This is a genomic window from Shewanella colwelliana ATCC 39565, from assembly GCF_000518705.1.
GTDB lineage: Bacteria > Pseudomonadota > Gammaproteobacteria > Enterobacterales > Shewanellaceae > Shewanella > Shewanella colwelliana.
Genome location: NZ_JAEC01000005.1, coordinates 115343 through 173013, shown reverse-complemented (window position 1 = coordinate 173013; position 57671 = coordinate 115343). Strand labels below are relative to the sequence as shown.

Below are 57671 nucleotides of genomic sequence, written 5' to 3'. Positions count from 1 at the left end.
TGGCATCGGTAATGCACCACATACGGCTTTTTAAGGTCGCAGGTTTTTCACCGAGATTAACGATGGTGATGGTATAGCTAAAGAGATAACGCTCCTCTTCTGGAGAGGATTGCGCTTCAATATATTCGGTTTTTACCTCTATTCGGATTGAGGATTCAAGTTCAGTCATCGAGGGGTCCTAAAACGAAAGTTTGAGGGAGAGAGGCTCTCCCTTTTGATTAGCTGCTTTTCTTATCAAAAACTAAGTTAGCCATCGCGACGTACTGTTCAACACTTATCTGTTCGGGGCGTTTTGTCGAATCAATATTTAACAGCTTAAAGTCGTCATCGGTGAGCATCTGCTTTAAGTTATTGCGTAGCGTCTTACGGCGCATATTGAACGCAGTGGTACAAAGGTGTCTCAGTAGGTCAACGTCTTTACAAGGCCATGGCTTTTGCTTATAGGGCACCAGCCTGACGACGGCAGAGTCAACTTTTGGTGGCGGCGTAAAGCAGCCCGGTGGTACTTCGAGTACTGGCATCACTTGGCAAAAATATTGTGCCATTACTGTTAAACGGCCGTACGCTTTGGTTCCTGGCGACGCAGATAGACGTAATACCACCTCTTTTTGCAGCATAAAGTGCATATTCTCAATATGCTCTGCAAATTCGAAAAGATGAAACATCAGTGGTGTTGAGATGTTGTATGGCAGATTGCCAAATACTTTCATCTGCTTACCTTCTTCAACCAATTGGTTGAAGTCGAACTTCAATGCATCGCCTTGATGAATATCGAGTTTATCTTTTAGAAATGGGTGAGTTTTTAGCCTTTCAACCAGATCTTTATCGAGCTCAACAACGGTGAGTTTATCGATGCTCTCAGCGACAGGTTCTGTCAGTGCCGCTAGGCCAGGACCGATCTCAACCATTACGTGGTCATTATCGGGCGCAATCGCGCCTACGATACGGTTGATCACATTACTGTCGGTCAAAAAGTTTTGTCCGAAACGTTTTCTAGCGGTATGGCCTAAATGTACTTTATTACTCATTACTACTCTTCAAAGACTCGTTTTTAGTGGCTAGTTCAATAGCCTTGTTTAGTGCGCAGACGAAGCTGCCGATATCGGCTTCACCGGTTCCAGCAAGCGCAAGGGCTGTGCCATGATCGACTGATGTGCGAATGTAAGGTAAGCCCAATGTGATATTAACCGAACTGCCAAAGCCCTGCGACTTAAGTACCGGAAGGCCTTGATCGTGATACATGGCTAATACGACATCCGCATCTTCTAAATATTTTGGTTGGAATAAGGTGTCAGCAGGTAAGGGACCTATCAGACTTATTCCCTCAGCACGCAGTTCTTCAAGCGCGGGAGCAATAACATCTATCTCTTCTCTGCCAAGGTGGCCATCTTCACCTGCATGTGGGTTTAATCCACAGACATAAATTTTGGGCTGTTCAATGGCAAATTTTTCCACCAAATCATTGTGTAAAATTTTAATAATTTGATGTAAACGATCGCGGGTAATGGCTTTTGACACATAGGCGAGCGGAATATGTGTAGTCACCAGCGCAACCTGTAATCCTGGGGCTGCAAGCAGCATCACTACATCTTGGCAGTTAGCCTGGTGAGCGAAAAACTCCGTATGGCCACTAAATGGGATACCCGCTTGGTTAATAATCCCTTTGTGCACAGGCCCAGTCACGACGGCATCAAATTCGCCGCTCATATTCTTGTTGCCCGCATAGCTTAATGTGTCGATGACATAGGCACTATTTTGCTCATCCAGCGTGCCACAAATCGCTTCATTTGCTAGCTCAAAGGGAACAATGGTCAAGGTTCCGGCTTCTTGCGGTTTAGGCGGTTGACTCGGCTGATAGGGGCGCAGTTGAAGGGGCAAACCAATTTTTTTGGCTCGCGCTGTCAATAAAGCTGGATCAGCACAAACAACAAGCTCAGCGGGCCAAGCGCGCTGAGCAAGTTGAATGACTAAGTCTGGACCTACACCCGCCGGTTCGCCGGGTGTGATTGCGATTCGTTTAGTCGTCAATATAATTAACCTCGATTAAAATCGGCATCGAATACTTCAATGTAAGCTTCAGATCTCATTTCATCCAGCCAGTTTTGCGGTTCTTCGTTAAATTTACGGCGGAAGATAAGCTGGTGTGCACGATTAGTATTGAATTTATCGGTTGCATCGGTTTTGCGTTTTTCTTCTAGTTGGACAATGTGCCAGCCGTGACTAGAGCGGAATGGCTCACTGATTTCATCAAGTGATAGTGCATTTAATGTTTGCGCAAACGCTGGTACATAGACGGATGGGTCAGCCCAACCAAGCTCACCGCCTTTCGCCGCAGAGCCTGGGTCTTCGCTATACTGGCGCGCTAAGGCGGCAAAGTCTGCTTCGCCATTGCGAAGTTGTTGCACAAATTTATCTAGCATCGCTTTGGCGCGTTCTTCAGATAAGATAGGCGAAGGCTTAATAAGGATGTGGCGTGAGCGCACTTCATCGATCTCTTGGGTCTGTAGTCCGCGCGCATCCATCACTTTAATTATGTGGAAACCAGCACCACTTCTAACTGGGCCAATAATGTCATTGTTTTTAGCTCCGCCAAGAAGTTCGGCAAACAGCGTCGGCATCTCGTTGATGTTCATGTAGTCCCAAATACCACCTTCTAGTGCTTTAGGACCTGACGACGAGGCAATGGCTGTTTGTTTAAAGTCAGCACCATCTTCAAGACGCTTCAATACGGTATTGGCACGCTTACTTGCCGCTTCCAATTGTTCACTCGTTGGGCTGCTTGGCACTTCTATAAGAATATGGCCAATTTGATATTCAACCTGTTGCATACCTTGCTCTTCAATCAACTTAACTAGGTTGTTGATCTCTTGTGCAGAGACTTGAATGCGTCGTTGTACTTGAATACGTTGAATCTCGCCTAGGGTGATCTCTTCACGTAACTGCTCACGGTACTGACCCCAACTCATGCCCTCTGCTTCAATTTTCTCGCGCATTGCTGCGGGAGTTATTTTCTGCTCTTTAGCGATATTGTCGATGGTTTGGTCAAGTTGCAGATCACCAATATGTAAACCGATACGATCAGCCATTTGCAGCTGCAGACGAGTCATGATGAGACGCTCAATGACCTGAGTACGCAATGCGGTATCTGAAGGCAATGCTTGTCCGGCAGCCTTTGCGTTAGCTTTGACGGTTTTAAGCATGTTAGCAATTTCGCTTTCTAACACTATCCCTTCATTGATCTGTACTGTAACGCGATCTAATGGCTCATTTGCCGCCATAACGCTGTGGCTCATCGCCAATGTCAGAAAAGCAATAATCAGTTGTTTACAGGGTCTCATCCACAAAAATCCTTGGCATATTGGAGTCGGTCTTTACGATTAGTGGCCGACAACTTAATTCGATTATTCTGATTGGACTACAAGTCCGTATCTAGGTTCAGCAAAATATTAACTAAATATCAAAGCTAGTTTTTCAAATAGAGCGGCTTACGATAGTTGAATAGCCCATCATCAAGCATATCCGACACACCCAATGGGCCAGAGCCACCTAATCCTTTAATCACAAAATTAAGATAGAAGCCGTGTTCGAATAGCTCTCTATCCTCAAATGTTGGTGCTAAATCGTCATCATAATTGGTTTTGATGCGGTAATGATAACTTAAGCGTACCGCCCAACAACAGGATTCATATTGAAAGCCTGTATAGGTTTCAACACTTCTGCTTTCATTGAGGTCGTAATACCAGTTGCCTACGATATACCAGTTATCGTTGATTGGCCAAGCTGCTCGGACACCCGCTTGTGAAATATTGACCGACTCATTGGTGTTACTGTTAACTAGGTCTGGCACATAGCGATAGCTTACCTGCATTAGCTTATTGATACCTGGGCGGAAGTCGAGCGTGACTTCGCTCTTCTTATTCTCACTCTCTTTGGTATCGTATTGAATTGCACCGCTGACAAACCAGTCGTTGTATAGCTGGGTATTTAACTCTGCTGCTAATACTGAGTTCGAGGTGTTTTGTTCCTCCAGTACGGTATTAGGCTGACTTGGGTCAATGAGGCCTACTTTGCTGTCTTCAAAATAGTAGATTTGACCTAAGCTAAATTTGAAGGTTTCGCGGTTATGTTCATCAAATAAGCGCGTGGTTAAACCTAAGGTCATCTGGTTGGCATCGGCGATTCTATCTAAACCTGAAAAGCGGCGATCCCTAAATAGTCCATAGTAGTCATCTTGTAGCAAGGCGGTGTCGTAGAGACCTATGCCAGTTTGGTCTTCATAACCCACATAAAGGTACTGGAACTGCGGCTCTAAGGTCTGGCGATAGTTGCTATCAAAATAATCGGTATAGCGCTCAAAGTTGATCTGTCCATGTATTCGCACTTGTGGCAAGGTACGGCTGACTGAGCTGTCGAGATCTTGATTGATACTGTAGTCATTAGTATCTTGCCAATAATTGGTTTGTAGTAACTTTATTTCGCTGGTTAACGAACCCGCTGGGCCGTGGATAGGTAGCGATAATGTTGGCTCAATATGTACGCGATTTGCGGTGGCATACTGATCCTCTTTATGTCTAAAGTTGGTCGCTTCACCAAGGATACTGAAATCTAAGCCTTGCCATAACTCAGGCGCTCGGTAGTTAAAGGCGACTTGAGGCATGACTTGATAGGGCGACTCATCTTCACCTAATACTTTAATATCTTGCACCCGAGCTGTGACGTCCCAATTATTGGCAAAATAGGCAATTTCGCCTATTCGCGATAGTTGATTGTCGGTTGCTCGCAGCACATCTGAATTGAGATCGTTAAAATAGTTATTATCAGAGACATCTGTAAAGTTAGCGAGTACTCGCCAATTGTCATCTATCGCCCCTTGATGCTGCCAATGATAAAGATAGCGGTCGGGGCTGTTAGGGATTAAGTCATCATTGCCCAAGTATTCAACATTAAGCTGACCTTGTTGGGCTTCTCCTGCTAAATACCTAAATTCACTTTTTAAAAACAGACCGCGAGCTGACATATAATGCGGTGTAAATGTAAGGTCATATTCAGGCGAAATGTTCCAGTAATAGGGCGTCGCGACCTCAACACCATTGGTGGTACTGGTACTGAACAGCGGGAAAAGAAAGCCTGACTTACGCTTTTCGGATACCGGAATAGTCATATACGGCAGATAGAACACTGGCACATCACCAATTTTTAGCTTGGCATCCCAAAGCTCTCCCCACTCCTCAGTGCTGTCGATTTTGATGGTTTCAGCTTCGAGCAACCAAGAGGTATCGCCAGGGGGGCAAGTGGTAAAGTTGGTATTGGTTAGATGTAGGTTATTGTCTTGAGTAATTTCAAGCTTCTCAGCTTCGCCATGTATCTGTTGTCCATGTAGCCAATATTGTGCGCCGGATAGCTCGGCACTATTACTGCGCATCTCGGCACTGAGTGAGTCTGCGGTAACAGTAAACATGCTGTCTTGAAATACCAGATTGCCATTGGCATCTAAGCGTTCGTTTGCTTGGTCCAATACAGCGTTATCGGCGGCGATATGGCGTCCACCTTGGCTAAAGGTCACGTCACCGGCAAAAGTGGCTTTATCGCCCATCTTAGCTGTTGAACTGTCGGAAACAATTTTAATTTGCTGAAGGTCAAGCGGTAGATCTCTATCGTCGCTTGATGGAACGGGCACAGGCGGTTCCACAAGGCATTGAGTGCTGGTGTCGACGGTGCTATCTAATTCGTCTGCCAAGAGAAGGTGCGGAAGCAGCGCTAAAGCCAATAAGTAACGGTTATGCATCTTTAATCGTTTTGTGAATTCTTAGTCTTGACAAATTATCGGAGAGAATAGTTGCATTTAATTACACAAGCAACTTAGCAAAAGAGATAGAATCATCTTAATTGCTGTTTCCATTTTGCTTTATAATAAAGCAATTTTTGCCTAAGAGCCATGAGGTGCCCTTGTCAGATCCAAGATTTATTGCCCTTTGTGATTGGATAGCGCGAACTTTAGGCGATGATGCCAAGGTTATGTTGATATCAGGTGATGCCAGTTTTCGTCGCTATTTCCGCGTTTTTCATCGCCAAGCCTCCTTTATCGCAATGGACTCTCCACCTGAGATGGTTCCAGTGCAGCCTTTTATCGCGTTAGCGAACGAATATCAACGCCAAGGACTGAGTGCCCCTTTGGTGATTGCTGAAGATATTGAATCGGGTTTTTTACTGCTAAGTGACTTAGGGGATCTGCAGCTGCTTAGTGTGTTAGATGAGGCCAATGTCAGCGCTTATTATCAGCAAGCCCTCTACCTTCTCGACAAAGTGGTTGCCATCACCGCCGCAGGTGGCGAGTCATTGCCTATCTATGATGATGAGTTTGTGCTGCGAGAGTTGCGAATCTTTTGCGAGTGGTTGGTTGAACATCACCTTAAAATTGTTATCGATAGACCAACGAAAGCCCTGCTTGATGAGACATTTAGTCTACTGGTAGCCAACGTGGCCGAACAGCCTAAAGCGGGGATGCACCGAGATTATCACAGCCGCAATTTAATGCTAGTAGAGGAAAACCTTGCGGTGATCGATTTTCAAGATGCTGTGATAGGCCCAATTACCTACGATGCGGTGTCGCTGCTGCGTGATTGTTATGTGCGGTGGCCAGATGCCATTGTAGACCCACTTAGAATGCAGCATTATCAGCAACTGTTATCGCTTGGTCTCATCAGCAAAGAAGTCAGTTTTCAGCAATATTGTCGCTGGTTTGATTTGATGGGTATTCAGCGCCATTTAAAAGCGGCAGGTATCTTCTGCCGCCTTAATTACCGTGATGGCAAACTTGGGTATATGCAGGATATTCCATTGACCTTGGAATATGTGGTGGATATTGGTAAGCATTATCCCGAACTTGACAGCTTTACCCAGTGGATAACTGACACTATTTTACCTCGAATGAGTCTTCAGTCATGAAGGCGATGATATTAGCTGCAGGTCGTGGCGAGCGATTGCGTCCGTTAACCGACACTTTGCCCAAGCCGTTGGTTGAGGTGGCAGATAAGCCGCTTATCGTTTATCACATCGAACGCTTGGCTGAGGTTGGGGTTACTGACATTGTGATTAATCATGCATGGCTGGGTCACAAGCTTGAGCAAGCTCTGGGCGATGGCAGTCGTTGGCAGGTTAAATTACACTATAGCGCCGAAGTCGAGGCGTTGGAAACCGGTGGTGGTATTAAGCAAGCTTTGCCACTGCTTGGCGATAAGCCATTTTTAGTGATCAATGGTGATGTGTTTATCGAACAATTACCACGGATACAAGGTCGAACCTTGAGTGATGCAAGCGCCTTGGTCGCATTGCGACATCACCAGGCGTACTTATGGTTGGTTGACAACCCCACGCAACACCCTGAGGGAGACTTTGCGCTTGCCGATGGTCAATTGTCTATAGAAGGGGAGTCAAAGCTGACTTTTTCAGGCATAGGCCTATATCACCCAAGCCTTTTTGATGATACGCCACAGGGACGATTTGGCTTAGCGCCTTTATTGAAGCAAAAAATGGCTGTGCAAAGTGTTGCAGGAGAGTATTTTGGCCATCTTTGGTGTGATGTTGGCACTCCTGAGCGTCTATACGCATTAGATGCCCAGGTTAGGGCAAAACAACTACGTGATTAATGTAAAGGTTAATGAATGAAAATTTGGGGTAAGTTATTTGGTTTTGCTATCGGTTTTATGTTCGGTCGCATCGTCGGTGGCATTATTGGACTCTGGCTGGGTCATCTTTACGATAAGAAAAGAGCTCAGTTAAGTGCGGTGATTGGCAATGGAACCAATCGACAAGCGTTATTTTTCAATACCACGTTTGCGGTGATGGGTCATGTCGCTAAGGCCTCTGGGCATATTACCGAAAATGATATTCGTATGGCGACGGCGCTGATGGACCAGATGCAGTTAACGGGTGAGGCAAGGCGTGATGCTCAAGCTGCATTTAATGAAGGCAAGGCCAGTAATTTCGACCTCAACGCCTGTTTAAAAACGTTTCGCTTAATTTCGATGGGGCGCAAAGAGTTATTGCAGATGTTTTTGGAGATACAGATCCAAACGGCACTGTCTGATGCAACGCTCGATGACAAGGAGCACGAAATATTACTTACCGTAGCTAAGGAGCTAGGCTTTAGCCGCCTTCAGCTTGATGAGCTGCTTAAACGTTGGCAAGCAGAGTTTAATTTTCACCAAGGTGGTCGCAACCAACAGACATCAATTGAAGACGCCTATGACTTGCTAGGTTTAACCGAGGCTGATTCCGATCAACAGGTAAAACGTGCTTATCGTAAGTTGATGAATGAGCACCATCCTGACAAACTCGTGGCAAAGGGATTACCCTCTGAAATGATGGAGTTAGCCAAGAAAAAAGCACAGGATATCCAAGCGGCTTATGATAGAGTGAAACAAGATCGTGGCATGAGATAGCCGTTGCTTGTAGGCCATATTATAGGGAGATTCGTGATGAAAATGAGATTAGTGTTCACAACAGGTATCTTGTCATTGTTGTTATCTACACCGCTAATGGCTAACTCAGAGCTGTTTGTCGCGCCATTTACGGGCTACAGCTTTGCTGCCAGTGATCTGGATGCAACACAGAGCAACAGTGAACAGAATACGTCGGTTAAGATTGGTGAGTCGGGTCATTACGGGCTGATCATGGGGATGAAAACTAAAGACCCTGGCGATATTTACCTGCTTTATAGTCACCAAAGTACAGATATGCGAGCGGGAGGAAGCTTCACTCCCGACACCTTGGCAGATCTAAACGTCGATTATCTTCACGTGGGCGGGTCGCTCTATTTCCCTAATGGGTCGCTGCGGCCATATGTCACGGCAAGTGTTGGTTTAACCCAAATGCGTCCTTCTGGTGAGTACTCAAATGAGTCACGCTTTTCTATGGGCTTCGGTGCAGGTGTCGAATATCAACTCAACAAGCGTTTCTCTCTTTTTGCTGATGCCAGAGGCTATGCGACGTTTGTCAGCAGCGACAATGCGCTGTTTTGCGATGCAAGTCAGTGCATTTGGAATATTCGCGCCGATATTATGTGGCAAGGTCAGGTTAACGCCGGCATTAAGTTGAGCTTTTAAGGCTGAGATGTAACAGATGAAAATTGTGATTCTTGACGGCTATACCTTAAATCCAGGCGATCTAAGCTGGCGTGGTTTTGAGGATTTAGGCGAGGTAAGCAGTTATGACAGAACGTCTCCTCAGCAACTTATTGAGCGCGCTCAAGATGCAGACGTATTACTGACTAATAAGACAACGCTTAATGTCAAAGATATCGCCGCATTGCCAAAGCTGAAATATATCGGTGTATTGGCCACTGGAACAAATGTCGTCGATGTCGATGCTGCGGCTAAATACGGGGTTGCCGTCACCAATGTCCCAGGGTATGGCCCTGATGCGGTGGCTCAGATGGTCTTTGCCCATATTTTGCATCATACGCAGGCCGTGGCACCCCATCATCAGGCCGTGATGGACGGGCAGTGGAGTCGAGGCGAAGATTTTTGTTTTACCTTGTCGCCGTTGCAATCATTAAAGGGAAAGGTGATAGGTTTGGTCGGCTATGGGGATATTGGCCGTCAGGTGGCAGATATTGCGCGCGCTTTTCAAATGCAGGTGTTGGTTAACAGCCAAAAGCCAAAGCGTGATCTGCCTGAAGGCACCACGTGGTGTGAGCTTGATACCTTGTATCACCAAGCCGACATCATATCGTTGCACTGTCCACTTACACCAGCAACCGATAAGATGATTAACCACCAAAGCTTGGCATTAATGAAATCGAGTGCGCTATTGATTAATACGGCGCGCGGTGGGCTAATCGATGAACCGGCCTTAGCGCAAGCACTTGAGCGCGGGATCATTGCTGCTGCGGGGTTAGATGTCTTATCTACCGAGCCACCATCGGTCAATAACCCACTATTAACGGCGAGCAATGTGACCATCACACCACACAATGCTTGGGCGACGAGAGAGGCTCGACAAAACCTGATGGATATAGCTGTAGCAAATCTTCAGGGGTATCTGGTAGGTGAAAGCGTTAATCGGCTTTGTTAATGGGCTTGATGAACCAAAAAGGCGCATTTAGCGCCTTTCTTGTTCTTTCGGTTAGCAGATGTTAAAGAATAACCTCAACACTTGCTGCAACGTTAAGTGCTTTATTGACCGCTTCATCGGTTGAGTCTGCACGTGCTAAGCCTACGCCCAGACGGCGACGCCCATCGATTTCAGGTTTTGCAAACAGGCGTAATTGGGTATCACTTTCCTGTAATGCGGCCGCCATGCCCTGATAGCGAATATTACTAGACTGTCCTTCGGCCAAAATGACTGCTGATGCCGATGGGCCGTGCTGAGCAATATTAGCAATGGGCAGACCGAGAATTGCCCGCACATGCAGAGCAAATTCAGACAGATCTTGACTGATTAGAGTGACCAGACCTGTGTCGTGTGGGCGAGGAGAAACTTCTGAAAAGTACACATCATCCCCCTTAATAAACAGCTCGACGCCAAACAGACCATAGCCGCCAAGTGCCTGTACCACTTTTCGCCCGATCTCCTGAGATTTAGTCAATACGCTGTCAGACATTAACTGTGGTTGCCAAGACTCTCGATAATCCCCATCTTCTTGACGATGGCCTATCGGGGCACAGAAGTGGATGCCGTTAACGGCGCTAATGGTTAACAGAGTGATCTCATAATCAAAGGGGATAAAGCCTTCAACGATTACGCGACCACCGCCCGCACGGCCGCCTTCTTGGGCATATTGCCAAGCTGTGTCGATTTGGTTGGTGTCGCGAATAACGCTTTGCCCTTTACCCGATGAACTCATCACTGGCTTCACCACACAGGGTAACCCAATCTTTTCCACTGCAAGTGTAAATTCAGATTCGGTGTCACAGAAAAAGAAAGGCGAGGTTGGCAGGCCTAAGGTCTCTGCAGCAAGTCGGCGGATGCCTTCTCTATCCATGGTCAGTTGAGTGGCTTTGGCTGTCGGGACGACATGCAGACCTTCAGCTTCCATCTCTACCAGTGTTTGGGTCGCAATGGCTTCTATTTCAGGAATAACCAGATGAGGTTGCTCTTGCTCTATGATGCCACGAAGGGCTTGACCATCGAGCATGTTGATCACATGAAAACGGTGAGTGACTTGCATGGCGGGTGCATTGGGGTAGCGGTCAACACCAATTACTTCAACGCCTAAACGTTGTAGTTCAATGGCGACTTCTTTACCAAGTTCGCCGCAACCAAGCAGCATGGCGCGTAACGCACCTTTTGAGTGGGGAGTGCCTATCATTTTTGGGTACCTTTTTTTTATTGTTAACATTTGGTCAGCGAGGCTGCCAATAGTGCTTTTATTTGCAGTTATCTTACCTTTTTGCAGTTAAATGAGTGGGTTTTGAGATGACAACTGTGTGCTCGATCACTCTGGACAGGTGGAAATATCATGAAATAAGCGTAAATGATGACTAGTATTGATAACGTATTGTTGAGAGAATGTTTTGAATTTGGCTGTGTTCACTAATAAAAACAAAGCGATAATTGCACAGGCTTGAGTGTGTTTAGCTTTTAAGGAGTGAGTGGTGTTTCTAGACTATTTTGCGTTAGGCGTGATCGTTTTTGTCGCGGTGTTTTTGTTTTATGGAATCATTGTGATCCATGATATTCCCTACGAGATTGCCAAGAAGCGGAATCATCCGCAGCAGGATGCATTGCATGTGGCGGGCTGGGTCAGCTTATTCACTTTGCATGCGATTTGGCCGTTCTTATGGATTTGGGCAACGTTATACCGTGAAGATCGCGGTTGGGGATTTAATCAAGTTGTAAAAAGAGAACTAGAACTCGAAGATGAAGTGAAGCAGCTGACACAAACCGTGGTTCAATTGGAGCAGCGTCTGCAAGCCGTTGAAGGCAGCAGTGCTCAAACCATTGCTGCGAGTCAAGCGCAACCATCTGTGACTGATATTAACGAGAAGGAGTCATAAGATGGATCTATTACTGATTTTAACTTATACCGCAATCTGTATCGCAGTGTTTAAAGTGTTTAAGATACCATTGAATAAATGGACTGTGCCCACAGCTATTTTAGGTGGTGTATTTATTGTTGGCGCATTAGTCTTGCTGATGAACTACAACCATCCTTACACACCATTTGCTAAAGAGGCATTCGTCTCTGTTCCCATTAATCCAGCGGTTCGCGGCGTTGTAAAAGAAGTTAACGTTAAACCGAATGTGCCAGTGAAGAAAGGGGATGTGTTATTCAAAATTGACCCTATCCCGTTTGAAGCAATCGTTATGCAAAAGCGAGCAGCATTAGCGGCTGCAGAGCTTGAGGTACCACAACTCGAAGCTGCGTGGCAAACGGCACAAGCCAGTGTCGAGCGTGCGACTGCCGATAGAGATAGAACTAAATCAGCGTTTGACCGTTACGAAAAAGGCCGCAAACGTGGTGGGGCAAACTCGCCTTTTACTGAACTTGAATTAGACAATAAGCGTCAGCTCTACATGGCATCTGAAGCGCAGTTGATGGCGGCAAAGTCGGAAGAGTTGAGAGTGCGTTTGGCGTTTCAGTCTAATGTCGACGGCGTCAACACTAAAGTGGCTGGTATTCGTGCCGAGCTTGATAAAGCGCTTTACGATCTTGATCAAACGGTTGTATTGGCACCGACCGATGGGATGGTGACACAAATGGCTCTACGTCCAGGTCTTGTCGCTGTGCCTATGCCTCTGCGTTCAGTCATGAGCTTTATTCCTGATGAAGAACGTTATATGGCTGGTGCATTTTGGCAGAACTCCTTGATGCGTCTCAAAGAGGGAGACGAGGCAGAAGTGATTTTAGATGGTGCGCCAGGCGTAGTATTTAAAGGGAAAGTGGCTAAAGTCTTACCAGCTATGGCAGAGGGCGAAATCCAATCGACAGGTAGCTTGATTTCATCAAGAATGTTAATGCAGTCAGGTCGGGTTATCGTGTTGGTTAAAGTGGATGATGATGAGATTAAACAACATTTCCCCGCTGGTGCCGCAGGTCAAATAGCCATTTATACTGAGCATTTTTCACATGTATCAGTGATGCGTAAAGTGCTGTTAAGAATGCAAGGCTGGTTGAATTATCTGTTTCATTAACGGCCTGCTTTGTTAATATCGAAAGGCCCGCTTGGCGGGCCTTTTTTGTGGTGATGAGTATTAAGGATTAGACAATGCAAGACGTTAGGGATCTTACTGCAGTATTACGCTCAAATACGCCGATAGTGGTGATTGAAACCTATGAAGAGCATCGAGTCATTGAGCTGTTAAAGCGTGTATCCAGTGTTCTCTACCAACCGCTATTTACCTGGAGTATCACCCAGGGCCTGACCCGCGCCGATGTGAAGATGGGGACACAGAAGTTTAATAGTGATCCAACCGATATATTGGGTCAGATAAAATCGACGACTCAGCAGGGGATCTATGTTCTGTGCGACTTTCACCCTTTTGTCGATAATGCGCCTAAAAATGTTCGGTTGCTGAAAGAGATCGCTCTCGAATATGAAGCATTGAAACACACGCTGGTGTTGGTGAGCCATGCATTCGATATTCCGCCTGAAATACAGCGATATTGCGCCCATTTTCGTATCTCACTGCCCGATAGCGCGCAACTGCAAAACCTGATTTATGAGCAGATAGACAAAGCCCGCAGTGATGGGTTAGTCCAAAGTGTCGATGATGATGCCGTGGTGAAGTTGGCCGACAACCTCAGAGGATTAACCTTTGATGATGCGCGCCGACTCGCCCATAAAGCGATTGTCGACGATGGTGCCATTACTCACTCCGATGTCGATCGTATTAACCAGGGAAAATTTAAGCTGCTAGATATGGAAGGTGTGTTGCAGTTTGAGTATGACACGAGTGATTTTTCTCAAGTAGCGGGCTTACACAACTTAAAGGCATGGTTAAACCATCGTGCTCCTGTAGCATCAAGTGTTGCAGCTTGTGCAGAAGATCTCCCTAAAGGGATTTTATTGCTTGGGGTGCAAGGTAGCGGTAAAAGCCTTGCTGCTAAAGCCGTGGCGGGGATGTGGCAGCGCCCATTATTACGCTTGGATATGTCGGCTTTATACAATAAATATATCGGTGAAACAGAAAAGAATTTACGTAATGCGTTGGCTCTTGCCGATCTGATGTCGCCTTGCGTATTGTGGATTGATGAGATAGAAAAAGGCTTGAGCAGTGGTAGTAGTGATGATGGTACCTCAAAGCGAATTTTAGGTGCCTTATTGACCTGGATGGCTGAGCGTAAATCTGAGGTGTTTCTCGTGGCGACTGCCAATGATATCAGCGCGTTACCGCCTGAGTTGATGCGTAAGGGAAGGATGGATGAGATCTTCTTTGTCGACTTGCCTGATGACAGTGTGCGCCAAGCCATTTTCGCGATTCATGTCAAGCGTCGTGCTCTCGATCCTGTTGATTTCGATCTCGCGCAGCTTTCAATGGCCAGTCAGGGATTTTCAGGGGCTGAGATAGAACAAGCGATTATCTCTGCTATCTATACCGCACGCGCGTCTAATGTCGCGGTATCTCAACAGGTGTTACTCAACGAGTTGATGAAGACTCGCCCTTTGTCGGTAGTGATGCGTGAACAACTGCAAGGACTAAGAGATTGGGCTAAGGGCAGAACGGTTAACGCACACCTGTCCTAGATAGTTAGTATTCACGGCGCAGAGAGGAGAGTGGGCTTAGCGAGTACGATAAGCCCATTAGGGTTATTTTTGTGGTGGGAACAGGGCCAAAATCGTTGCGACTGTTTTTTGAGTCTCTTCGGCTTTCTCATCGCCACCATTGTCAAAGTTAAATTTGTCGCTGCCACGCCAGATAAGGCGGTTGTTGCTGGTGTCGATAATATTAATCTGAATGGTTTGTATCTTAGCTGTGTTGCTGCCAACGGGTACACTAACACTGGTACCAAGGCTTACGCCCCCTGAACTTCCCCAGCTGCCAGTGCCCAAGCCGATTGAAACTCCAGAGTTCTTCGGCTTATCTTCAACTTTAAATGCATAGGTGACTTTAAATTGTGGATTTTCCTGCGTTTCTGCAAAACCTTTGGTGACTAATACAGCAGTAATGGCCGTCTCTACCCGTTTAGCGGTCAGCGGATCTGTGGTGTTTTCTGGCGTAAAAGTAGAGAACTGCTTAAGCTGATTAAAGTCATAGTTTGTGTCGTAGTCATAATTCGGCTTGGTCGCACAAGCTGTCAGCAGCAAACTTATTGCGAGAAGCGAAAGTCGGTGGATAATCTTCATAGTGAGTGACCAAATAGTATATCAATATAAATAAGGTGCAGTTATCAGCTTATTTATGCAAGATATTTTATGAATGAACTCATGAATAAAGTTTAGCCAGTTCTAAATAAATCAGTTATGTTTAAATTTAGACAATAAAGGGCCTGTGATAGGGGGCTAAAGTGTTATTAAAGTGTATAAAAGCAACAGCAAGCAAAGTTAGTCTATGGAGCAGTTAGAGTTTTTTGACATTCCCAGTCCCTGTATTGGTGTCTGTCAAACAGATGCTAGGGGCTACTGCAAAGGGTGCTTACGTAATCGTGATGAACGTTTTAACTGGTTACACTTCTCCGATGCACAAAAGTACGATGTGATACGTCTGTGTAAGCAGCGTAAGCGCAGACGTCAGCTTGCCTTGTTGAGGGCACGTAAGATTCAAATCCTTGAGGAGCGCGCAGCGGCAACACCCCATTTAGATTTTGATGCCGACACCAGTTCAAATTAATGTTTCGAAATGGTCATCTTCTCTGATAGCCCTTTAACGACTCTGGGCCAACTTAGGGTAAATTTTGTCATGCTGGGTTCACTGTTCAGCTGCACTTTTCCGTTATGCCTTTCCATAATACGCTTGATAATCGCCAGCCCAAGTCCATGACCTTTATTTCCATTTTGCACCACTTTACTGCGGTAAAAGGGTTCAAAGATTTTAGCTTGATCTTCTGTCGCAATACCGGGACCATCATCAATGACCGAGAGGGTGACATTGCCACGTGATACAGACAGTTCGATGGTGATAGCCGTTGTAGCAAATCGTTGTGCATTAATGATCAGATTTTGCAGAGCCCGTTCAATGAGCGATGGGTCACCCATGACTTCAATCTTTTTAGGTTGCGGATTTAGTGTGATCGGCAGCCTATTTAATCCTTGTAATCGTGCTATGGTTTGCTGGGTTAGCTTAGACAAATCACAACGCTCAAATTGAATCGCTTTTCGCTGTGACTCTAAACTCGCGTAGGTGAGCAGTTCTTGAAGGAGGTTCTCCATCTCCTTAACATCTTGTTGCATCTCATCGAGAAACTCATTGCGGCGCTCAACATCCGAATCTGGGCGGCAGTATTGTGGCATGAGTGCTAAGGCAAATTTGAGTCGTGCCAAGGGGGTACGTATTTCGTGAGATACCGCATTGGATAAGTGTTTTTGATTTTCGATTAGCGCCCGAATATGTCTGGCCATTTCATTAAAGGTACTGGCCAACGGCTGCACTTGAGAGCGTGGCGATAGTTGTATCTGGGTGTCCCAGTTTGATTGTCCAAACTCTTTCGTCGCCAATCTCAAGGTCTTCAAATCCCGCGACAGCGGCCAAACCCAGATCAGGGCAACAAAGGCCAATGAAAGGTAGAAAAATAGCGTGAATAGGCCTCTAAGTTGCTCTCTTGGGTCGATCTCTATCGGCCCCGCCATTAAAAATTGTTTGTCATCGACTGAGATAAAATGCAATTCATGTTCTTTGTCATGGGCGGCAACGAGAATTTGGTTACGGCTGATCGCTTCCTTGTCACCAAAGGCCACTTGATCACGATTAAGAAGTTGCAGAGGGTATGCCGGGTTATCATCGAGTTTATCGATAAAGCCTTGTCGCTGTTCCTCGGGGAATTGTGCGAGTAGCTGTGCAAAAGCGACCAGTGGTGCATCGGGTGCACCACTGTCGTCGACATTATTTTGCCAAATGCTGTCTAAGGTCCAGCCTATACCTAAAAAGCTGAGGCTTAATAGTAGGTATAGACTGATAAAGAGTCGTTTCACTTAACGTTCCGTTTAATTGTTCCAAGCTTCTGGTGCAAACAGGTAACCTTGGCCCCAGACAGTTTTTATTCTAAACGGTGTTTCGATGTTGTCGCCCAGTTTTTTACGTAGTCTTGAAATTCGCACGTCAATTTTACGGTCTTTGCCATCGAAATCTATGTTAAGCAGATACTGGTAAATATACTGACGGCTCAATACTTGGCCAGCTTGCGAGGCCAGTAACCAGAGTAGTTCAAACTCGTGACTGGTCAGATCCACTTCGGTATCGCCTAAGCGGATGGCTTGGGTGTGTGGATCTATGCTTAGTTTGCCAAAGGTTAAGCAGTGAGACTCTGCTTGCGGGGGTTTAGCGTTGCGGCGCAGTAGGTTGTTGATGCGAGCGACCAATAGGGCTGGGTCGACAGGTTTAACAACGTAATCATCAGCGCCTAACTCTAACCCTTTTATCTGATCTTCGTTTGAGCCGAGGGCACTCATTAATAAGATAGGGCCCGCAAAGTAATCGGGTAACTTTTCACACAGGGTTAGCCCATCCATTCCTGGGAGTATGATATCGAGTAAAATAATATCAGGCTTATAGTTGATAAGACGTGTGAGTACGGTATCACCGCGACGCTCGACTTCAACATGCATTCCATGCGACTTTAGGTAATCCACAATCAGATTTGCCAGACGAATATCATCCTCGACAAGTAACACTCTATGGGTTGATTGGGGTTCGGTCATTAGAATAGACTCCAAGGGTTGCGATAGCGTCGCCTCACTTGAGGTTCCGCTGTAGGGGTAACTTTCAATTTTACGCCAGCCAACGTTTGGTGGGTCTCCTTATCTACCATGACAAATTGGACATCTTTGTCGGTTAGCATGGCTAAGCTTAGCGAGTGTGTTGTTGGGCTGTCTGCACACCATTTAGTCAAACTCTCGTGGTCTGACATAATGCAAACGGTGGTTGGTGTATCGATTTCCCAGTTCAGCACCACAGTAAGGTCACAACTTTGCTCCTCGGCGGATGTGATGCAAAATTGAGGCGACAAAGTAATGCTAGCCTCAGAATCATTGTCTGCAGCTAAAGCACTATTAAAAAAAGAAATCAGAACAAAAACTGCCAGTAACAGCCTGTATGTCGTCAATAACACTCGGTTTAAAACCTATAGGCTGCGCCGACAAAGAAGGTGCTGGTGTTTTTCTCGTTGACTAAAGGACTGGCCACAATTTCATCGGCAAGTTCACTGTATCGAGCAAGAAAGATAAGTTCCCAGTGCTCATTTATTACATATTGAGTAGTCAATTCTAATCCTAAATTAGTCGCAGACGCTGCTTGAAATTTCTCACTCCAATAGACATTTTCGCTAGGTCGAACGCCGTAGTAATAGTTGACGACATCTTCACTTTTCCAGTCAGCCACCGCTGCTAGCTCAAATTTCCATTGTGCGATAGCAATGCTATATAGCCATTTTAGCTTTGCTTCCATGCCAGAATGCACGTCAAAAAGGTCATGGGCTACACTGAGATTGATTATACCAGCACGAGTGTAAATGAACGCTTCAACTCCGCCAAGAAGTGTAAAGTTTCTATCTTCTAAGTCATTGATCACAGGTTCAGCTTCCACACCAAAGGTACGGACTGTTCTTGCCACTGGCGTTGCACCCACGTTGAGCTGGTTGGTACCCGCGATAAAAATATTTGATGGGTCCCAACGGTAGAAATAAGCGCTATCGGCACTAAAGCTGGTGGTTAAATTAATCGTGAATTTTTCTTGTTCTGCTAAAGTGTAGCCAAGATTACCGTTATCGAAAAACCATTTGTCGCCATAATAGGCAATAGTGGGAGCAAGATATATAGGAATATCTTCGTAATTTTTAACGGGGTTAGATTTCACGCCGTAACCTAGTGCGATACCCAAATCCCAGCGTCCGACAGTAATACAGTCGCTATTCTCATCGCACATAGCAGCATCATTCGCCAAGCTGGCAAATGGAAGAATTAGGGCTGTTAAAAGTAATACTGCAAGTTTCTTCATGATCTAGATTGATACACTTATTAAACAATTAACCTCTAGTATTACAGGTTACCATTGAAGCACTTTTTAAGCAGGTATTTCGTCGCTTTTGATGCAAAATGATACAGAGGCTGGCGAGCTGTAAACCTGTTTTAGCGAGTTTGTTGGGTCTCTCTTGTTAAATGTTAACTCTAGTTAGCTATAAAGTTTACAAACTTGTTGTAGCTGACGTTGTTGTTCGTTTAATGGCCGCTCTCTGGGGAGCGCGAGGCCAACGGTTCGCTGCAACTGAATATCTTGTATCGGTTTAAAAACGATATTTTTCTGTGCCAGTAAAGCAGGAAGCGCAGGTACAAGAGCCATCCCAACTCCAGCACTGACTAGGCCAACAGAATATTCAACGGTTTGAATGCGGGCTCTGACTTCCAGTTTGATCCCCTCTAGATCCATCAACTGTTGCAGATCGGCAAGGGCTTCGCAAGGGGCTCTATGGATAAAAGCTTGCCCATGAAGATCTCGCAATTGGAGTGATTTTTTTAGACTGATACTAAATGAGGGCGGGATTGCCAATAAGTAGTCATCATGCCAAATGGGGTGAAAGGCTTCATCAGACTTGAGCTGGCTAGTGGTGATAATTCGCCCATCACAGCTCTCATTGGCTTCAACCAGTGTTAGCTCCATATCAAGGCATGCATGGCTAAAATCCCTCAACAGCATGCTCATACGCTGTACCCCCAAAGAGTTGATTAACCCGAGTTTAAATGGCGTACGCGCTTGAGGTTCACTAAACAAGGCTTTTATCGCTTTGGATTCATTCAGTAGTTTTTGCGCTAAAGGATAAAGACGTACGCCAGATTCTGTGGGCGTGACCCCTTTGCCGTGGCGCTGGAATAACTGGGTATTGAGCTCTGCTTCTAGCTGACTTATCGCCGCTGAAATAGAGGGCTGCGCGATATAACACTTTTTGGCCGCCGCACTGATGGTGCCTTTTTCATAAACCGCGACAAAGTAACTCAATGCTCGTAGATTCATCTTTACCCTTACGTAAGATATAGAAAAAAACTATCAGTGATAAATAAAAAGAATATTTTTCCTAACCCAAAATTATGCCTATGCTAGTCAAATTAGCAAGAGATGAATAAGTCATAAATGGATCTCAATTACCATTCATCGACGCTACCCGATAATCATTAACAGGCAAGGAATAGTCCCATGGCTCGAGTGAATTTTGATTGGCAAGACCCGCTGCAGTTTGATGCGTTACTGAGCTCAGATGAGCGCATGATCCGCGATATGGTTCATGATTACGCTCAGGAAAAGTTGATGAGTCGTGTATTGATGGCCAATCGAAACGAAACCTTCGATCGTGAAATTATGAATGAACTTGGAGAGTTAGGATTGTTGGGGGCAACGCTGCCAGAGGAGTATGGCTGCGCGAATGCCAATTATGTCAGCTACGGTTTAGTGGCCAGAGAGATTGAGCGTGTCGACAGCGGCTATCGTAGTGCCATGAGTGTGCAGTCTTCTTTAGTGATGCACCCTATCTATAGCTATGGTAGCGAAGCGCAGCGGCAAAAGTATTTACCCAAACTCGCAAGCGGCGAGTGGGTGGGATGTTTTGGCTTAACCGAGCCAGATGTCGGTTCTGATCCTGGAGGTATGAAAACTCGAGCCGTTCGCACCGAAGGCGGTTATCGGATCAATGGTGCAAAGATGTGGATCACTAATTCACCCATCGCCGATGTCTTTATTGTGTGGGCCAAGCTTGATGGTGTGATCCGTGGCTTTATTCTCGAGAAGGGAATGAAAGGCTTAACAGCCCCTAAAATTGAGGGGAAATTTTCCCTGCGCGCATCTATCACCGGTGAGATTGTAATGGACAATGTCGAGGTCGGCGAAGAGGCATTGCTGCCTAATGTCGAGGGGCTGAAAGGCCCCTTCGGCTGTCTCAATAAAGCACGTTATGGCATCGCTTGGGGCGCGCTGGGCGCAGCCGAATTCTGTTGGCATGCTGCGCGCCAATACAGTTTAGACCGGATTCAGTTTAATCGACCTTTGGCGGCGACTCAGTTAATACAAAAGAAGCTCGCAGATATGCAGACTGAGATCACCATGGGATTGTTGAGTTGCCTGCAAGCGGGTCGATTAATGGATCAAGATGCACTGCCAGTCGAAGCCATCTCGTTAATTAAAAGAAACTCCTGTGGCAAAGCGTTAGATATCGCCCGCGTTGCAAGAGATATGCATGGTGGCAATGGTATTAGTGATGAGTTCCATGTCATTCGCCATGTGATGAATCTTGAAGCTGTGAACACCTATGAAGGCACCCATGACATTCACGCCTTGATCCTTGGCCGAGCACAAACTGGCATTCAGGCGTTTGGCTAAACAGTAAAACGGGCGATTATTCGCCCGTTTTCTTTTCAACACAGATGTCTATCTATCCGCTCATGATGTGGGTTGCGGAGGGATAATTGCCAGTACACAGGGGTAGAGTAGATTGGAAGATAGAGCTATCGCCCTCGATCGACAGTTTGTCGACAGGGTAATCAATCAAGACTTTTTATCGATAGAACAGGGGTGGGATCATCGTCGTTTAGGCTTAAGCGATGCCGATTTTATCGGATTGTTTGAATCACAAATTAAGAGCCGTTTGTTGGATCTTGAGTCACGGCAGATGCGTGCCCGAAATCAAGGCTTCTATACCATAGGTAGCTCGGGTCATGAGGGGAATGCCGCTTATGGCTTGGCACTGCGACCGACTGATATGGCTTTTTTACATTATCGCAGCGCTGCTTTTATGATTGAGCGCGGCCGCCATGTCGCTGGTGAGATGCAACTGTGGGATATGTTGTTGTCCTTTGCTGCATCAAGCGACGACCCAATCTCTGGCGGTCGTCATAAAGTGTTAGGTAGCAAGCGTCTCAATATTCCACCGCAAACATCAACCATTGCCTCACACTTGCCTAAAGCGGTCGGGGCGGCACTGAGTATTCCTCTGCTTGAGCGTTTAGATTTACACAGTGATCTGCAGCCACAGGGTATAGTCATGTGCAATTTTGGCGATGCGTCCGCTAACCATGCCAGTGCACAAACCGCAATTAATGCGGCGGGGTGGGCGGCGTATCAGCAAGTACCGCTGCCGCTGATGTTTGTATGTGAAGACAATGGCATCGGCATTTCAACGGCAACACCAAAAGGGTGGATAGCTGCCAATTTTAGTGCGCGTCCTGGTATCCAATATTTCGCTTGCGATGGACGCGACATTCTCGATACCTATCGTGTCAGTAAGCAAGCCGCAGACTATGCGCGTCAGCGGCGCAAGCCAGTATTTTTGCATGTGCGTACAGTACGCTTAATGGGCCATGCCGGCAGTGATGCTGAAATAGCCTATCTGAAGAAACAGCAGATTTTAGATAACGAGGCCCAAGACCCACTACTTATCACCGCTAAACAGGTCATTGCTGCTGGGCTGTTGTCGCCTGAGCAGGTAGTAGCCCTGTATCAAACCACAAAAACACGTATAGCCGCGATTGCTGCGGTTGCAGTATCCCAGCAAAAGCTTGATTGTGTGCATAAAGCGATGAGTTCAATCGTGCCGCCATCCTTGGCACAAGGCAGTGAGAAAACACCGTTAAGTGATGAGCAGTATCTCAGTCTTTTCATTGCCGATAAGAATAGCATCGGCAAGCCTGTGCACATGGGGAAATTGATCAACTTTACACTGACTGAATTGATGGCACGGCAGCAAAATATCCTTGTGTGCGGTGAAGATGTTGGCAAAAAAGGCGGTGTTTACCATGTCACTTCACGCTTGGTTGAGCGTTTTGGTCCCAATCGAGTGATCAATACCTTGCTCGACGAAACGTCGATACTCGGCTTGGCTATAGGCATGGCGCATAAAGGCTTACTACCTATTCCAGAGATCCAGTTTTTAGCTTATGTGCATAATGCGGAAGATCAGATCCGCGGCGAAGCGGCCACTTTGCCATTTTTTTCCGATGGGCAGTTTACCAATCCCATGGTGATCCGTATCGCAGGACTGGGCTATCAAAAAGGGTTCGGTGGACATTTCCACAATGATAACTCTTTAGCGGTTTTTCGCGATATACCTGGGTTAATTTTAGCTTGCCCCTCTAATGGTGCCGATGCGATGGCCATGCTTAGGGAGTGCGTGCGAATGGCTGATGAGGAGCAAAGACTCATTATCTTTTTAGAGCCAATAGCACTATATATGACTAGAGATCTCCATGAGCCAGGTGACAACTTGTGGAGTGCTACGTATCAGCCACAAGCCACGGCAACCCGATTACCTTTTGGGGAGTTAGGTATTTATGGGACGGGCAAGTCGTTATGTATCATCAGCTATGGTAATGGGTTCTATCTGAGTCGTCAGGCTGAAAAGAGATTGGCAGCGCTGGGTGTTGCGTGCACTGTGATAGATCTTCGCTATCTCGCGCCATTGAATGAAGTGGCCATCGCCCAGCAGGCAGCCCAATGTCAGCATGTGTTAATTGTCGACGAATGTCGGCGCAGCGGCTCAGTGAGTGAGGCTATTACTACCTGTTTGTATGAGCAGCTTGGTGATGAATGTCCCAAACTTGCGCGCCTAACGGCAGAAGATTGTTTTATCCCTTTAGCTGACGCGGCAACTTTGCCGTTGCCCAGCCAGCAAAGCATTGTGACCGCAGCGCTAACATTGCTGGGTATTGATGAACAGATTAACTCCCCACGTTCGAAGGAAGCATAATGAGTCAAAATAATGCCGAAGGCACTGGTGCAGGCAAAAAGCACAGAGCACTGGTGGTTGCGCCAGGTCGGGGGTGTTACAACAAAGATGAGCTTGGTTATCTTAAACGGCATCATCAAGATAAGTTGGCGTTTATCGATAAGATTGACCAATATCGGCATGGCATAGGACAAAGAGGAATTGCTGAACTCGACGCACAGGCGAAGTACTCTTTCAAACTGCACACCCCTGGCGAAAATGCTTCAGCGTTGATTTATGCCTGTGCGATGGCCGATTTTATGGATATCGATACCGCAGAATATGAGGTTGTCGCAGTCACGGGTAACTCCATGGGGTGGTATATTGCCTTGGCGTTGGCTGGAGCCTTGCAGCCCGATGCTGCCATTAAGTTGATTAATACCATGGGCTCAATGATGAGTGACGGTCTAATTGGTGGGCAGTTGATCTACCCTGAGATGAATGAAGCTTGGCAAACAGATTTAACCGTCAGTCGCTTGGTTGATGACGTGATTAATCAAGTCAATCAAGCCTCGGGCTGCGAATTGTTTACCTCTATCTATCTCGGTGGTTACCGTGTGCTGGCGGGGAATGAGGCTGGGATGACGCTGGCTGAAACGTTGCTGCCGCGGATTGACGATAAATACCCGATGCGCTTGTATAATCACGGTGCTTTTCATTCGCCACTGCTCAGTGATATTTCGGATAAAGGGCGAGCGGCGTTGCCTGAGTCACTGTTTAACGCACCAAGGGTTTCTTTGGTTGATGGACAAGGGAAAATCTGGTCGCCATATAGTACGGATACGACCGCATTATATGATTATACCTTAGGTAAGCAAGTGATTGAACCTTATGACTTTTCCAAGGCGATCGCAGTTGCTGTCAAAGAGTTTGCTCCAGATAAAATAATTGTTCTGGGTCCGGGTAACACCTTAGGGGGACCTGTTGCTCAAGCGTTAATCCAGCAGCAGTGGTTTGGCTGGCAGGATAAAACCGATTTCAGCGCCGCGCAACAGGCTGCTCCTCGATTAATTGCTATGGGTCATGATAAGCAGCGCTTTCTGGCTACATCCCATGATATCGAGACGTGCTAGGTTCTTGCGATAGTGACACTTTATTGTACTTAAGGGATAGCAATTGATATTAAGCACATTAAGATAGAAGTTTGAAGTTATGATCGATATAGGTGGTTTGTGTCCCAATTACATTGTCAATCTAGTGAGCCTGCTGGGTTAACCGTTCGTCATAGTGGCGCGAATGATATTCAGGCTATTTGCCAGTTGTATGCCCAGCCCAGTTGTTATGCTGGCACGTTGCAGCACCCATTTCCCTCACTAGATAGCTGGCAGAAACGTTTGGAAAGTCTGCCGGAAAATAGTTACAGCTTAGTGGCTGAGCTAGAGGGAAGGCTTGTTGGTCAAATCGGCATGGAGGTTTTTAGTCGCCCAAGGCGCAAGCATGTTGCCAATATTGGCATGGCAGTGTGCGAATTAACCCGAGGTAAAGGTATTGGCAGTCAGTTGCTTAAAGCGATTATCGACTTGGCGCAAAACTGGCTTGCAGTCACTCGCATAGAGCTTGAAGTTTATACCGATAATGTCGCTGGTATCGCGCTGTATGAGCGCCATGGCTTTGTCATTGAGGGCACGGCTAAACAGTATGCCTTTAGAAACGGTGTCTATGTTGATGCCTATTTAATGGCACGCATTAGTCCACTTGGATAACTGATCTAGATCAGGTCTAGCTAGGGTTTCTTTGCGGGCGTTATAAAGTGAGGGGTGGCTCTCACTTATGTGGCGTTAGTAGATGTCGCTCGCAATAATGGTGCTTGCTGAATTATCCTTTGCTGTTATTAAGCCTGTGACCTAACGGCTATTGTGGTTTGCGTCTCGTTTCGCCTTGTTTTTGTGATGTGGCCACCTTTTGGTGCGCCTTTAAAACTATCTTGCTGAATTTAAACAGATATTTTACAAAATTTGATTCTTTATTTTGCTACACCTCCTCAATATCTATCTAACTATCTGTATTAAATAGGTATTTTCGTTTCGACTTAGATTGCTGCTACGCATATTGCCTGCTTGTTAGCCTTGCTCTAGAATCCGCCGCTTGCTGAGTGCAGCCCTTTTGGCTACACGACTTTCGCTTGATATTTCCACTAGGGGAACTTGATGTCTACAAAATTGGCTAACCCAGCGCCGTTAGGGCTTATGGGTTTTGGCATGACCACTATTTTACTTAATATCCACAATGCGGGATATTTTCCGATTGATGCGATGATTCTAGCCATGGGGATTTTTTATGGCGGTATAGGTCAAGTGATTGTGGGTATTATGTGTTTCATGCGTGGCGATACTTTTGGCACAACTGCATTTACCTCTTACGGGCTTTTTTGGCTGACGTTAGTTGGGCTTATATTAATGCCTAATGCAGGGATCGCTGCTAGCCCTAGTCACTTTATGGGCTGGTATTTGGCACTGTGGGGAACCTTTACCGCATTCATGTTTGTTGGGTCTTTGCGCTATCCTCGTGCTAAGCAATTTGTGTTTGCGTCATTGACCCTGTTGTTTTTCCTATTAGCGGCAAGAGATTTTACTGGTAGTGAATTGATCGGCACTATTGCAGGCTTTGAAGGCATTATTTGTGGGGCGAGTGCCATTTACTTTGCAATGGCGCAAGTGATTAATAATGAGTTTGGGCGCACCATTTTGCCTATCGGTGAGCTTAAACGCTGATTAATAAGTCGTGAGTCACTGAAATTAGTTCTATAAAAAAGGCTGCTCAATGCAGCCTTTTTTTATGAATCATGGCCCTAGTTTTTGGCGATAGGGCTTAAGATGATCTCAACACGGCGGTTTTGAGCACGACCCGCTTTAGTGTCGTTACTGGCAATAGGACGAGACTCGCCCATGCCATGAGAGGCGATGCGTTGGTTAGCAATCTGTTGTGACGCTAGGTAATTTGCCACTTCGCTTGCGCGCACTTGAGATAGGCGAAGGTTGTAAGATTCGCTGCCAGAGCTATCAGTAAAGCCCATGATATTGAGTTTGGTTTCATCATACTCTTTACCCACTAAGGCAACACTGTTAAGTACTTGCTTAGCACGGTCACTGAGATGTGATTGATCGACACCAAAAGTGATCTCATTAGGCATATTGAGAATGATATCATCGCCGCTACGGGTCACACTTACGCCTGTTGATTGCAGCTGCTTACGCAACTCTGCTTCTTGCACGTCCATATAGTAGCCAATACCACCGCCAACTGCCGCTCCCGAGGCCGCACCGATCAAGGCGCCCTTACCGCGATCGCTTTTGCTGGAGGAGGCCACTCCAATTGCTGCGCCTGCAATAGCACCAATAATCGCGCCATTGGTTGCTTTAGCATTTTGGCTTTCATTGGTGTAAGGATTGGTGGTTTGACAGGCAGAGAGCAAAAGGCTTGCGCTGACGATCATCCCGATGAGCGAGAGTTTATTGTTATGCATAGAGACCCCAAACGATACGCGGTGGCGCATCATTTATCTGTATTGACTAGAATGGTTGCGATTGTCGCATTTATGTTGCAAGGCATTAAGCAGATTATGCTTGTCGCTGTTTAACTGATGGTAAATTAGCCACATATCGCTGGCGAACATATGGTTTCACCAGCGAATTTACCTATTATTAGTTTTGCTGCGATCCCTGTATGTTACGGATAAACTCGCAAGCGGGTTGGTCGAGGTAGCGCTTGGAGATGTAGCTTTGGCTGCGTGCTTTAGTGATAAGAAACCCTTGTTCGGTCTCTTTTATCTGGTCCATTTCATCCCACAACACCTGAGTGTCAACATAAAGTGATTTTGTGGTTATTCCCAGCTCGTCTATGGTTAGGTCCACTTCATTACCTGCCGCTTTACTCCACATCTGGCGCAGTAGCCACCATGGGCGTTTGAATTTGATACTCAGGCCTTCGAGAAAACCTAAACCGATAATAAACCAAGATGCGTAGTTATTCGCACCGGTCAGCAGCAGCGCTGTGCCGATAACAATAAAGATGATGGCCTTGGCATACACTTTTTTCGACGGATTAGAGGGAACTGATTCATCGAAACATTCACTATAGTAGGACTTGTCGAGAATAAATTGTGTGGTATAGCGAAAAGAAGTGTCCATTAAAGTCACTCATTTGAAAAATTGTCCTTAGTGTAATGACAATAGAATTTTGTGCAAATTTATACTAGCTTTAAAGTTTGAAATGTTAAATCTGTTAGATCGCCAGGGAGCTTGTGATGTCATTTGTACCAAAGGGATATGTAAAGTGCCAAAAGACGCAAGTATTTGCCGTTAACTCTATCCCAGCTATCTATCGTGAGCGTCACTTTACTCGTCGCGGGGTATACGAGCAGATCCATGTTATTCGTGGTGAACTGATGTTTTACGGCTACAAAGACAAGGAAGGCGATGTTGAGCGAGAGGTAAGATTAAAAGCCTCTGAAACCGCGATCTCTCATCCTGAATATTGGCACAGTATCGCACCGTTAACCGACGATACTCAGTTTGAGATTCATTTCTATATAAAACCAGAAGCCTTAAACAACCCTTAAACAACCGCTTACCCAAGCAAGGTTTAGCTTAAGTTTTCTTTGTGGCCACCTCTGCCTAACTTTTCTTCAACCTTTCCTTTTGCTGATTGGTAGAAATGGTGGCAGATGAACGCAGCGTTAACAATCATTAACATGACTCTTACAATTAGCCTGGTTAGAGTGCTGGCTAATCACTGTTCAACTTATTCTATCAACACTACTCGCTAAGGAAAGCCGATGACTGTTAATCAAGCCAATAAAGCCCAGCAAACCAAAGCTAAGTCGAGTGTAAAACACGAGAAATTTAGCTGGATGGATATTGTTGAAATGGATACCCACTTTGCGCTGTTTCAATCCATGAGGCGTTCTAAGACACTGACCATAATGGTCATTATCGGTGTGATTTTAGCCGCTGGATTTGTGTTTTTTCTCTATAAAATGGCAGGTCATTAGGTGCAGCGGCTGGCAATAAGGCGATAGATTCACAAAGGTTTAATGAAAGGAAGATGTTTATGGTTGCAGGCTTTGTTACTGAACTCTTTATCTGGTTCTTTTGGGAGTTATTGCTCTCATTTGTGCTCTATACCACGGGCGCAGTAGTGCTTGCGGTATTCTCATTTGGTCGGATACAAAAACCACTCTATTGGCCAGCAATGTTCCATCATGAAAAGCGTTTAGCCAAAAATGACTTTTATAGCGTTTACCTAAGTGGGTTTTTCTTTTATTTAATCCTCTTTGCCTTGATTGTATGGCTGTAACTCTTGGGTTGAGTTAACCAAACAATCTTGGCAAGGCTTCTGCTAGGCGGCTTCGTAGTGATTGCGCTGCGCTGGCAGATCACTTAAATATTGAACAAACTCTACCTCATAGCCGTTGGGGTCAATAAAATAGACATTGCGTCGATGTAGATTGACTGCCCCATCTTTATCGACAGTAAAGCCTTCATCCGCTAAACGTTGGATTACAGCCTCAATGTTGTCGGTGACAAAAGCAAAGTGCGCTAAGCCAACTTGGTGGCCGGTTAAGTCTCTATTTTCTCCTTCTCCATCATCATTGAAGGCAAGGTATTGATAGTCATCGCCAAAATGAACCCAGCTTCGAGGTTTGCCGTACCAATTCCCTTGCCCACCCCCTCTAATATGCCAGTGGGGAAACGCGGCGCGATAAAAGCTTAGTGTATGGTCAATATCGGTCACGACTAGGTTGATGTGCTCTAGGTGAATCATGGTTTAACTCCTTATTTTATTGTTTATATGTGGTGGTGTTACATACCATAAGCGTATTCTTGCTGCTTGGGATAAGCGCGATTTTGATGTGCATCTCTAATGGATAGCAGTGCACCGCTGTATTGGTGGAGCATATAGAGGCTGTAATCTATGCGTGATCTTAGGTCTTCATCGCGCGGGTTGACTGGCAGATCACTGTCTAATACTTGCTGCACATTCCGTATGATGAGGTGATCAGGAATAGGGACGATTTTATTGTTCTTTAGCGCATTCATTTTCAGCTCGGCAATGGGGTAGGCGCCGCTTATTCCACTCGATACCGCGACAAGTAATGCAGGCTTATGTGCCGTGTTTTGTCCATCAATCATTAAAAGAAAGTTCTTCAATAGCGGAGAGGCCATTCCGCCCCATTCTGGTGTGATAAGGACGAGGGCGTCAGCGTGCTTAATTTGCTGGTTGAGTGTCTCAAAGCCACTGCCATTAAGTGATTTAGTTCCACTATCACCATCCCAAAAAGGCAGGTTAAATCGACACAGTTCAAAGTGAGACACTGACGTGAAGCCGTGGTCTTGGCGGGCAATATACTGTGCTACTTTAGCACTTTGTGATGCGGTTCTCTGACTGGCACTGATGATAAGCAACTTCATAAAGTAAACCTTTTTGTTTATTTAATGTTTGTAAGGTAAATGCTTTACTTAAGTTTGTAAAGAGTAAAGTAAATAAAAAAGTTTACTTAATTACTGGATCGGTAATAATGTCACCATGAACAAGCCTGTGCGGAGTATTAGGTGTCAAAAAAAACCAGTGAGAAAATTGTCGACTATCTAAAGATCAATGGCCCAACAACAGCCAAGGTGCTGGCACAATGTTTTAGCTTAACCACAATGGGGGTGCGCCAGCATCTTCAAGCATTGGAAGATGATGGCCTGTTGTCTGTCGAAGATAGAAAGGCGAGCCGCGGGCGTCCAACACGTTATTGGGCGCTGACCGAAAAAAGCCACCCACTGTTTCCGGATCGCCATGATGAACTGACCAGTCAACTGATTGAGTCGGTGAGAGTCGTATTTGGTGATGGCGGATTGGACAAACTGATTAGTCACAGGGAGGCAGCCAGTCAACAGCTCTATCATCAAGCGCTGGATGGCCATGAAACGATTCGAGATAAGCTTGATGCATTGGCACAATTACGCACTCAAGAGGGCTATTTAGCGACGGTAGAGATCGATGAAAATAGCTTTTGGTTATTAGAAAATCACTGTCCGATTTGTGCTGCTGCCACAGTATGTGCGGGGTTTTGTCGCTCAGAGTTACAACTTTTTCAACACTTATTTAAAGGCATGGCTGTGGTGTCCAGAGAGGAGCATATTATTGAAGGTGCACGCCGCTGTGCCTATAAGGTGGTGCCATGTTAATCTGGTTAACCGATGGAATCTAAGCGTTTTCGGTTAGACCGCTTTATTAGTGGCAAGCTGCAGATACCCAAAAAACAGATACGGCCCATGCTTGCTGCGGGGCGCGTGCGAGTCGATGGTATTATCGCCCGCGATATGGATCAAATTGTGGATCAATTTTCCCATGTGGTGGTTGATGATATCACGCTGCAACAGCGCAGTGCTCACTACATCATGCTGCACAAGCCGATTGGTGTAGTGTGTGCGACCAAAGATGAGCAGCACACCACGGTTATGGAGCTACTTCCGGCTAACTCACCTCAAGATCTGCATATTGTTGGACGCTTAGATCTCAACACCTCCGGACTGGTGTTGCTGACCAATGATGGTCATTGGTCTCGGCAATTGATGTCACCGACACAAAAGATCCCTAAGCAGTATCTGGTTACTCTAAAACATCCCCTGACGCCCGCTTATATTGAGGCATTTACTAAAGGTTTTTACTTTGAGTATGAGGATATTACCACTCTGCCCGCCGAGTTGCAGATCTTAGGGCCAAACCGGGCATTGGTGACGCTCTACGAGGGCAAATATCATCAAATAAAACGAATGTTTGGCCGCTTTAGAAATCAAGTCATGGCACTGCATCGCATTGCTGTGGGCAATATCGTGTTAGATGAAAACCTAAAGCCAGGGCAGAGTCGACCACTTACTAAAGCAGAACAGGATTATTTTTAAAACACAGTTTTTTGTGAGAGCTTAATCATTGTATGAGTAAGGGCTATTTATTACCTTGTAAAAATTGTGTTATATCTATTAGATAATTCAAATTAACTTGGGCCCTTATGACCAGTCAGACATTAAAGAAGATCCGTGAACTCGATGTTTTTTGCTTGATGGTTTTTAAGGTCATTTTTCAAACGGGCCATGCAAATATTGCGGCGAAGCAACTTAATGTCTCTGCGCCTAAAATTAGTCGTTGCTTGAACATGTTAAGAGCGACATTTAATGATGAACTGTTTTACCGGCGCCAATTAGGGCTGAAACCCACTCCTCTAGCAGAATCTCTGTTTGAACCCATTTGTCAATTTTGCGACTCAGTCTTAAAGATAGAGCAGTCGATGGCAGATAAAGGCTTAGAACATACGCGCGATAGCCTTAAAATTGCCGTAACCCCAAGCATTATGGCTAGCCTCTCTCTAACTTATGCACGCAGTAACGAGCGCACAAATATTGGTCGCGTGCAGTTCATCTTATGGGACAGCGATTCTGCTGATTTGATTCATAATGGAGAGGTTGATTTGGGGGTCGCATTTGATCCCTGTGACGACCACGTGTTGTGCAGTGAACCCGTTGCCAGCTTGTCGCACATCTGCATTGCAGCAAACGAGGAGCACGATATCTGGTTAGTACCCGATGGCGTGACACTCGAAGAGGTCTGCAAATACCCATTTTTATGTCTCAACAGTAAAGGCTTCAATGATAAGCTTGACCCGTTAGAGGTGTTCGCTCGTCAATCAGGTATAGAGATAAAAAATATTGAGCGTGTGGGATCAAGAGATGAGTGGTACAGCAATATCCTCACCATGCACTCGTTGGCCTTTCTCAGCTGCTCAGAGGCGGCTATTTGTGGCTCTTTACCCGGTATTAAAGTCATGCCGCTAAGCGACGCTGAAGTGGCGCGATTACACGGTGAAAGCATGGCCCCACAGTACTTACTGATTGAAGCTCCCGAAGGCTACCGCCGCTATTCCAACGATCAAAGATCATTATTTATTCAGTTAATCAAGCAGCTAGTATCAAAAAGTTGATTTCAATTATTGAAATTCACTATTTCACATCTTGAAATTTCTGTTAATGAATCTTTAAATTGCTGTCACAAGTTGGAATCAAATTTATAACATTTAAGCGTATCTCTCTTATATTTGGTGTACTGCAATAGCAGAAATACCAAGAAAGGGATATGGCGATGAAAAAAAATAATAGATCCTTATTAGCCATGGCACTGGTTTGTGCCATGGGTTTGAGCGCATGTGGTAGTGATGGCGAAGATGGTAAAGACGGTGCACCTGGAACCCCAGGTACACCCGGAACGCCTGGTACTCCAGGAGCACCTGCGGGTGCAACTGTTGATACCGTCACCACCGCAGCGGACTTTATGTTAACCCTACAACCTGCAGATATCGTAGTAGTTGGAGCTGATGACTTCACTATTAAGTTCACTGCAACTGGTAAAAATAGCAAAGGAGATGATGTTCCATTTACAGGCCTTGATAAAGTGGCGTTGTATGTCACCAATCTGGTTGCAAACGACACAGATACTGGCGCGCCAATGTTGTGGTCTAACAATGCATTAGTCAATGAGTTTGGCTCTAGCATGTACTGTACCCCAACAGGTAAAGCCACAGCGCGCGGTGGAGCAGAAGTTGACGCGTGTACCTTAGTTGAAGACGCAGAAAACCCAGGGACTTATATGGGCTCTTGGGAACATGATGGTAATGCGCCTGTTGTCAGTGCCGACGGCGATCCAAACAGCTTATTCAGAGTCATGGTTCGTACGTATAACATAACTGATGCTACGGGTGTTGGTATTGGTGACAAGTTACTATCGACTCCTCTTGATTTCACTCCTGCAACCGGTGAGCTTGCCGTTTCTACCAAAGACTCAGTATCAAATGCGGCCTGTATTCAGTGTCACAGTGAGCTAACGGGTTACGGTGAAGGCGATATGCGTATCGCAAATATCGGCGCACACCATAACTATCAGAAAGTTGAAAACTGTATTACTTGTCATAACCCAGCTTACGCTGGTGGACAGGATGATCCAGAAAAAGGCTTTAATGCTAACTGGAATGCAATGATCCATACCATCCATGCTGGTGGCGTACTTGCTGAAGATGGCTTGTTAGTGGGTGATGCATTAGATGAGTTTGCTGGGGTTCACTTCCCTGCTGAGCTAAGTGAATGTACCACTTGTCATGATAACGGTACGCAGTGGAACGACAACATCTATGTAGAAGCTTGTCTCTCTTGTCATATGAATGTTGACTTAGCCACGGGTGAGAATCACCGCGGTATCATTCCTGGTAGCGATGCGGCCTGTTCTGGTTGTCATGGTGCAGGAAGTTTGAGCCCAATGGTTGCTCATAATGTGGGTGGTCGTGATAAGGTCTCTGATGCATTTGCCTTCGACTTTACCTCTGCCGTGGTTACAGCAACGGCTGACCCTGCAGTATCGACTTTGACCGTTATGGCTAACGTGACACTTAATGGCGCAGCAGTGGCTGATGGTACTGACTTTAGTGAATACATGACCAGTACTCGTCGTGGATTGCTAATTGGTAATCTTGACGCCGATGGAACACCGACTCGTGGTTTAGGTATGTCAGTGATCAGTGATGTCGTGAGTTTGTCTGGCGGTGTATTGACTGTTGCTAAAGATTTTGATGCAACGCGTTTAATGGGTCCTATCTACGTGACGGCTGAAGTTCAAGTCTGTGCAGAAGGCGATATGGTTGTTAAATGTACCACAAATACAGATGGTGACATTGAGCAGCTTGGTGTAGCCAATAGCGCGCCAATCAAGTACTTCAATTTGTCAGACCCGACTGCTGCAACAGTGATTGCTCGTATGGACGATCCTGACCGTGTCACAGTGAGCGAAGCTCAGTGTAATACTTGCCATGGTAACCTAACACATGTGAAAGGGACTCACGGCGCGACTGAGTTCACCCAATGTATGGATTGCCATAATAATACGTGGTACGGATCTTTCCATGGTGATGTTGCTTACGATACAGGTGAAGTTGATGCCGATGGCGATCCAATCTTTGCCAATGTACCAGGTCTAACCTTTAGTAACCGTGATCTTGTTACTGTAGCTCACCGTTTCCACAGTGGTTCGTGGGATGGCGGCGGAATCTACTTTGATAAGAATATGGAAACTGTTGGCTACCCAGCGCTTGCAACAGACTGCCAAGCTTGTCACAAAGAAGGTGCTAAATTGTTTGCCGCTGATGGTGGATTAACTTCTGGCAAACGTGCAATTAAGGTGAGTGCGACAGAGTATATCTCACCTATCGCAGAATCTTGCCGCTCTTGCCACATTCAAGGTTCAGCGCTTGCGCACTTTGAAAGCAATGGTTCTTATGTTGAAGGTTCACCTGCTACAACAGCTGACCTACCAGTAGAATCTTGTGCAACGTGTCACGCCGAAGGTAAAACATACGGTGTTGATAAAGTCCACATGGGAGGCGGACACTAGGTCATACTTAGATATATGATCTAGATAATAATAGTTCTCTTAAGGTGGGCTCACCCCTGCTAGTAGCCCACTGAGATAGAAGTATTTTGGGGACCTTTTAAAGGTCCCCCTTTTTTTGCTTACCTAACTCAGCCAATCAATCGTGTTTTGTTGCTCGCCATTGGCCTAAGTGGCATGTTGGCACACCAATTCCTTTAGGTTAGTTTCTGTTTTGCCGTTATTGGACTAAGTTAATTAGATACCGCACTACAATTTCGGACGATATGTTTGCAGCACGAAATACCTTAGAGCGCGCCTTTCTCATAGCAATAAAAGAATCTTTTATTGCATTGCTTCCTTTTATTGTCGTCAATTCATTGCTGGCACTGGTGCTAGCCATTGTTGATGTGTGGCAACCCACTTGGCAGCAGAGTAATGGCTACTTATGGTTAAGTCAGTTTGGCCAAATTCTATTTAACTTCTTTCCGCTGATGGCGTTATTGTCACTGTCATTTCACTTTTCTAAATACCTTGAGCTTTCAGCGGTGGCGGTGGCCTCGGTTTCCATTGGTTCACTAATCGCCTTACATATTGACTCCCACCAACAGATGGCAATGACCCAAGGTTTTTCGTTTCTATTTGGTGATGCAAGGGCGATCATCTTGCCGATTTTAGTGGCTTATCTGTTGCGATTCTTCATGGGGATTAAGGCGATTAACTTTCTTAAAAGCACTCAGCTAAGTAGCTATCTTAAATTGCATCTCAACCTACTGTTTCCTTTGATCACCTGCTTTATTGCGGTGACCATGGTGATGTATGCCAGTAGCTTCTTACTGGGTCAGCTGTTTGAGTCTTTTAAGCTAGGGCTTGAAAGCAGCGGTTTATTTAGTCAGCTAATTGTCAGGGTGATCTCTACCCATGTGCTGTGGTGCTTTGGAGTGCATGGCGATATTGCGTATATGTTGGTGCTTGGTATCGATAATGGGTTACAGCAAATCGCCCCTAACTTAACGCTGTCGCAATTTACCGATCTGTTTGTGTTACTTGGTGGTAGTGGTGCAACGCACTCATTGCTCATCGCTATTTTTATCGCCTCAAAAGATAGAAATATGCTTAACGTCGCTAAACTATCACTGCCGTTTGTGCTGTTTAATATCAATGAGATTTTGATTTATGGCTTGCCTATTATCTTTAATTTGCGGCTTATATTGCCTTTCATTATTGTGCCTGTCGTTAACACGTTAGTGGGCTATCTGCTTGTGAGTGCGGGGTGGATAACGTTTAGTGGCAATGAGTTTCCCTGGATAATGCCTATATTGTTAAATGGGTTTGTGGCTGGCGGCAGTATGGCCATTCCGCTATTACAGCTACTGCTTATCGCCGTTGGTGTGGCCATCTACCTGCCGTTTGTGCGCCATTACAGCTTGCAGGGCAAAGGTGATAATTTTGATAAGGACCTTATTAAACGTATTCAGTTGCAAATTGATATCGACAAAATTGCCGAGCGAAACTATACCCTGCGTCAGAGCGAAGATTTACAAACTAACGTCGCCTTAGAGAAAACCATTAAAGAGGTGCTCAATGGTGAACTACTGCTCTACTATCAGCCTAAGGTGTCATTAGTCAGCCGCTGTGTGGTGAGCTATGAAGCATTATTACGATTGAAGAACAGGTCAGGGGAGGTGGTTGGGCCCTATTTTATCCCAGACTTCGATCAAGCCGGTTACGGTAATTTAATCGACAGTTTTGTGATTAACCGCTTGGCGAAAGATATGCGCCAATGGGCAGCTGAAGCGTTTCATCCCAGAGTTAGTCTTAACCTCAACCCAAATAGTGTGGTGGATAAAGCCACCCAAGACTTGCTGGTAGAATGTCTGGCTGACTATGCGCAGAGTATCGATATCGAGCTGTTGGAGTCTGCTTTTATCTCCGATCTGCAGAGTGTCGAACAGAGCATGGTAAATCTAAGGGCCTATGGCTTCTCGTTTGTGATTGATGATTTCGGGACTGGTTACTCCAGTATTAGCTTACTGAGTAAAATCAAAATTGATGGTATCAAGCTAGACCGAAGCATCTTAGAAAATATTAAGCACGAGAAGGGGCGTATCTTATACCGGCATACCTGTATGCTGTGCAAAAGCCTAGGGTTTCATTTGGTTGCAGAGGGGGTTGAGACTATAGAGGAGGAGATTTTTGTCCGTTCGGCAGGGATAGATACGGTGCAAGGCTGGTTGTACGCTAAAGCGCTACCAAGGCAAGATGCCAAGCATTTCGCGATACTGCAAGATAAACTGAGCGAAAGGAAATTAGCAGGCACTAAAAAGGGAGCCGAAGCTCCCTAATCGATTATTGACTGCGTTGTAGTTTTAGCAACCATTTACCGTAGAGGTATATGCCGACAGCCGAAATGGTACCGATAGCGGCAATGATGTACCACGCCATACCAATATTATGGGTGTTATACAGCAATGTCGTCAGTGATTGCGCCGACTCGCCGGTATAACTTACCAAAGTGGTAAAGGCTTCCCCTTGAGGAATGGCGGCAACATCGCTTGGACTCATGCCTCGCTGGGCAAGTAGCTCCAGAGAGAAAATCTCTTTCGAGGCATAGATCTCATACAGCTTAGGACCGAAGTAACCTTCAAGGCCCCAACCTATCCCTTGCGGTAGCATGACAAAGCCCAAATACATCGCCTTCTTGCCCTCAGGGGCAATGTTCCCCATGAACTCATTTTTCTTGGGGCTAATCATCATTTCGCCAAATGAGAACATCACAATCGCTAACACTATCATCCACGCAGCATTGGTCGCGCCAATTAATACAAATGCAATGATGCTCAATAGGCAGCCAGCTAACATGGCGGTGGTAATGCGATACTTGGCGGTCAGGGCGGCTACAAGGAAGCAGCTGGTCATGATCATCCCCGCATTGAGGTTAAGCATCCCTTCTGGCATCACTTTCGTGCCAGTATTGTCCAGACCCAGCCAGAACTGTAAAACACCATTAGAGGTCCCTTCTGGGCCAAATAGGCTGGTGACTATCACGCTAGTATCGACCCACTCTGCGATATGAATTGGCAGAACATCAAATAACGAGTTGAACAGGAACCAGAAGCCAGCAAACACCAACATATAGTAAATAACCACTGGTTTTTTCAGTTCATGCCAGGCGTCTTTCCACAGGGCTTGTTGAGTGATCTCACCGCTTTTGATTTTGCGGTTACGCTCCATGCGCTCCTCTTTTCCTGGCTCTTTGTAGGCAAGCAGGAACAGGAAGTTAAGCGAGATAATGGCCGCACAAGCATAGAACACATTGTCCCAAGAGAGTTGGCGCATATGCACGGCAACCAGTGGACCTAAGAAGCCACCTATGTTGACCACTTGGTAGAATATCCCCCAAGCCATTGAGGTGTTTTGTCTACCGGTTGAGAGCACCAAGGTGCCTTGAATACCGGGTTTAAATATCCCCGTTCCCCCTGCGAGCAATATTGCGCCAAACAGGAATCCCCAGAAGTTGGGGAAAAAGGCCATCACTAAATAGCCTGAGATCTTGATGATGGTGGAGGCAAAAATGGTTTCCTTGTAACCGACGCGGTCTGAGATACCGCCAGTAAACACAGGGATAAAGGTTTGCATTAAAGCCCAAATTGAGATGATCACACCGTAGTCGTGCAGGCTGATCCCTAAGCCACCTTCGGAAACTGGTGCCTTGGCATAAAGCCCCGCACTGGCTTTGACGCCGTAGTAAGCGATACGCTCAACCAGCTCCATGCCGCCGACTATCCAGAATATATAACTTAAGCTGGCAATGGAGGCCCACATACCCAGCTGCTTAACTTCACGCAGATCATTGTCTGCGTAAGCATCTTTGGAGTCGCTCATACCCTTCCTTTTACTCTTATTTTATTGTTGTTTTATTCGCAATGATGTTGATCTTGCGATAATCGCTTGTGATTGCAGAGCACACTTTACCTAAATTTGAAGCTAAAAACCAAAGTGATTGTAACGAGCGGGGGGGTTGCGGTGCTGGTAATAAAAAAAGAGCGCCATCGGCGCTCTTTTTAGTGGCTTTAGATTGTCGCTATTGGGCTATAACGGCCAAGCTTGCGTACCATCAACGGGTACAGCTTGTAGATCTAGGCCATAACAGTAGTCACCTGGGGCATACACATAAACAGACTTAGGCACTAAGGGGTAGCCAAAGCTCGCAACTTGGGCTTTAGCTGCATCAGTGGTGGCTAGCCCCCACATCTGATAGAAGTCACGATAGTCCAGATGGGTAGAATAACTCATGGCAATCATCAAAAAGTCATTGTTACTGATGTTTTTAGCGCTCTGTAAACTAAAACTGTCAAACCCAATGCTTGCCCGTTTGGCGAGCCAAGTGGCGTCATCGGCTTTCGCCCGTTCAAATTCACGCAGTAAAATGTGCACTCGTGCAAGTAGGTGCCAGCCATTTTGCAGTGCGCCCAGTTTCTGCGCCGCCACCATGGTTTGCAGCATGGTGGCCATGCCGTTTGACCAGCTGGTCAGTTTGGCGGCCTGCATGTAAGCAAAAGGGTCGGCTTGATTTTGGCTCGCTTGCAGTACATCAAACTCATCTTGGATCGATAGACCTTGGCATGACGGCAGCTTGCCGCTCTCCTTGTAAGCCCGTGACTTGGTGTAATAGGAGTAAGGGTTGGTGGACGCATGTCCTTCGTGGCCATCGAAACGCAGACGGCCCTTCTCTAAACCATGGCCTAGCTCATGGATATCGCCATGACCTGTAGGGCTGAATGACCAACTCGCATCATAGGGATTCCCCGAGCAACCCGAACCACAAGTAGGTTGATCGGCATTCATGTGTTTAACCATATCTAGGTTATCCATTTGCCAGCCATTGAGGGTTGCAAAGTCAGTGATCTCACTGACCTCATCTATAAATGGTCCCTTAAAACCTGCCAATAGATGTGGGTAGTTGTGCACATGAGTCATAATTGCCTGCGCCATTTTTTCTGGGGTATCCCAAAGCGGCTCGTGGCTCATGGTTTTTTTCATCTTATCGAGGCGAGAGTGCACCTCAAAGTGGGCGGTGGCGAGCTCGGCCCAATCGTAGTCACCTTTTTCTAACGCTTGCATAAAGGCACTGCCATCCATGCCTTCGCGCCAGTATGGGTGTTGACCTATATGGCTAACATCCAATGTCACAGGTAGGTCATTGGCGCTAAACTTTACCTGTAGTGGTCCACCGTAAGGTGAGGTGAGTTTGATGGTTTCACCTGGTTTTATTTCGATATGGGTGGACTGTAAAAACTTGGCGCGGTTGTAGCCATTACTGGCAAATTCATGGGTCGAGCCTGAACGCTGGGTATTAATAAACACCCAAGTGCGTAATGCGCTGTTGTCGCTACGCGTGATGGTTAAGGTTTGCCCAGGGATTGCATAGACGCCTGCGGATCTAAAACCTTGTTTACTCACAAGGTTAATTCGTTTATCACTTGGGGTAATGTGGCTAAAGTCAGTGCGGCTAAAATTACCTAAGTCTTTAGGTACAGCGTTGATATCACGAGTGTTATACACAGTATGGTCGGCATAGAAGGCTTTTAGGTATTCCATTGTTGGTGTCGTCGCCACATCCATCGGATAGCTAATCTCCTGGCGGTAACTGTCGCCGAGCAGGATGAGATACTTATATAACTGATGGTCGCTGAGAGCGAAGATATCGCGCTTGGCGCTATCAAACCCCATGATGCTTGCTCGGATCTGATTAAGGCCTGCGCGGTACTTATCCTTAAAGTTAGCGTCGCAATCGGTGGCGCAGTTCGCTAAGTTAAACGGCGACGTCTCATCTTTAAATAGGCTTAGCCAGACCTGCTCATTAGTCAGTGAAGGCTTAGCATCGAACATGGCTGTATAGCTTGACCAGTCGGCTTTATCGGCACCGAAAAAGTTTCCTGGGCCGCCAGGGCCTTGCATAGAAAAGCCCATTGCACCTAGTACGGTTTGGGTCAGCGGCACACTGTTCCAGCTGTGCATATGCATATAGAGCAGCGGGGTCTTATTGTGTTGCAATGTAGCAAGATTTTCAGCCACTAAGGCGTCATTAAAGGTTTCTGTAGACCCAGTGACCACCAGTTCAGCCTCAGCAAGACAACTACTCAGCTGCGCTTCAACGTTACAACGGCTAACTTGCCAGTTAGGAAATTGCGTGGTTAACCATGCGCTGATGCGGCTGCTGCTCCAGTCGCTTATCAAAAATAGCCTGATCTGTTTTTCTTGAGCAAGAGTGGTCGCATCTTGATTGGCTAACCAACCTAATAGCTGCTTCATGCTCGGTTCAAAGTCGAGGTTATTGCCGTTGTGCATGCCTGAGATAATGTCACTGCCAAAGGCGGCATTGCGCTGAGTGTTGATCTCACTGGCGGCAGCGAAGAGTCGTCCACCATTACCTCTGATCAGTTCAAAACTCTTACTGCTTGGATAGCCATTAGCGCCAAGGCTCATCTGGATCATTTGTGAGTGCTGACCAGAATCGTAGCGCACCACATTATCTTGGTAGATAGTCTTAAGAAAGGCGCTGTGCTCTTGTCGATAGCTGTTAATAAGCTTGAGTGCGCGATCTATCACTTTGGTTTCTAACCCTGTGATCAAACTGGCATCTCCAACACGGGACGCGGCACTAATTTGATCTTTAAGGCTAAGGGTCAGTTGATCTTCGCTGCTTTTTCCTGCGCCATCGGTCACCGTGAGTGACAGGGTTATATCGGCATCTTGTACTAGGCTATTGGCATCTACCGTAACCGACGCACTGTCGGTACCAGTCAGTTGTACGCTGGGGCCATTAAGCTGTTGCCACTGATACTGGGTTACGCCCTCGTTGTAGACGGTAACTTGGGCGGTCAGTGTTTGCACTTGATGATTCCATGCTTGCAGATCTGGCCCTAGGGCGACAGTAGGCGCCTGTGCTAAAGGCGGCGTAATGTTGCCACCATTGCCGTTATCACCGCTATTATCGCCGTCATCAGAACCGCCACCGCAGCCCACTAAACCTAATATCAGACAGCTTGGGATCAACCACTGCTTCATTTTTAACATCCATTAATGATTTTGCTACATTGTGATGACGTTTCAGGCTTAATGCAAACAATAGAGTTAAATAACTAATTAAAACAAAGGTTAAGGCGAGATTTTGACGTTTGCGGTTATTTTGACGCTGTGGTTAAGGTAAATATTAATGTGAAATTTAATCTTTAGACTCACGCGTAGAGTGATTTGATTTCGATCAATGAACATTAGGGTTTTAACAAATGTGATCTACTACTATGTAGGTATTATTGTTCACTGGCACTATGGTTAACTAAGGAGTTAATTTTGACTCTGTAACATTAACTTCAGTAAGGGAATATGTCATGTCCGCCACTCACACTCAGTTTGAACAGGAAAAGATAGGGCAAGGAAACGACCCAGAGATAGGTTTTTTTGAGCGGATAAAGTCGGTGCGTTTTCAGCTTAAGCTGAATGTGTTTTTGGTGGTTATTGCGCTTATCTTTTTAGGGTATAAAGGGATATCGGGTATGCAAGACGCCGGAGACTCCATCGGTGAGCTTTACCAGCAGGGGATGCAGCACAGCATTCGGGCCGGCAAAGTGCTAAACGAGCTCGAAAAAGCGCGCAGTGGCTTATTGCTTGGGTTTCAGCATGATCCCAATAGTCAGTTTGCCGATATGCACAATCATCCGTTGTCATTTCATATCGATGCTACCGAGGCCTCAATCCAGCTGCTGCATAGTATCGTCGACAATGAGATATTAAGCTCAGATTTAGATGACGATGAGCGTCAGCAAGTCAATCAGTTGGTGAACTTGCTCGATAAAGTCACTGAGGATGGCTTTAAGCCTGCGTTGCAGGCACTCAGAGAGGGTGACTACAGCCTCTCAAACCAACTATTGTTAACCCAAATTAACCCCCTATTTAAAGATATTACCGCGCAGGCACAATCCTTTTTAGACTTGCAGATTGATGAGGCGAAGCAGAGTTTTGAGCTGTCACAAAGTAATGTCTCTGTTTACATCGTACTGGTCGCTATCTTCTCGGGGATCAGCATGTTGGTGATTATCTTCAGCTCGACCTTAATCATTCGTCGGGTCAGTGATTCTGTGACGCAATTAGAAAACACCGCAATAGAGATTGCCTCTGGTAACTTAACCAAGCGGATAGCGCTTGATGGGAATGATGAGTTTTCTCATATTGCGGATTATGTTAATCAGATCACTCGTGGTTTTCAGCAAGCGGTTAACAACACTCATCAGTCAACGTCGCGTCTTGCAAGCTCTGCCGAAGAGAATGCGGTGGTGTCCACGCAGACCCAGCGCAATGTGCTTGATCAGCAGCAACAAACCCAATTAATTGCCACCGCTATCCATGAATTTACCGCAACCGTGCGTGAAGTTGCTCAAAGTGCAGCGGCGGCAGCTACGGCATCGGAAGAGGCAAATAGTGCCGCTCATGGCGCGCAAGTTGTGGTCAATGAGAGTATTTCAGTGATCGAAGCCTTAGCGGAAAAACTCGATGGTGCCAGCGAAGCGATGACACTACTGGCGCAGCATTCCAATGAAATTGGCACTGTGGTTGATGTGATTCAAGGGATTTCAGAACAGACTAACTTACTGGCACTGAATGCCGCGATTGAAGCGGCAAGGGCGGGTGAACAGGGTCGAGGTTTTGCTGTGGTAGCCGATGAGGTGCGCTCGCTTGCTAAGCGCACACAAGACTCTACCGAAGAGATCCAGAAGATGATCCAGCGGCTGCAACATGGCGCCCAAAGTTCGATGCAGATGATGCAAAGTGGTACCGAGCAGGTGAAACTCAGTGTCGACAAATCGCAATCGGTACGCAACGCCTTGGTGCAGATCATGGACAGCATTGAGCAGATCAATGCCCTGAACGCGCAAATCGCCACCGCGTCTGAGGAGCAAAGCTCAGTCACCGAAGAGATTAATATTAACATCACCAATATCAGTGATATCTCTGATCAAACGGCGGCAGGAGCACAGCAGAGCAGTGCAGCGACAGCGGATCTGGCCAAATTAGCCGAATCGATGGAGGCGGATATCGCTCACTATAAGGTGTAATACTAATTGGTATAACAATGTTATTAGCGCATTAGGTTAATCGTTGACATGTTAATTAAGTAGGCTGCGGGCAATACCGCAGCCTATTTTGTTGATTGCTTAGCGTAATCATAGGCAATGGATGCTCGATTGATTATAATCAAATGATAATGATTTTAGCCTAGGTATGAAGATGGAAAATAAAACAGCCCGATTCACGGTACTAATGGATCCGAGTAAAAAGCAAGCGTTTGAGCAATTGTGTGCCTCGCAAGACCTTACCCCCTCCCAAGTGGTGCGTCAGTTGATCAGAGGATACCTAGAACAGCATGATGTGAGCTATGGTCAACAGAAGCCAACTCACAATCCAAAAGTTAAAGGCTAAGGTTTTTAGGTTTAGCGGATAATGTTGGCTAGCCGTATTATGATAATTTTATTATAATGCCATTATCATTTCTGGTCGGCGTTTAGCTTAGTACCTAGAACTAATATTTTTCGACCAGATAGTTGGGGTCGACTATTTTGTAAATTAAAGAGAATTTGTGATGAGCGATACTATCCCACCATGCCCAAAATGTGAGTCTCCTTATGCCTATTCAGACGGCACTTTATTGATCTGTCCTGAATGCGCGAATGAGTGGAACCCAAATGAAGAGATCGTTGATCCAGATGCCATCATCTTGAAAGATGCCGTGGGCAACTTATTGGCTGAAGGCGATAAAGTCACGCTCATTAAAGATCTTAAAGTGAAAGGCTCTTCACTTGTGCTTAAAGTCGGCACTAAAGCGGTGATTAATCGTTTTGTTGACGCTGACCACGATATCGACTGTAAAGTGGATGGCAATGGCCAGATGATGCTGAAATCTCAATTTGTAAGAAAGCAAAACTAATAGCAATCAGTACAAAGGTGTGATGGCTATGCGCTAAAAATGCAGAGTCGAACGCTTTCTTATACTGATTGGTATCACTGCGGTTTTACATTAAAAATACCTGCCAAATGCAGGTATTTTTTTGAGCGAAACCTTAAGCTGAAAGGCAGCTAGGGGGCTCTCACCACGCTAGCATCTGGCGACTAAAAATACCACCGGCTGGCCAGTTGCCACTGCTGCTCAATCAAATCATAGGGCAAGCCTTGTTCAACACGGGCTGCACGTATTGAATCTATACGATTGTATTCGGCTTGAAGATACCAGCCTTTGGTTAGCCTATATTGATAGGATGCGGTAACAGCATAACCTCGCTCATTATTGTTATCATCGGCAGTGGCATCATTATCCGTGACATCAAACTTCTCTAATCGCACACTAAGGCGGTGTTGCTGCCAACGTCGACTCAGCAATAAATAAGCAGCCTGATATTGATTATCAACAATGTCGCGACCATCAGGAGACTGCATCAAGGTATCGCCATGCATATATTGCGCTAGCAAAAGAATGTTATAGGGTAAGTGCCATTTATTGTCGATATGAATAAATCGAGTTAACCAAGCATATTGCCCCTTTTCAACAACTCGAGTGTTGGCATTGTTATCGTAGTAACCGATAGACAACTCTCCCTGCCCCTTGTAGCGCCACTGTCCCTTAGCGTGATACCCAAGGCGATTGTCCAGTTCAATAAAGGGATCTGATGCTTGAGCCTGTTTTGTGAGCGTCCCGTTTTGTAAGCTAGGCATATTGCTCAGCGGCAAGGTTTCTTGCAGCAAGGTTTGTCTCGAACTATTGGTCCAGCCATGCCATGCCAACATCGCGCCTGCGGTATCATTGTGTTGAAATAGCGTGGCAGATAATGCAAAGTCATGTGGACTATTGCTCATTTTTCCGAGTCGCTCGACAGAGAACTCAACACCAATATGGCGAAACTCTTCCCCTAACCAACTGTTGATTGCCGAGTAACTTAAGGTATAGGGTGACGACCATGCTGTGGCAATGTTTTCCAAAGAGATATTGGGGTACATCAGGCCAAACTTAGCTTGCAGTCGCAGGCCATTTTCAAAGGGCAGGCCTCGATAGTTAATGAAAGCTTCTGTGATGCCGAGGTTATCATTTACTCCATCTAGATAGCCGTTCGCCGTTATCTGAGCAGATAACGGGTTGTCCCAGTCTAACTCATAGCTGACACCCGCTTGTGCAATAGAGAGCTGGCTGCCCTGATCAAATCGAAACTTGCCTAAGCCTCCATCTACATAAGTGTCAATGCCATCGGTGTAACTGGCTCTAATATCAACAATACCGCTAAACTTATGTTCGGCAGCGATAGCATCTGCCGCAATAACACTTAGCATCCATAGCCAATATCTCATCCTTGCCCCTTGTTAATTGAGTTCAACCACCGTGTTGTTGGCGTTTACTTGGTAGAGCGATTGTGCCAGCCAAGTCGTGAGCGCTTGTGCGTCAATGGGTTTAGAAAGGTAAAAACCTTGCCCCATTTCACAACCACGCTCGGTTAACCAGTTCAGAGTCGCTTGGTTTTCAATGCCTTCAGCGACAACGCGCAAGCCTAAGTTATGGGCCAGTTGCAGGGTCGAGTTAACAATGATCTGATCATCGCTATTGACCATTAAGTTCTGCACAAAGGATTTATCTATTTTAAGCTCATCCACTGGCAGTTGTTTAAGTTGTGCAAGCGACGAGTAGCCAGTACCGTAGTCATCAATCGACAGCTTTAACCCATGTTGTTTCAATAAGGATAGCTGCTTAATCGCGTTGTCAGGATCGGCCACAACGGCATCTTCAGTGATCTCTAAGGTGAGCGCCTCAATGGGCACTTTTTTATCTCGAATCGCTTGCAGTACATAATCACAAAACCCACCATCTTTTAAGTTCTCCGCAGAGATATTTACCGCAATGGCCAAGTTGACGCCCTGAGCTTGCCAGGCGAGATACTGTGTCAGCGCCGAGTTTATCACCCAGCGGGTTAAGGCATTCATCTGGCCCATTTTTTCAGCGATGGGAATAAAGGTATCTGGTGGGATCATGCCTCTATCTGGGTGTTGCCAACGGACCAAGGCTTCCACATGTGTTACCTTATTTTGTGCCAAGTCGAGTTTAGGTTGGTAAAAAAGTACCAACTCATCATTGGCAATGGCCGGTTTTAGTTCATTAATCAGCTGTAAGCGGTCGACACTATTAACGTCTATTTTCTGGTGATAAACTTGAATATCTAAACGGTTTTTCTTTGCATATTGCAGCGCTGTGTCAGCTTGTCTTAACAGTGTCTCCAAATCGCTAGGATAGTGGACATAACTGAGCCCAATAGTCACCTGCAAGTGCAGTGAGATATCTTGATAACAATATTCCGCTTCAATCGATTGCTGAATTTGGCCAATTAACTGCCGTAACGCTTTGGGCTCTGAATGCTCAATGGCCACCACAAACTCATCACCATTAAGACGACAGACTAAATCAATATGACTAAAGCTGCATAGACGGCGGCCTACCTCTTCTATCACCTTATCGCCCACGTCATGGCCTAAGGTGCCGTTAACTTCTGTCATGCGGCGAATATTAATTTGACACAACGCCAGCGGCGATTTTTGCTCAAACCAGCTTTGCGTTACTCGGATTAACTCATTTTTATTGCCAAGATTGGTTAGTGGGTCGTGGTAAGCCTGAAACGCTATTTTGTTTTCGCGACTCAATATCGCCTGCTGCATCTCAGTAAACTCTTGGGCCAACGCCTGCATCTCTGTACTTGAGCCAACCTCAACCTTGGAATGATAGTTACCTTTCGCAATAAAGCGCGCCTGAGTGATCAATTGGGTTATCGGTCTGGTGACCCCGCGTGCGATGACATAGGCAACCATTAACGACAATGGCAGCATTAACAGAATCAATATGAGTTGTTGCAGCCACTGTTTTTGCGATGACGCGAGTGCATCTTGACGGCTTAAATACATAAAGGCATGTAATTGTTTACCCTGAACATCGCCTACGAATGATTGCCACAACAAATACTCTTCATTGCGTTGGCTGCGCTGAATGAAGTTAGCCAGAACCTGTTCGTCATCGCTGGATAACTCACTGCCAGACAAGCTAATAATTTGCTGGTTTTGCTTGTCGTCACTCAGTACAAAACCTGTGTTGAGTCCGGTTTGTTGTGACAAGGACAGGGTCAGATAGTCACCGATAATGTAGCCAAAGCCTATCCAACCGATAATGTTGGCAGCGCCACTGGTGATGGGCGCAAACTTTAACTGATAGACATGATCACCTAATAAGTACAATGGGTTATTGTTATCAAATTCAGACCCTAATGGCGAACGAAATAGATCGCCTTGCTCTGGTCCCACTTTTACCTTGCCTTGGTTAACGCCATCGGGGGTTAACAGTAGCTCGCCAATGATCTCACCCTCTTTATCAACGGCAATCGCCAGATCGGCATTAATACGCTTGCGATGATTATTGAGAGCAACGAGAAAGCTGCGACGGTCATCATCAATAAACACCTCTTTAAGGCCAAAGTCTTTTGCGGCGGTTTCGGCAAAGGCAGACAGATAGTAGTTACGGTTATTGTATTCAGACTTAAACACCAGCTCCGCAATCGACAATTGGTTGCCCAATTGCTGCTGTTGGAGTCGGTTGTTAGCGTAGAAAGTGATAGCAAAAGAGATCGCCTGTACGGCAATCAATAACAGCATGAAAAAAGCGAATATCCTGGTTTGTATTCGATTAAACATATCGAAAATTAATATCCTTCCAAAAATTCAAAATCGTCTAAACTCTGCTGTGACGGTATGTCAGCCATCGGGGCATCGACCGTAATGGTTAATGCTCGTGCCAAAGGCCACTGACTCTCAACGGTGACAAGGTTGTCTTGGCTGAGCAGTTGCGGATGCCAAATCACCACTTGATATTGCCCTGGGGGCACCGACTCAAAGTCGATAAATCCGTTAGTGTCGGTCACACCAAAGTAGGGGGTATCTACCACTAATAGATGACCACTCATCCAGTCATGAATGTTACAGCCCATGGAGATATGGCCCACTTGGTCAAACAACATCGCTTGTTGGGCATTGTCCTTACGCAGCTTGAACGAAAAGCGTTTTGGCCCAGAAGCGGAGTAGATATGATGGGTGATATCGTCATCATTCACAAATTGTAGTTCATAACCTTTTTGAATCACGGTGATATAAGGCGTGAACTGCTTATTATTTTGGTGGATTTCGATTGGCTCTCTTATGGCGTTATCATTGGGTTGATGGCTTGATGCGCCATGTAAATAGACCACCATACCTGTCATCGCATCACCGTCACTATTGGTGATCGTCACCCCTTGAGCCAAAGCAGTGTTTACTGTCGAAATCATCAAAGCGAAAATCAGTGCTAACCGTTTATTGATACTTTTGTTGCTCACAACAACCTCTTTGTCTAATTGATACTCATCACAGCGTTGTGCAAGTAACACTGATACGTGATTAGCACTAATAGAACGGCGATGGCCAGTATTTATTTCATTATGGCTAATATAACCTGAACTCGGAACAATAAACGTATCTTAACCAATCAGGTTAAAGATGTGAGCGCTCAGCGAGAATGTAGCGCTTATGAGGCAAGGCCCTTAATTATTCCTCGGCTCTCGCCTCCTCGATAACCGCTCTATGCGTTACCCTACCTAAATCCCTTTAGTCGTGCATTAAGGGCATCCACAACATATCTGTTGATTGCAACGAGTGAAGCGCATAGTTGAACTAGGGGCAAACTCGTTAACACAGCATCGAAAGCACAAAAAAATCGCCTGTTAGGCCTGTTTTTGGCTTCCAATTTCGGCGTTGAACGGCTTTAAAAGGGAGCAACCATTCCATCGCCCATTCGCCTTAATGTAGTTACCAAAAACACGCTGAGTCGAACGTTTTTTGTTACTGATTGGTATCACTTGCAGTCGCCAGGCTATTGGGCGTCAATTAGGCATAAAAAAAGCAAAACCTAAGTTTTGCTTTTTAATCGTATCGCTGAGTCGCTAGCTGTTTAGGGTTAACCTTCTAGCTTGGCTAGCTCAGTTTTTTGCTCGGTGAGCTTGTCCATATCACGCTGGTATTCCGCTTGCTTAGCGCGCTCTTTTTCAATCACGGCAGCAGGGGCTTTCGCCACGAAACCTTGGTTAGACAGCTTACCTTCGATACGCTTAAACTCGCCAGCCAGTTTCTCAAGCTGCTTGTCGATACGCGCCATCTCTGCCGCCACATCGATAAGACCCGCCATTGGGATCAGTAGCTCCATGTCACCAATCAACTGAGTGGTTGACATAGGTGCGGTGTCGTCGTCGCCAAGAATGGTCATGCTTTCAAGTTTAGCCAAGGTCTTAAAGAAGGCTTGGTTAGTCTCGATACGGGCCTTGTCGCGCTCGCTTACACCACGTAGTAGTGCATTAAGCGGCTTGCTTGGGGCGATGTTTAACTCAGCGCGGATGTTACGTACCGCAGTGATCACTTGCTTAACCCACTCAAGATCTTCCATCGCAACCGCATCGACTTTGTCCGCCTGATACTCAGGGAACGCTGCCAACATCAAGGTGTCACCTTCAACGCCAGCTAGTGGCTTAACGCGCTGCCAGATAGTCTCAGTGAGGTATGGCATCATTGGGTGCATTAGACGCTGCATCGCTTCAAGAATCGTCACCAAGGTATGGCGAGTACCACGAAGCTGCGCGTCAGTGCCGCTTTGCATCACAGGCTTAGTGAGCTCTAAGTACCAGTCACAGAACTGGTTCCAAGTAAACTCATAAATGGTGTTCGCTGCTAGGTCGAAGCGGTAGCTTTCCATGTGCTCGTCATAGGTCTTAACGGTTTGATTAAACAGACCGATAATCCAGCGATCGGCTAATGACAGCTCCATTTCACCAGGTTTACCATCAACCAATTTTTGGCCACAATCTAACGGCTCGCCTGCCACATCACTGTCAGCATCCGATTGCACTTCTGTGTTCATTAACACGTAGCGTGATGCGTTCCAGATCTTGTTACAGAAGCTGCGGTAACCGTCGAGACGCTTCATGTCCCAGTTGATATCACGGCCAGTGGAGGCCATTGATGCCAAGGTGAAACGCAGTGCGTCAGTACCGTGAGCTTCGATGCCGTCGCTAAACTCTTTACGGGTGCTCTTTTCAATCTTTGCGGCTAGTTGAGGCTGCATCATGTTGCCGGTGCGCTTCTCAACTAAGGTTTCAAGGTCGATACCGTCAATCATATCCAGCGGATCGAGCACGTTACCCTTAGACTTAGACATCTTGTTACCCGCTTCATCGCGGATAAGGCCTGTCACATAAACCGTCTTAAACGGCACTTGTGGTTTGCCATTTTCATCTTTAATGAAGTGCATGGTCATCATGATCATGCGCGCCACCCAGAAGAAGATGATGTCAAAACCTGTCACCAACACGTCGGTTGGATGGAAAGTTTTAAGCGCCTGCGTGTCTTCTGGCCAGCCTAAGGTAGAGAAGGTCCATAAGGCTGAGCTGAACCAAGTGTCCAGTACATCAGGGTCTTGGCGTAGCACTACGGTATCGGCTAAGCCGTGCTTAGCACGTACTTCGGCTTCGTCGCGGCCCACATACACTTTACCCGCTTCGTCATACCAAGCTGGAATACGGTGTCCCCACCATAGCTGGCGAGAGATACACCAATCTTGAATGTCACGCATCCAAGAGTTGTACATGCTCTCATACTGCTGCGGTACAAATTTGATATCACCGTTATCAACGGCTTCCATGGCGGTTTTCGCCATTGGCGCTACGGCCACATACCATTGGTCGGTCAGTAGTGGCTCAATCACTACACCAGAGCGGTCGCCATAAGGCACTTTTAATCCGTGTGGGTCAATTTTTCCCAGCAAGCCTAAGGTTTCAAACTCTTCAACGATGGCGCTACGGGCTTTAAAACGGTCAAGGCCGGCATAACGCTCAGGCAGGCTGTTATCTAACTCGTTGTTGGCGGTGCCGTCGGTGTTAACCACTTCAGCCGTTGAGCGAATCGCCGCATCAATCGTTAAGATGTTGAACATAGGTAGCGCATGGCGCTTACCCACTTCATAGTCGTTAAAGTCGTGGGCTGGGGTGATCTTCACACAACCTGTACCAAACTCCATATCCACATAATCGTCGGCCACAACCGGGATGCGACGGTTAACGATAGGTAGAATGATAAACTTGCCAATGAGTGATTGATAACGCTCATCATCAGGGTGCACAGCAACTGCACTGTCACCTAACATGGTTTCAGGGCGCGTGGTGGCCACTTCAAGGTAATCTTTACCGTTAGCGGTCAGTGCGCCATCGGCAAGTGGGTAGCGGAAATGCCACATGCTACCTTGCTTCTCTTTGTTCTCAACTTCGAGATCAGAGATTGCAGTGTGTAATTTGGGGTCCCAGTTAACGAGGCGCTTACCACGGTAGATGAGCTCATCTTCATACAGACGAACAAACACCTCTTGTACCGCTTCAGACATCCCTTCGTCCATGGTGAAACGCTCACGATCCCAATCAACCGATGCGCCAAGGCGACGTAACTGCTTAGTGATGGTGCCACCGGACTGGTTTTTCCAATCCCAGATACGCTCGATAAAGGCATCGCGACCTAAATCGTGACGGCTCTTACCCTCTTCGGCTTCCACTTTGCGCTCAACCAGCATCTGGGTGGCAATACCTGCATGGTCGGTACCCACCTGCCAAAGGGTGTTTTTACCCTTCATGCGCTGGTAACGGGTTAACGTATCCATGATGGTGTCTTGGAAGGCATGACCCATGTGTAGACTACCCGTCACATTTGGTGGCGGGATCATGATGCAATAGTTGCCCTTTGACTCATCGCCATGCGGCTTAAAGTAACCTTTCTCTTCCCAGTCTTGGTAGAGGCTTTGTTCGATTGACTGCGGGTTGTATGTCTTTTCCATAGGAGCGTGTGCTTCTCAAACTAATTAATTGGTTGTTGGGTCGTTAGGGCGATCCCTAACTCGCGATACTGACGATAACGATCGCGGGCGGTCGCTTTCATGGCTGCATCGTTAGCAACGAAGTCGATAATCTGGCCAAAGTTTACCGCAAATTGCGGCGCTTGGTCTGCAAGATTAATCAGAAGATGACGATTTTTATTGGGGCCGAGCTTATCAAAGCCAATTTCCACTGGCGCACCGCCCGTTGGCCCTTCACCTTTTAGGTTATGGGGCACAAATGCTGTGGGTTCAAATTGCCATAAAATTTCGTCAATGGCGTAGCTCTGTTGTTGGTCATTACAGTGAACATACACCAACTGCTGCGCTTTATAGGCGGTTTCGGCAAGTTGGCACGCCAAACGGTAAACGTCATCCGTTGCCGATGTAACCGTATTTGCTGCGGCAGCTGATTGCTCTGCTACAGAGGATGTTTCTGGCATCAGGTAAAACAAGGCGTTAGGCATTATCTGGCTCTATGTTGGCTGAGTCTGACTGAATGATTGACGAAAGGGGAGATTTTACACTAAAAGTGGGGTGTTAAACCATAGGGGAGGGGATTTGTCGAATAACAAATTGGGTAATATTTTTGGTTGTAGCGTCTACCTGACTTAGGTACTTGGATAGGAGGTTCTGAACCATAGCCTCTTGGTTTATCAATCGCCTGTCCGGCGGGGAATGTGTTTGGAGGTCGAACTTTCATTGCTATGAATAGCCTGCGGCTCGCTTATGTGCAGATACTGCTTCGGGACGCTATGCGCCATCCATGGCCGCTTAACGAAAACATCCATGTTTTCGATACCCTCTGCCGCATCTGCACTGGGTTATTATCTCTCTTCGATTTCCCCGCATTTGGTAAGCATGGGTATTTGAGTTGGGATAGAGTCAAGCTTACTGAAGACCAATGCTTCATTGTTAATCAATTGCTTGGCAGCAGGTGCAGAGCATGGATGCACCAATTTTTTGACATTTTCGTGTTAGAACTTTAGTTCCATATTGATGAGTTTCAGATTAATTTTTCTATGTGCTAGTGCCCAATTAAGGTGTGAACCACTCAACCTCTGCATTCAATTTGAACACCGTAAACACTGAACTAGACTCAAACCCAAAATGCAAAGCGTGGTGAATCACTCTGAAATGTTTGTTAACCCTCATCTATCATTGTATGCGCAGCACTACCGACAAGAAAAAACACCAACGAGGCTAAACTAAATAAGCCAAGTTGCATATTGACCAAAAACTCTGAAACACCACCGTCAATCAATATTAGCGCCAAAACAATTAAACTAGGTACCAACCCTAGCACTAGGATAAAAGATAGTAACACAACGACTCTTTGCCACTGAGCATGTTTATGAATAACGGAGCCAGAAACAAGTTTTACTATGACCTGACCAAATAAAATTGATGCGGCAAAACTCCAATCCGCAGCTTGAAAGAATGTTGAAAAGTCAGACTTATATATTTTAATAATGCCAATCACTAAAAATGGTAAGAAAATGAACAAGTATTCTGAAAGCAGAATTAACCACGCATTTTGATTAGATTTACTAGCTGTCATATTTTAACTCTTGCTGTAAATTAAGTACGTCAACTTTCTTGTGGACAAGAATAACCTCGTACTTTGTGTCGATTAAGTTATTACTTTTATCAAAGTAAGCGGTAGTAACAAGATCACACAGCAATCCATCACCAGGGGCAACAATCTCTTGGCGGGAATGAAACTTATCCAGCCATTCTTGATGTGTTATTCGGGCTGATATAGTCGATTTATTGCGCAAAAAGTCCCACATAGACTTACCTATAAAGTCAGCTTTCTTTATGACCAAAGTTTCTGTTGTAGTGTTCTTTTCTATCTGTTCAATCAAGATAGCTTCAACATCTTCTTTGGTTAAATGGAACTTCTTATTTATTTTTTGAGTTTTTCCTCGGGAATTTAAGTAAACTTGATCAACACTGTTTAAATCAGATGTTGATTGAGAAAGCTCCGTATAACCCTTCAATAGCCTATGGCGATCTAGTGAAAAGACATTTGGAAATTCCTCGATATTAAACTCTTCAGCCGCTGTAGCAATTTCATCTTCAAGTTTTGCCAATACCTCTAAGGATTCAATTGTATTCTTATCCGAGATGAACGATATGACTAGATCAGTACAATAAGTAAGAAAGCTTGTTAAACGCCCTTTTTGTTCATTCGTAACATCACCATCTATTTGAGGGCATAACCAAGACTTGATCGAGCCCTCGTTGATGTCCGATAGAAGAAAGTTTGATTTGGTTTCAGCAGAAACAGAGCTAAGTAAGCAAGAGTGAAATTCTTCAACCGATGATATGAGGTGACTCATCGAGTTGAAAACTCGCTGAGGGTTTCGTGAGTTTCTTTCAAAGTCAATCTTGATGCAAAGTTCGTTTTCTTTTCTCTGTACTTCTGACATTTGGTCACTCTTCAATAACATACTGATATGTATGATATCCCATTTCATAATAAGGGATTAGTTGAGTATTTATACAGTGCTCAATGAGGGTTAACGCCGCATTCAGCGGCTTGTTCGCAGCAATGCTTTGTTAACCCTCGGTTGCTCAATACTTGCTACTGGATCGTGCATAATATCTTCTTCCCTAGCCACTAATTTGTAACGCTCGACGAAATGGGGGATTTCTCTATCCTGCGGCCAATATGCCTCTTTAATTGAAATTGCAAAAAGACCAGCGTCTTCTTCACTTAATGAGCTACATATATTCCGCACTGATGCTCTTATCTTTGATAACTCTTTATTAAGATCAGATTTAGATATTTTGGGTTTTGATTCAAGGCGATCTATTGCAAGCAACACACGACGAATTTTATCGGGATCACAGTGCATTTTTTTCTTTTCGATTATATCCGCTTCACTCATTCCATTTTTTACTATTTCACTAGTAACCAAACTTATCAATGATTTGGCATCTTTGATCATGTAATCAATACCAGAACGGAATGAACCATATTGACCAATGCCAATGTACAGAGCACCAACTACAGCTAGAGTGACCTTAAGACTTCCTTCTTGAAGTCGCACATAGATCTTTGTTTGTTGATCAAAAATGAGATTTGCGTACTTTGATGTTAATACTTCAAAATACTGCTCCGCCTCCTTAAGAGGCACCTCCTCAAAGTCTAAGTCAAAATGAAAATCCAATCCCGCGAGTAATGCCACAATCTCTCCTTGAGGGTTAACGACTTATTAGTGAGACCTAGCAAGGTACGCTACCTTGTAAGGTAGGAGACCAAGCATGTAAATAAATGGGGGCAGAGTAAACTTTTAAGGGATTTGATTGGCGCATGGTGGTTGGCTTTTTCATTCCCTGAATGGCGTGGTCGATGTTTGAGTCGAGTTGGCCTAGCTCTGTCCTTGATTGGTGACACTTTAATCTATTTTATAGCGAGTATTCAACAAGCTGTGTCACATTTTATTGCAATTTTTTTCAGTAAAAATAGTAGCTTGTATCAAGGTGTATCAAACGCGGATAAATCGAAGAGACGAAATGACCCAGTGCAGATTGAGGGTATCGAAAACATGGATGTTTTCGTTAAGCGGCCATGGATGGCGTACGGCGTCCCGAAGCAGTATCTGCACATCCCCCCGCCGGGCAGGCGATAAATTGCCACGAAGGTTCGACTTTCAAATCACCTGTAAATACAAATTAGGCCAAAGATTCCTTCTCAATCGCCCACAATAGAGTTAAATCGAAGAGACGTTAGATACTCAGTGTAAACACGGTTTTGGCCCTTGGCGACAGGATGTCGCCGTGGAGCCTCCATGGATGGAATCTCGGCGAGCTAAAAGAGTGTTTGCATATTCTTCGTTCCCTCACATCCCTGTGATCACGACATTGGTGCTTCCATGCACTGCACCCGCCGGACAGGCGTTAAGTAGCAATGAAGGTACGACCTTCAAACACATTCAATAAATGAGCACTCAGCAAAATGTCAGCTAGCACTTCATTGACAGTATCAAATGAAGTCAAATCGAAGAAAGTTAATAATCCAGTGTAGATGCGGCAGAGGGTATCGAAAACATGGATGTTTTCGTTAAGCGGCCATGGATGGCGTACAGCGTCCCGAAGCAGTATCTGCACATCCCCCCGCCGGGCAGGCGATAAATTGCCACGAAGGTTCGACTTTCAAATCACCTGTAAATAAAAATTAGGCCAAAGATTCCTTCTCAATCGCCCACAATAGAGTTAAATCGAAGAGAGTTAATAATCCAGTGTAAACGCGGTTTTGGCCTTTGCCAGAGTGCATAATACTGTAGCAAAAAATGTTTTTGCTTGGATTAAACCGACAGATACGCACACGGTTAAATCGAAGATACGAAATGACCCAGTGTAAACGCGGCTGCGGCCTTTGCCAGCATGGCCGCTCTTTGACATCCGTGTCATCGC

Annotated in this window: 52 protein-coding genes (1 of these 52 cut by a window edge); 25 read left to right on the top strand and 27 right to left on the bottom strand. The window is 45.8% G+C overall.

The window, feature by feature from the left end:
- The 5 genes from apaG to lptD form a co-directional block, all read right to left on the bottom strand.
- A protein-coding gene (apaG, locus tag L876_RS0102695) for a Co2+/Mg2+ efflux protein ApaG (protein ID WP_028762383.1) crosses the window boundary here: on the bottom strand, nt 1-169 show its 5' portion. 212 nt of this gene lie to the left of the window's left edge; 169 of the gene's 381 nt are visible here — the first part of the coding sequence; the start codon lies at nt 167-169; its stop codon lies beyond the left edge, outside the window.
- A gap of 49 nt (nt 170-218) precedes the next feature.
- Entirely contained in the window at nt 219-1028 is an 810-nt protein-coding gene (gene rsmA / locus L876_RS0102690; protein ID WP_028762382.1) for a 16S rRNA (adenine(1518)-N(6)/adenine(1519)-N(6))-dimethyltransferase RsmA, read from the bottom strand.
- Complete coding sequence (gene pdxA / locus L876_RS0102685; RefSeq protein ID WP_028762381.1) at nt 1021-2028, bottom strand: 4-hydroxythreonine-4-phosphate dehydrogenase PdxA; 1008 nt, start codon at nt 2026-2028, stop codon at nt 1021-1023. The genes rsmA and pdxA overlap by 8 nt, the downstream gene beginning before the upstream one ends.
- Nucleotides 2029-2033: 5 nt before the next feature.
- A complete protein-coding gene (surA, locus tag L876_RS0102680; protein ID WP_028762380.1) occupies nt 2034-3338 on the bottom strand; it encodes a peptidylprolyl isomerase SurA in 1305 nt (434 codons plus the stop codon).
- Nucleotides 3339-3463: 125 nt separating this feature from the next.
- Nucleotides 3464-5785 (bottom strand): LPS assembly protein LptD, encoded by a 2322-nt coding sequence (gene lptD, locus L876_RS0102675; protein WP_028762379.1) that lies wholly within the window; start codon nt 5783-5785, stop codon nt 3464-3466.
- A gap of 155 nt (nt 5786-5940) precedes the next feature.
- Here lptD and L876_RS0102670 point away from each other — a divergent pair, with 155 nt between their 5' ends.
- The 5 genes from L876_RS0102670 to L876_RS0102650 are packed head-to-tail and all read left to right on the top strand — an operon-like array spanning nt 5941 to nt 10074.
- The gene (locus L876_RS0102670) at nt 5941-6945 is read left to right on the top strand and encodes an aminoglycoside phosphotransferase family protein (RefSeq protein ID WP_028762378.1); all 1005 of its coding nucleotides are present in this window, start codon (nt 5941-5943) and stop codon (nt 6943-6945) included.
- Nucleotides 6942-7646, top strand: coding sequence for an N-acetylmuramate alpha-1-phosphate uridylyltransferase MurU (murU, locus tag L876_RS0102665; RefSeq protein ID WP_028762377.1), 705 nt, complete (start codon nt 6942-6944; stop codon nt 7644-7646). Before L876_RS0102670 ends, murU begins: the two co-directional genes overlap by 4 nt.
- Before the next feature lie 15 nt (nt 7647-7661).
- On the top strand, nt 7662-8441 hold the full coding sequence (gene djlA, locus L876_RS0102660; protein ID WP_028762376.1) for a co-chaperone DjlA: 780 nt from the start codon (nt 7662-7664) through the stop codon (nt 8439-8441).
- A 42-nt stretch (nt 8442-8483) separates the two neighbouring features.
- Entirely contained in the window at nt 8484-9104 is a 621-nt protein-coding gene (locus tag L876_RS0102655) for an outer membrane beta-barrel protein (RefSeq protein ID WP_028762375.1), read from the top strand.
- 16 nt (nt 9105-9120) lie between these two features.
- Nucleotides 9121-10074: a D-2-hydroxyacid dehydrogenase gene (locus L876_RS0102650; RefSeq protein WP_028762374.1), complete on the top strand. Its 954-nt coding sequence runs from the start codon at nt 9121-9123 to the stop codon at nt 10072-10074.
- A 61-nt stretch (nt 10075-10135) separates the two neighbouring features.
- Here the strand turns inward: L876_RS0102650 and purT are convergent, their stop codons facing one another.
- The gene (gene purT, locus L876_RS0102645; RefSeq protein ID WP_028762373.1) at nt 10136-11311 is read right to left on the bottom strand and encodes a formate-dependent phosphoribosylglycinamide formyltransferase; all 1176 of its coding nucleotides are present in this window, start codon (nt 11309-11311) and stop codon (nt 10136-10138) included.
- A 286-nt stretch (nt 11312-11597) separates the two neighbouring features.
- Between purT and L876_RS0102640 the strand changes: the two genes are divergently transcribed.
- From L876_RS0102640 to L876_RS0102630, 3 genes are all read left to right on the top strand, one after another.
- Complete coding sequence (locus L876_RS0102640) at nt 11598-11999, top strand: DUF3302 domain-containing protein (RefSeq protein ID WP_028762372.1); 402 nt, start codon at nt 11598-11600, stop codon at nt 11997-11999.
- Nucleotide 12000: 1 nt separating this feature from the next.
- Nucleotides 12001-13137, top strand: coding sequence for an HlyD family secretion protein (locus tag L876_RS0102635; RefSeq protein ID WP_028762371.1), 1137 nt, complete (start codon nt 12001-12003; stop codon nt 13135-13137).
- A 74-nt stretch (nt 13138-13211) separates the two neighbouring features.
- Nucleotides 13212-14690 carry an AAA family ATPase gene (locus tag L876_RS0102630; protein WP_028762370.1) on the top strand — a complete coding sequence of 493 codons (1479 nt, stop codon included), beginning with the start codon at nt 13212-13214 and terminating at the stop codon, nt 14688-14690.
- A gap of 63 nt (nt 14691-14753) precedes the next feature.
- Here L876_RS0102630 and L876_RS0102625 read toward each other — a convergent pair whose 3' ends face one another.
- Nucleotides 14754-15290, bottom strand: a complete 537-nt coding sequence (locus L876_RS0102625; RefSeq protein ID WP_028762369.1) for a DUF4136 domain-containing protein — start codon at nt 15288-15290, stop codon at nt 14754-14756.
- Nucleotides 15291-15495: 205 nt separating this feature from the next.
- Between L876_RS0102625 and L876_RS0102620 the strand changes: the two genes are divergently transcribed.
- Nucleotides 15496-15774 (top strand): DUF1289 domain-containing protein, encoded by a 279-nt coding sequence (locus tag L876_RS0102620; protein ID WP_028762368.1) that lies wholly within the window; start codon nt 15496-15498, stop codon nt 15772-15774.
- On the opposite strand, the gene L876_RS20930 is transcribed toward L876_RS0102620, so the two are convergent.
- The 5 genes from L876_RS20930 to L876_RS0102595 form a co-directional block, all read right to left on the bottom strand.
- A complete protein-coding gene (locus L876_RS20930; RefSeq protein WP_051412872.1) occupies nt 15771-17072 on the bottom strand; it encodes a HAMP domain-containing sensor histidine kinase in 1302 nt (433 codons plus the stop codon). The two genes, L876_RS0102620 and L876_RS20930, sit on opposite strands and share 4 nt — an antisense overlap.
- A gap of 12 nt (nt 17073-17084) precedes the next feature.
- The gene (locus L876_RS0102610) at nt 17085-17798 is read right to left on the bottom strand and encodes a winged helix-turn-helix domain-containing protein (RefSeq protein ID WP_028762367.1); all 714 of its coding nucleotides are present in this window, start codon (nt 17796-17798) and stop codon (nt 17085-17087) included.
- Nucleotides 17798-18208 carry a DUF3019 domain-containing protein gene (locus tag L876_RS23140; RefSeq protein WP_259655961.1) on the bottom strand — a complete coding sequence of 137 codons (411 nt, stop codon included), beginning with the start codon at nt 18206-18208 and terminating at the stop codon, nt 17798-17800. Before L876_RS23140 ends, L876_RS0102610 begins: the two co-directional genes overlap by 1 nt.
- Before the next feature lie 5 nt (nt 18209-18213).
- The gene (locus tag L876_RS0102600) at nt 18214-19092 is read right to left on the bottom strand and encodes a MipA/OmpV family protein (RefSeq protein WP_028762365.1); all 879 of its coding nucleotides are present in this window, start codon (nt 19090-19092) and stop codon (nt 18214-18216) included.
- 174 nt (nt 19093-19266) lie between these two features.
- The gene (locus tag L876_RS0102595) at nt 19267-20103 is read right to left on the bottom strand and encodes a LysR family transcriptional regulator (protein ID WP_028762364.1); all 837 of its coding nucleotides are present in this window, start codon (nt 20101-20103) and stop codon (nt 19267-19269) included.
- 180 nt (nt 20104-20283) lie between these two features.
- On the opposite strand from L876_RS0102595, the gene L876_RS0102590 reads away from it, so the two are divergent.
- The 5 genes from L876_RS0102590 to L876_RS0102570 all read left to right on the top strand — a co-directional run bounded on the left by L876_RS0102590 (nt 20284) and on the right by L876_RS0102570 (nt 26550).
- The gene (locus tag L876_RS0102590; RefSeq protein ID WP_028762363.1) at nt 20284-21459 is read left to right on the top strand and encodes an acyl-CoA dehydrogenase; all 1176 of its coding nucleotides are present in this window, start codon (nt 20284-20286) and stop codon (nt 21457-21459) included.
- Nucleotides 21460-21571: 112 nt separating this feature from the next.
- Nucleotides 21572-23821, top strand: coding sequence for a dehydrogenase E1 component subunit alpha/beta (locus L876_RS0102585; RefSeq protein ID WP_028762362.1), 2250 nt, complete (start codon nt 21572-21574; stop codon nt 23819-23821).
- The gene (locus L876_RS0102580) at nt 23821-24912 is read left to right on the top strand and encodes an ACP S-malonyltransferase (RefSeq protein ID WP_028762361.1); all 1092 of its coding nucleotides are present in this window, start codon (nt 23821-23823) and stop codon (nt 24910-24912) included. The genes L876_RS0102585 and L876_RS0102580 overlap by 1 nt, the downstream gene beginning before the upstream one ends.
- A 99-nt stretch (nt 24913-25011) precedes the next feature.
- Nucleotides 25012-25542 carry a GNAT family N-acetyltransferase gene (locus L876_RS20925; protein ID WP_051412870.1) on the top strand — a complete coding sequence of 177 codons (531 nt, stop codon included), beginning with the start codon at nt 25012-25014 and terminating at the stop codon, nt 25540-25542.
- A 444-nt stretch (nt 25543-25986) separates the two neighbouring features.
- Entirely contained in the window at nt 25987-26550 is a 564-nt protein-coding gene (locus L876_RS0102570; protein WP_028762360.1) for an acetate uptake transporter, read from the top strand.
- 77 nt (nt 26551-26627) lie between these two features.
- Here the strand turns inward: L876_RS0102570 and L876_RS0102565 are convergent, their stop codons facing one another.
- Nucleotides 26628-27302, bottom strand: coding sequence for a YiaD family glycine zipper/OmpA-like lipoprotein (locus L876_RS0102565; protein ID WP_373316142.1), 675 nt, complete (start codon nt 27300-27302; stop codon nt 26628-26630).
- A 178-nt stretch (nt 27303-27480) separates the two neighbouring features.
- Nucleotides 27481-27966 (bottom strand): YcxB family protein, encoded by a 486-nt coding sequence (locus tag L876_RS0102560; protein ID WP_028762358.1) that lies wholly within the window; start codon nt 27964-27966, stop codon nt 27481-27483.
- 116 nt (nt 27967-28082) lie between these two features.
- On the opposite strand from L876_RS0102560, the gene L876_RS0102555 reads away from it, so the two are divergent.
- The 3 genes from L876_RS0102555 to L876_RS0102540 all read left to right on the top strand — a co-directional run bounded on the left by L876_RS0102555 (nt 28083) and on the right by L876_RS0102540 (nt 29134).
- A complete protein-coding gene (locus L876_RS0102555; protein ID WP_028762357.1) occupies nt 28083-28397 on the top strand; it encodes a TehB-like domain-containing protein in 315 nt (104 codons plus the stop codon).
- Between the two features lie 216 nt (nt 28398-28613).
- Entirely contained in the window at nt 28614-28829 is a 216-nt protein-coding gene (locus tag L876_RS0102545; RefSeq protein WP_028762356.1) for a hypothetical protein, read from the top strand.
- Between the two features lie 59 nt (nt 28830-28888).
- Nucleotides 28889-29134, top strand: coding sequence for a hypothetical protein (locus L876_RS0102540; protein WP_028762355.1), 246 nt, complete (start codon nt 28889-28891; stop codon nt 29132-29134).
- 42 nt (nt 29135-29176) lie between these two features.
- Here the strand turns inward: L876_RS0102540 and L876_RS0102535 are convergent, their stop codons facing one another.
- Both L876_RS0102535 and L876_RS0102530 read right to left on the bottom strand, forming a co-directional pair.
- On the bottom strand, nt 29177-29602 hold the full coding sequence (locus L876_RS0102535; protein WP_028762354.1) for a VOC family protein: 426 nt from the start codon (nt 29600-29602) through the stop codon (nt 29177-29179).
- Between the two features lie 38 nt (nt 29603-29640).
- Nucleotides 29641-30249 carry an NADPH-dependent FMN reductase gene (locus L876_RS0102530; protein ID WP_028762353.1) on the bottom strand — a complete coding sequence of 203 codons (609 nt, stop codon included), beginning with the start codon at nt 30247-30249 and terminating at the stop codon, nt 29641-29643.
- 141 nt (nt 30250-30390) lie between these two features.
- Between L876_RS0102530 and L876_RS0102525 the strand changes: the two genes are divergently transcribed.
- From L876_RS0102525 to L876_RS20920, 5 genes are all read left to right on the top strand, one after another.
- Nucleotides 30391-31014, top strand: coding sequence for a helix-turn-helix transcriptional regulator (locus L876_RS0102525; RefSeq protein WP_028762352.1), 624 nt, complete (start codon nt 30391-30393; stop codon nt 31012-31014).
- A gap of 12 nt (nt 31015-31026) precedes the next feature.
- A complete protein-coding gene (locus L876_RS0102520; protein WP_028762351.1) occupies nt 31027-31731 on the top strand; it encodes a pseudouridine synthase in 705 nt (234 codons plus the stop codon).
- Nucleotides 31732-31838: 107 nt separating this feature from the next.
- Nucleotides 31839-32804, top strand: a complete 966-nt coding sequence (locus tag L876_RS0102515; protein ID WP_028762350.1) for a LysR family transcriptional regulator — start codon at nt 31839-31841, stop codon at nt 32802-32804.
- Nucleotides 32805-32962: 158 nt separating this feature from the next.
- Nucleotides 32963-35257: an OmcA/MtrC family decaheme c-type cytochrome gene (locus L876_RS0102510; RefSeq protein ID WP_028762349.1), complete on the top strand. Its 2295-nt coding sequence runs from the start codon at nt 32963-32965 to the stop codon at nt 35255-35257.
- 263 nt (nt 35258-35520) lie between these two features.
- Entirely contained in the window at nt 35521-37578 is a 2058-nt protein-coding gene (locus tag L876_RS20920) for an EAL domain-containing protein (RefSeq protein WP_051412868.1), read from the top strand.
- 4 nt (nt 37579-37582) lie between these two features.
- Here the strand turns inward: L876_RS20920 and L876_RS0102500 are convergent, their stop codons facing one another.
- On the bottom strand, nt 37583-39118 hold the full coding sequence (locus L876_RS0102500) for an MFS transporter (protein WP_028762348.1): 1536 nt from the start codon (nt 39116-39118) through the stop codon (nt 37583-37585).
- A gap of 207 nt (nt 39119-39325) precedes the next feature.
- Nucleotides 39326-42304, bottom strand: a complete 2979-nt coding sequence (locus L876_RS0102495) for an ImpA family metalloprotease (RefSeq protein WP_028762347.1) — start codon at nt 42302-42304, stop codon at nt 39326-39328.
- A gap of 323 nt (nt 42305-42627) precedes the next feature.
- Here L876_RS0102495 and L876_RS0102490 point away from each other — a divergent pair, with 323 nt between their 5' ends.
- The 3 genes from L876_RS0102490 to L876_RS0102480 all read left to right on the top strand — a co-directional run bounded on the left by L876_RS0102490 (nt 42628) and on the right by L876_RS0102480 (nt 45218).
- The gene (locus L876_RS0102490) at nt 42628-44349 is read left to right on the top strand and encodes a methyl-accepting chemotaxis protein (RefSeq protein ID WP_028762346.1); all 1722 of its coding nucleotides are present in this window, start codon (nt 42628-42630) and stop codon (nt 44347-44349) included.
- 172 nt (nt 44350-44521) lie between these two features.
- Nucleotides 44522-44713, top strand: coding sequence for a CopG family transcriptional regulator (locus L876_RS0102485; protein ID WP_028762345.1), 192 nt, complete (start codon nt 44522-44524; stop codon nt 44711-44713).
- Nucleotides 44714-44873: 160 nt separating this feature from the next.
- A complete protein-coding gene (locus L876_RS0102480) occupies nt 44874-45218 on the top strand; it encodes a zinc ribbon domain-containing protein YjdM (protein ID WP_028762344.1) in 345 nt (114 codons plus the stop codon).
- A 182-nt stretch (nt 45219-45400) separates the two neighbouring features.
- On the opposite strand, the gene L876_RS0102475 is transcribed toward L876_RS0102480, so the two are convergent.
- From L876_RS0102475 to L876_RS22665, 9 genes are all read right to left on the bottom strand, one after another.
- A complete protein-coding gene (locus L876_RS0102475; protein WP_028762343.1) occupies nt 45401-46627 on the bottom strand; it encodes a hypothetical protein in 1227 nt (408 codons plus the stop codon).
- Nucleotides 46628-46639: 12 nt separating this feature from the next.
- On the bottom strand, nt 46640-48964 hold the full coding sequence (locus L876_RS20915; RefSeq protein ID WP_248674449.1) for an EAL domain-containing protein: 2325 nt from the start codon (nt 48962-48964) through the stop codon (nt 46640-46642).
- A 47-nt stretch (nt 48965-49011) separates the two neighbouring features.
- Nucleotides 49012-49680 (bottom strand): cupredoxin domain-containing protein, encoded by a 669-nt coding sequence (locus tag L876_RS20910; protein ID WP_156029363.1) that lies wholly within the window; start codon nt 49678-49680, stop codon nt 49012-49014.
- 617 nt (nt 49681-50297) lie between these two features.
- Entirely contained in the window at nt 50298-53210 is a 2913-nt protein-coding gene (locus tag L876_RS0102460) for a valine--tRNA ligase (protein WP_028762342.1), read from the bottom strand.
- 20 nt (nt 53211-53230) lie between these two features.
- Complete coding sequence (locus L876_RS0102455) at nt 53231-53713, bottom strand: DNA polymerase III subunit chi (RefSeq protein ID WP_028762341.1); 483 nt, start codon at nt 53711-53713, stop codon at nt 53231-53233.
- A gap of 677 nt (nt 53714-54390) precedes the next feature.
- Nucleotides 54391-54807, bottom strand: a complete 417-nt coding sequence (locus tag L876_RS20905) for a hypothetical protein (protein ID WP_037427829.1) — start codon at nt 54805-54807, stop codon at nt 54391-54393.
- Nucleotides 54797-55681 (bottom strand): hypothetical protein, encoded by an 885-nt coding sequence (locus tag L876_RS0102440; protein ID WP_156029362.1) that lies wholly within the window; start codon nt 55679-55681, stop codon nt 54797-54799. Before L876_RS0102440 ends, L876_RS20905 begins: the two co-directional genes overlap by 11 nt.
- Nucleotides 55682-55783: 102 nt before the next feature.
- Nucleotides 55784-56443, bottom strand: a complete 660-nt coding sequence (locus L876_RS0102435) for a hypothetical protein (protein ID WP_028762338.1) — start codon at nt 56441-56443, stop codon at nt 55784-55786.
- Between the two features lie 712 nt (nt 56444-57155).
- Nucleotides 57156-57365, bottom strand: coding sequence for a hypothetical protein (locus L876_RS22665; RefSeq protein ID WP_156029361.1), 210 nt, complete (start codon nt 57363-57365; stop codon nt 57156-57158).
- Between the last annotated feature and the right edge of the window lie 306 nt (nt 57366-57671).

Excerpts from the sequence above, each read along its gene's own strand:
- L876_RS0102490 (WP_028762346.1), top strand. The coding sequence starts at position 42,628 with ATGTCCGCCACTCACACTCAGTTTGAACAGGAAAAGATAGGGCAAGGA.
- L876_RS0102630 (WP_028762370.1), top strand. The coding sequence starts at position 13,212 with ATGCAAGACGTTAGGGATCTTACTGCAGTATTACGCTCAAATACGCCG.
- L876_RS0102440 (WP_156029362.1), bottom strand. The coding sequence starts at position 55,681 with ATGTCAGAAGTACAGAGAAAAGAAAACGAACTTTGCATCAAGATTGAC.
- L876_RS0102480 (WP_028762344.1), top strand. The coding sequence starts at position 44,874 with ATGAGCGATACTATCCCACCATGCCCAAAATGTGAGTCTCCTTATGCC.
- L876_RS0102540 (WP_028762355.1), top strand. The coding sequence starts at position 28,889 with ATGGTTGCAGGCTTTGTTACTGAACTCTTTATCTGGTTCTTTTGGGAG.
- murU (WP_028762377.1), top strand. The coding sequence starts at position 6,942 with ATGAAGGCGATGATATTAGCTGCAGGTCGTGGCGAGCGATTGCGTCCG.
- L876_RS0102460 (WP_028762342.1), bottom strand. The coding sequence starts at position 53,210 with ATGGAAAAGACATACAACCCGCAGTCAATCGAACAAAGCCTCTACCAA.
- L876_RS0102560 (WP_028762358.1), bottom strand. The coding sequence starts at position 27,966 with ATGGACACTTCTTTTCGCTATACCACACAATTTATTCTCGACAAGTCC.
- L876_RS0102600 (WP_028762365.1), bottom strand. The coding sequence starts at position 19,092 with ATGAAGAAACTTGCAGTATTACTTTTAACAGCCCTAATTCTTCCATTT.
- surA (WP_028762380.1), bottom strand. The coding sequence starts at position 3,338 with ATGAGACCCTGTAAACAACTGATTATTGCTTTTCTGACATTGGCGATG.
- L876_RS0102595 (WP_028762364.1), bottom strand. The coding sequence starts at position 20,103 with ATGAATCTACGAGCATTGAGTTACTTTGTCGCGGTTTATGAAAAAGGC.
- purT (WP_028762373.1), bottom strand. The coding sequence starts at position 11,311 with ATGATAGGCACTCCCCACTCAAAAGGTGCGTTACGCGCCATGCTGCTT.
- L876_RS0102610 (WP_028762367.1), bottom strand. The coding sequence starts at position 17,798 with ATGACCGAACCCCAATCAACCCATAGAGTGTTACTTGTCGAGGATGAT.
- L876_RS0102545 (WP_028762356.1), top strand. The coding sequence starts at position 28,614 with ATGACTGTTAATCAAGCCAATAAAGCCCAGCAAACCAAAGCTAAGTCG.
- lptD (WP_028762379.1), bottom strand. The coding sequence starts at position 5,785 with ATGCATAACCGTTACTTATTGGCTTTAGCGCTGCTTCCGCACCTTCTC.
- L876_RS0102570 (WP_028762360.1), top strand. The coding sequence starts at position 25,987 with ATGTCTACAAAATTGGCTAACCCAGCGCCGTTAGGGCTTATGGGTTTT.
- rsmA (WP_028762382.1), bottom strand. The coding sequence starts at position 1,028 with ATGAGTAATAAAGTACATTTAGGCCATACCGCTAGAAAACGTTTCGGA.
- L876_RS0102515 (WP_028762350.1), top strand. The coding sequence starts at position 31,839 with ATGACCAGTCAGACATTAAAGAAGATCCGTGAACTCGATGTTTTTTGC.
- L876_RS20915 (WP_248674449.1), bottom strand. The coding sequence starts at position 48,964 with ATGCTGTTATTGATTGCCGTACAGGCGATCTCTTTTGCTATCACTTTC.
- L876_RS0102650 (WP_028762374.1), top strand. The coding sequence starts at position 9,121 with ATGAAAATTGTGATTCTTGACGGCTATACCTTAAATCCAGGCGATCTA.
- L876_RS20920 (WP_051412868.1), top strand. The coding sequence starts at position 35,521 with ATGTTTGCAGCACGAAATACCTTAGAGCGCGCCTTTCTCATAGCAATA.
- L876_RS0102530 (WP_028762353.1), bottom strand. The coding sequence starts at position 30,249 with ATGAAGTTGCTTATCATCAGTGCCAGTCAGAGAACCGCATCACAAAGT.
- L876_RS0102495 (WP_028762347.1), bottom strand. The coding sequence starts at position 42,304 with ATGAAGCAGTGGTTGATCCCAAGCTGTCTGATATTAGGTTTAGTGGGC.
- L876_RS0102520 (WP_028762351.1), top strand. The coding sequence starts at position 31,027 with ATGGAATCTAAGCGTTTTCGGTTAGACCGCTTTATTAGTGGCAAGCTG.
- L876_RS0102510 (WP_028762349.1), top strand. The coding sequence starts at position 32,963 with ATGAAAAAAAATAATAGATCCTTATTAGCCATGGCACTGGTTTGTGCC.
- djlA (WP_028762376.1), top strand. The coding sequence starts at position 7,662 with ATGAAAATTTGGGGTAAGTTATTTGGTTTTGCTATCGGTTTTATGTTC.
- L876_RS0102455 (WP_028762341.1), bottom strand. The coding sequence starts at position 53,713 with ATGCCTAACGCCTTGTTTTACCTGATGCCAGAAACATCCTCTGTAGCA.
- L876_RS0102555 (WP_028762357.1), top strand. The coding sequence starts at position 28,083 with ATGTCATTTGTACCAAAGGGATATGTAAAGTGCCAAAAGACGCAAGTA.
- L876_RS0102475 (WP_028762343.1), bottom strand. The coding sequence starts at position 46,627 with ATGAGATATTGGCTATGGATGCTAAGTGTTATTGCGGCAGATGCTATC.
- L876_RS0102535 (WP_028762354.1), bottom strand. The coding sequence starts at position 29,602 with ATGATTCACCTAGAGCACATCAACCTAGTCGTGACCGATATTGACCAT.
- L876_RS0102635 (WP_028762371.1), top strand. The coding sequence starts at position 12,001 with ATGGATCTATTACTGATTTTAACTTATACCGCAATCTGTATCGCAGTG.
- L876_RS20905 (WP_037427829.1), bottom strand. The coding sequence starts at position 54,807 with ATGACAGCTAGTAAATCTAATCAAAATGCGTGGTTAATTCTGCTTTCA.
- L876_RS0102565 (WP_373316142.1), bottom strand. The coding sequence starts at position 27,302 with ATGCATAACAATAAACTCTCGCTCATCGGGATGATCGTCAGCGCAAGC.
- L876_RS0102500 (WP_028762348.1), bottom strand. The coding sequence starts at position 39,118 with ATGAGCGACTCCAAAGATGCTTACGCAGACAATGATCTGCGTGAAGTT.
- L876_RS0102485 (WP_028762345.1), top strand. The coding sequence starts at position 44,522 with ATGGAAAATAAAACAGCCCGATTCACGGTACTAATGGATCCGAGTAAA.
- L876_RS0102625 (WP_028762369.1), bottom strand. The coding sequence starts at position 15,290 with ATGAAGATTATCCACCGACTTTCGCTTCTCGCAATAAGTTTGCTGCTG.
- L876_RS0102590 (WP_028762363.1), top strand. The coding sequence starts at position 20,284 with ATGGCTCGAGTGAATTTTGATTGGCAAGACCCGCTGCAGTTTGATGCG.
- L876_RS0102620 (WP_028762368.1), top strand. The coding sequence starts at position 15,496 with ATGGAGCAGTTAGAGTTTTTTGACATTCCCAGTCCCTGTATTGGTGTC.
- L876_RS0102580 (WP_028762361.1), top strand. The coding sequence starts at position 23,821 with ATGAGTCAAAATAATGCCGAAGGCACTGGTGCAGGCAAAAAGCACAGA.
- L876_RS0102655 (WP_028762375.1), top strand. The coding sequence starts at position 8,484 with ATGAGATTAGTGTTCACAACAGGTATCTTGTCATTGTTGTTATCTACA.